Consider the following 57,671-nt stretch of genomic DNA (forward strand, 5'->3'; position numbering starts at 1 on the left):
ACTTTTGATATTGAAAACAAAGTAATAATATTGATTTTTTAAGTAAAATTTTAGATTTTTTTAGATCGTTAAGATATAATAAAAATACCAAGCACGAAAGTGTTGCACTTGATATTTCATTTTAGGATATATGTTATCAATAACATTATTTATTTCGGTATTACTTTATTTAATATATGTTGCAACAACTTCAGATATAAATAAAGTTTTTCGTATTATCGGAGATGATACAACATATAATTTTGCTTATTTAACAATAATTGGTATTGGTATATTTATATTTGCACTATACTTTATTGTTTTAGAATCAAGCAAAAGAAAATTTAAAAGTTATATAACAAATACAATTGTTTTAGCTTTGACACAAACATTACTATGAATATTGTTAGTTATTTCATCAATTTTATTAGATGATAAAACTGATTGAAATATATATAACATAATAGTTATTGCTGTTTTATCAATAATTATTTATATTCATTATTTAGTAAAAAATAAAACACTTTCAAAAACAACTTCAAACCTAATTTTTATAGCAATATTTGTTCAAACAATTTTAATGTTTATTTTTGGATTAAATGAATTATTACTTGCTGATAGAAACTTTACTTTAATTTCAGTACCAACAGTTTTACCATTATTTAAATTAGCGTCAATAATTAATTTTATTATTATTTTCTCATTCTTAATGTATATTGTTGGGTATTCATTATATACACTTGTAAAGATTGAAAAAGATAAGATCAAAGACAAACAAGAAGAGGTATTAAAACATGTGAAAAAATAAGAAAAAAATAACACCTGAACAGAAACAACTTTTTGATTTATATGCAAATTACAAAGAAAAAATTAAAAGTGATAAATATTTATCAAACAGTAAAATTATGGCTACAATTTTACTTAAAAATAGTTTAGGTTTTAATTCAAAAGAATATAAAGAATTTGTTGCTAATTTAGATTTAGCTATTAAAAACAGAAATGATATTATTTTTAGAAAATTTATTATTAATTTTAATGTTAATTTAAAATTTAGTGCTAATGTCTTAGTTCCAAATATTGTTGATAAAGAGTCTTCAAATGATTATTCACTTAACTTAACTAAAAGTGCTCAACCAAATTTACAGAAATTATATGATTCCTTAAATAGTGAAATAGAAACGCTTTTAAATAATGGATTTGTTTTAGAAATATTACCTAATACCGCTTTCTTCATAGATAGCACATCACAAAAATTAAAAGTTTTCTTTGATAAGAAATTTGTAGTAGAGATTTAAAATGCATTTAAAAGATATTGTACAAAAGAAAAATAACCTTGAACATATTAAATTAAAGGTTAATAATGATAAAAATATTCTTTTAATTAATATTATGAAATTAACTAAAACACTAAGTTTTTATGTTGAAAATTCGGTTTTAAATATTCAATTAATTGAAGCTTTAAAAAATAAATATAACATTAAAAATAGTTTTATCGAAAATGTGTCTTTAGTTAAGAATAACAATTTCTTAAAATCAATGAAATCAAAATTTATCAAAGAAAAAGAACTTTACATATATTTAACAGAAGAACAAAAATATGGTACAGATTCATATTCTAGATATGAAAGAAATATATTAGAAAATATCAAGAATAAAGAAACGGATTTTATTACTATTGGTAATCGTGCCTTGCAATTTGCGAAACAAAACAATTTAAGTGTTATTAAGTCATTTGAAAATTCTTCTGTAAACAAATTAGCTAAAACGCTCACTCAAATGACAAAAATTTTATTTATTGATAATAACTATTCTAGAGTACATTTTGTAATTAATTCCAATAAGAATTTTAAAAAGCCATTTACAATATTGCCTTTAGAGAATTTTGATATTGATAAAATTTTAGGTGTTAAAAATAAAAATAGATTCGATGAAACAATTAAAGATTATAAAATATTCCCTAATATTGAAACTTTTATCGAAAACCAAATCAATATATTTTTAGAAAACTCAATAAATTCATTAATTACTGAATCATCATTTTATAGTGCAAAAAATGCTTTAGTTGCTACAAATCAAAAAAGTAAGCAATTAGATGATGAATTACTTAAAATATCTAAACGTATTAATCGTGTAAAACAAGAAAAACAAATTGAGGAAATAGTTTTATTAACAAAGAAAAAGAAAACTGTTTTTGAAGAAGGGGGTAGTGATGAATTTTAAAACTATCCACATATCTTTTATAGATAATAAGCATTTAACACTTAAAGGATACTTTTTATCAATTAACCACAATGACGAAGATGATTGAATTAAATTGGAGAAAAACTCAATAAGTGCATATCCGCAAATATTGATTAAATTTACATCCGAAAAAGAAAATGAATTCTATTTATTTCTAAAAAACGCAAATATAGTTATTGAAGAAGAGCAAACTATTATTAAAACTTTTTCACCAATGAAGTTTTATAAAAGGTCAAAAAACAAACAAAACCATAAAGAAAAAATTAATGACTTAAACGAAAGAATTAACTATTTAAAATTTAAGCAAAATATTGGTTTAACAATTGATGAAACAATAAAATTAGATGAATTAAGAGAAGATTTATATGAATATAAATTGATGCAACAGTTAAAAATTAAAGAAAGGGATAATTATGAGTAAAAAACGTAAATTTTGAAAATTTGCTTCATTAGTTACTTCAACAATTTTACCAATTTCTTTAATTTCGGCAGGTAACGAAACTACTACAACTAGTCCGTCTACTCCTGCTCCAGGATCAAACTCTAACTCAAATACAAATAGCAGCGGTAATAACGAAAAAGAAAAACCAAGATTAAGTAATGAATTTCCTGAGTACGATAAAATAGCAAAAGAAGAAATTAAAAAAATTCTTGAAAGTGCATTAGGAGCAGCGAATAGTTATATTGATAATGAAATTGCAAAATTAGAAGCTAGACCTAGTGAAGATCAAGGAGGCGAAGATTCTTCAAATGATAGTAAATCTGATGAATTAGATTATAAGCAAAGATTAAGCAGGCTTACTTATCTACATATCTTAAAAAATTATTTAGAATCTAACAAAGAAAAAATGTTAGAAAAACCCGAAGATTATGAATTTACTATTATTTTCCCTTATGTTTTATCTCAAAATGAAAAATTTGATAAAGGTAAAGTTACTTATAACGGAAAAGAATATACAGGTGTAACTTTAGGTAAAAGTTCAACAACAAACTATGTTGAAGCTGTAAAGAAAAAATACGAAGTTAAAGAGGATGGTGTTATATCAATTGAATCTAGAGATGAAGTTAATGGACTTCAAAAAGGTAAATTTCAAGAAAGTATTAAACAGTATGGCGATAAATTATTAACATCAATAGGCTCAATAATTTACAACGAAAAAGATGCATTAGAAATTGAAAAAGATATTAATTTAGAATTTAATACAATCGGTGATAAGCAAGGTTATACAATTACCGTACCTAAAAATTATGGTTCTTGAGAAGAATATTTTAAATCTAGAATTAGACCTCGTTTTATTGATTTTGACCTAACAACAAACCAAGAAACTGAAATTGAAGAAGAAACAGAACAAGATCAAGAACAACCTACTGAAAATCCTACAAACCCAAATAGACCTCCGCAAGGACAACCAACTGAGCCATTACCAGCTGAACCAGTGGATCCTGAAGAACAAATTTTAGCTATTCCTGCTTTATTACCAAATGTTAAAGCTTCTTTGGGAGATATAACAAAAGAACAATTAAGAAATATTTTCCAACAATATAAAAATCAATATCAAGGTTCTTTAACATCAACTTCAAATGCACAACCATCAAATAATAACGCTAATGGTGAAAATTCAAATCAAGAGCAACCAGCATCTAAAGATGAAATCGATGCTAAAGAAGAACAAGATTACAATTTAAGACGTGAGAATTCACCTTTTTACTTTGATAATCCGTATAACACAAGATATAGTTATGATGTAATTGATATTGCTGAAAATAACGGTAAAATGTTAGCCACCGTTATGATTAGTGATAGAAACGATAAAACTAGAAATATAAAAAGAGATTATAAAATTGAAATTCAATTAGACACATCTGAAGAAGAATTATCAAAAAATTATTTACATGAGGCAGAAATTGACCAAATAAAAGAACAATTTGGAAGATTATACCAAGCTTTAGGTATAAATTCGAAAATTAATTATACTGATTTAAAAAGTGGTAGACTTTCAAGAGCTCTCTTTTCAATGATTGCTAAAGCCGTTGATTTAAATAATAGCAAAGATTTTGATGATAAAAGAAACGAAATTAATGAATCTTATGGTAATAATCCTGATAGTTGAGAATCTGCTTCAAAAGATTTATGAATTTGAACATTAAACGAATTGAAAAATTCAAAAGTAAATAGTTTACCATACTATGAATTAATGTTGAACGCTTATGAAGAACAAATTATTGGATTTTGAGGTGTAGCAATCGAAGATCAAAGCGAACCTTATCGTGCTCAAATTATTAAAGATTGAGAGTCTCAAAACTTTAATTTGAACGTTTTAAATGATTTATACAACCTGGTTCGTTTTGATTTATACAAGCTTAATTCAATAGTAAAAACAAGTTCTTTTAGCTTGACCACTTGATATGATTCATTTATTGAGTCACTTACATCACTTTCAAAACATGAAAGAATCTTAAATGAGTTAACTAAATCAAAAGATTTAAATAACGAAACAGCAAAACAAGATTTTCAAAAATATTATGAAGAAGCAATTGAAATTTTAAATAGCCAGTCTGATGAAAAATCTAATTTCTTGAGAGATTTTGGTATATTCTTATTGGCAATTGGTGGTTTAAGTACATTAATCAACTTAATCGTTGCTTTAATCAAATTTAACAAAAAAACAACACAAATTAAAAAACTTTATCTACTTATTGGTATAACAATGGCTATTGTTTTAATAGCTGGTATTGTATTATTAGCTGTAGGTTTAGGAGTGAAAGGAATTTAATATGATAAATAATCCAAAAATTACATCAATATTTGATTATATTGTTGAAGTAAGCGGTGAATTTCCTTATAAACAGAGACAATTTTATTCATTAAAAGAAAATTCAGAAGTTAAGCTTATGTTAATTAGTGCAACTAAAAATAAAGCGTTTTTAATTGCAAACACAAAAAATACACAATTAAGAATTAATGCTGAGATTGTTCTAGAAAATAATGAAGCAAGTGTATACACATATCACAGTTACTTCGGAAAAGTTATTGATATTGAAGGAAATATTATTTTACCTACAAAACAAAGAAATAATTTAGTTCCAAATGAAGGTCAATCAAGTGCTAAAATATTTGAATTAGCACACGATTTGATGACTGTTAAAACTTTAAACGAACAATTATTCACTGGTATTATTCCAATCGATCTTTTAATACCAATAGGTAAAGGTCAAAGAGAATTAATTATTGGGGACCGCCAAACTGGTAAAACACATATAGCGTTAAATACAATAATTAACCAAGCAAGAAATGGTGTTAAATGTATTTATGTTGCTATTGGTCAAAAACGTGAAGCTATTTCAAAAATATACAACACACTTAGTGAAAATCAGGCCTTATCAAATACAATTATTATTGATGCACCTTCAACAAGTGCGTATGAACAATATTTAGCACCATATATTGGTATGGCTCATGCCGAAAATTTATCAAAAACACATGATGTTTTAATTGTTTTTGATGATTTAACCAAACATGCAAATATAATTCGTGAAATTGCTTTATTAACTGATAGACCAGTTGGAAAAGAAGCTATGCCAGGAGACACATTCTTCTCACACTCACAATTATTAGAACGTTCAGGTTCATTTATTGGACGTAAAACAATCACTGCATTACCTATTTTACAAACAGTTGACGGAGATATAACTTCATTAATTGCATCAAATATTATTTCTATTACTGATGGTCAAGTTGTAACTAGTGCAGATTTATTCTCACAAGGTGTATTACCTGCTATTAATATTAATTTATCTGTTTCTCGTACAGGTTCAAGCGTGCAAAGTCGTCAAGTTACTAAAATTGCTGCAGAAGTTGGTAAAATTTATAAACAATATAAACGTCATCTAAAATTAGCTATGTTAGATTATGATTTCAATAAAGAAACATCAATGTTGATTTACAAAGGTAAAACTATCGATAAAATGTTCCAACAAAGAGGATTTACATTATATAAACAAGAATTAATTTTATTCACTTCTAAATTAGTTTCATGAACAATTCTTAAAGGTATTAGTAATGAAGATTTGGCAATGAAATTTTTAAATAAATTTATTGTTGAAAATCAAGAAGCAAAAGAAAACTACAATAGAATTATTAATGGATTAAGTTATGATGATAATTTAGTTAAATCATTTTTCGCTAGTGCATTAAAACAATTTTCAGATTATAATAGTTTAGAATGAGATATTGATAATGAATATGATTTTGTTGGTTTAGATGAAGCATATTTAGATAAAATATCTAGAGAATTAAAAGTTAAAGAAGCAAACGGAGGTAAATAATGTTAGGTAAAATCTTAAATTTATGATCAGATATTATTGAAATTAAGTTTGATAAAGAAAATTTACCAAAAGTTAATACGTTATTAACTTTACATAGTGGGAAAACATACTTATTAGTAAAAAGGGTTTTAAATGACACAACAGTTAGGGCTATAATTATTTATGCTTCTGACGAAATTTCTATTGATGATAGTGTTACAAACACAGGAAGAAGTTTTTATGTTCCAGTTGGTAAAGGATCAAGAAACAATATTTACTCATTCCGCGGTGAACCTCTACTAGAAGGAAGAGGAACAAAACCTTTATACGTAGAAATGAACTCTATTATTAATACTGATAGATATTTAACAAATGAAGTAACTCTTGTGGAAACAGGTATTAAAGCTATAGATTTCTTCATTCCAATTATTAAAGGATATAAATTAGGTATTTTCGGTGGTGCCGGAGTTGGTAAAACAGTTTTAATGAAAGAAATCATTTTTAACGTTAACCGTAAAAACCATAAAACTTCTAATGTTTTCATAGGTTCTGGAGAACGTTCAAGAGAAGCTATTGAATTATTTAATGAATTAGAACAATCTAAATTAATGGATAAATCAGTAATGTATATCTCTAAAATGAACGAATCCCCTGGAGCACGTATGTCAATCGTTCCGATTGGTGTAACGGCTGCTGAATATTTAAGAGATAAAGAAAAAGAAGATGTTCTGTTATTTATTGATAACATATATCGTTTTGTTCAAGCTGAAAATGAAACAAGTGCTACATTAGGTAAAAAACCTTCTGTTGGTGGTTACCAATCAACACTTGATAGTGACGTTGCTAATATTGAAGATCGTTTATACAGAAATCAAAACGGATCAATTACTTCATTCCAAACTATGTTTTTACCAATGGATGACTTGTCAGATCCTTCTGCTGTTGCAGTATTTAACCACCTTGATGGAAGTTTAGTTTTATCAAGAGCTCAATCTGCTAAAAATATTTTCCCTGCTTTTGATCCGCTTGCATCAAATTCAAACTCAGTAGATGAAAAAATTATCGGAAAAAGACATTTTGAGGCAATTAGAAGAGCAAAAAGTATTTTAAAAGCTTATAAAGATTTAGAAGATGTTATTCTTATTCTCGGGTTCGATGAACTTGATGAAGAAAGTAAAGTTATTGTTAAAAAAGCTTTACAACTTGAAAACTTCTTTACACAAAACTTTTTTATGACAGAACACTTTACAAAAGCGCCTGGTCAATATGTTAAATTAGAAGACACAGTCGAAAGTGTTATTAGAATTTTAGATGGTAAATATATTAAACAATCACCAGAAATCTTCCAATATGTTGGTGATAACCTAAATATCCCAACTGATGAAGAATTAGGTTTATAATTGATTAAAACTCCTCTTTAATAGAGTGAGTTTTTTAAAAAAGTTGTTTTTTAGTAGAAAAAACGGCTAAATATTAACTTTTTAATAAAAAATATCTTTATAGTGATATAATATTAAAAGAATAATTATTCAATATTACACGGAGGAATTATGTCAAATCCAAAAGTAAAATTAGATCAATCATTTATTGAAGAACTCAAAAAAACAACTAAAGCATATAGTAATTCATTATCTATAGGTATTAGGAACAATATTAAAAACGAAAATAAAAAATAGTTAAAAAACATAAGAAAGCTAAAATTTTCTTATGTTTTTTATTAGAATATGTTTTAAATATTATATTCATCTTTGAATAATCAATTTTGAATAATCGATGTTAAAAATTGAATATTTAATTCTAAAAAAAGAATAAATCATTTTTTTGTAATTATCTCAAAAATAAATTGAAAAATATTTTATGCATAAAAGTTACCTCTATTTATAGATATGTAAAATTTAAATTGTATAGAAGAATACTTATATATACGTATATACGAATATGAATTTTTGAGGTAAATTATGAAAATAAATAAGAAATTTTTAAATAAAATTACTATTTTAGGAGCAACTTCAAGTTTATTTAGTTTAGTTTCGCTTAATAATAGTGACCAAACATTAAACGAAGTTGAAATAAAAGAGTCTGAAAAAGAAGTTTCTAAAATTAAATATACAATTAACCCTAATCCACATAATTTAAAGTATTTTGATAATTTAAGTTTTATTTCATCGAAATATACATTGGTTCGTGGATCGGAAATTTTATCAAATAAATATTTAGATTATCATATTAAATCCGTTTTAAATATTAAATCTAATTTAGAATCTGAGAACACTTTGGATGTTTCTTTAAACCAAAATAATTTGAATACTAAAGTATTAATTGGTATAAAAGGTTCTGATGATGAAGTAACTAAATATATTGAGTCCAAATATGAATCAGAAATTAATAATGATTTTAATAAATTTGATGCTTATTCTTTGATTGTTAAAGATAATAATATTGTAATAATAGCTAAAGATAAAGAAGGTGTTTTTGCTGCCTTTAATACATTAAGTTGAATATTCGAAGAAATTAATGGTCAATTTATTAGAGATTTAGTAATTAACGATTATGCTGACACTAAAATACGTGGTTTTATAGAGGGATATTACGGAGTTCCTTGATCTTGAGAAGATAGAAGTTCAATGATGACATTAGCCGGTAAATACAAAGCTAATTCATATATTTTTGCTCCAAAGGATGATCCGTATCATAGTGTAAAATGAGATCAATTATATCCTTCTGAAGAAATTGAAAAAATGAAAAAAACAGTTGAAGCAGGGCATTATGCAGGTGTAGAATTTACTTGAACTGTTCATCCATGAATTAATAAATCTCACGCCATTGATTTACAAAATAATTATGATTCCGAAGTTGCAAAATTAAAAACAAAATTTAAGCAAATGTATGATGAAGTAGGTATTAGACAATTTGGTTTATTAGCAGATGATATTGATGGACAACCATTTAATCTTGTAAAAAAATTAATCGAAGATTTAGTGGCTTGAGGTTCTGAAGAAGGTAGAGAAGTAAAAGGTTTTGTGTTTGTTCCGACAAAATACGAAGGAATGTCAAATACATGGTCTGGAACAGTTGCTCAATTACAACAATACCAAAGAGAGTTACCAGATAATTCTAAAGTATGAATTGTTTATACTGGAGCTAATGTTTTTGGTAGTGTAGAAACAAGGTCTATAAATTGATGAGTCAATACCTCCGGAACAAGTAGATCCCCTTTATTTTGATTGAATTGACCTGTAAATGATCCAGACTATACAGCACTTAATTTAGGTCCGGGGACAATGTTAAATAATGATGTTGAACCAAACAAATTACTTGGTGTTGTAACAAACCCAATGCAAGAAGGGGAATTATCTAAAATTGCAATTAGTGCAATAAGTTCGTATACATGAAATATCAAATCATTTAATGCTTGAAAAGAATGAAAAGAATCATTTTATAAAATAGCTCCAGAAGCCCCTGAAGCCCTTATGAAGTTAGCAAGCCACATTACTTCTACATCTAAAGATGGAACTAGATGAGGAGTTAATATTGATGATGAATCTAAAGAAATTAGACCATTAATTACATCGATTACTAATTCATTAAATTCAAATATTGATTTGAATCAATCAGATAGAGAACAATTATTAAATGAAATGGAATCCATAATTGATGCTTATGATGAATTTATGCATTATTCTACTAATGAAAAAATGAAACAAGAAATTGAATTATTTGGATTATCTCTATCAAAAATAGCAGAAACTATCAAAAATGGTTTGGTTGCGATGAAATTGTTTGATGAACTAAATTCATATGATTATGATATTAGGTTAAAACAGGCTAAATTATTCGAAGCATATGAATACGCAGACAAAGCTAGAGAAGCATTTAATTTTGCTAAACATCTAATTAGGGACGATTTAAAAGAAGGTTCAAAACCAAGAGATAAAGAAAAAATTGTTAGACCTGGTAATCAATATTTAGAACCACTTGCAAAACTTGTGTTAAATAAAATTAATTTTATTAAATCTAAATCAGGAAATATAAATTTAGATAATTTATATGTTTCAAAAGAAAATAGAAATCAAATTCCAAACCCTGATTTATACAAACAAACAGATGAAAATAAAAATGCTAATGCTCAAATTCTTTCTAATATTGATACTGACAATCGTCAAAATATTGGTGCAGCATATATCGGAGCTTCAAAAATCAAATATTTAAATCTTAAAGATGATACAAAGAATACTTTAACTCTAAAAGGTGGTCAATATATTGCTTTGGATTTAAATATTGTATCCCAAATAACATCATTTAATTTAGTTTTAGACGGAAAAGATAAAGAAAGCAAACAATTAAAAAAATATTATTCAACAACATTTGACAAGATTAATTTTATACCAAAAGATGTTTCGGAACAAAAACCTTTTATTGCTAGATATATTATTTTATGATTCCGTGATTTTTAGATATGTTTTCATTTAACACTCTAGCTAATTTAATTATAGCAAAAAATTTTTATATCCATCAAATATTTTTTTCGCATTTACAACAACATTGTTCGAATAAAGTGGCTTATTTTAGCGTAGCTAAAATCACGCGTGCCCGTGTACGCTACTTTAAAGTGCAAGATAATACCGTTTAAATTTCTAACGAAAACACTTAAAAATATCTTGTTATATATACTACGTATATATAAAACTTTAATAAAAAATATATATAAAATGAATACAGTTGTATAAGAAATATCTACTATTTGTATATACTAAAAAACTATATACATAGTATATAGAAAATTCAACATTTGAATACAAACATTGATTTTTTAAATTATTATTATATTTTTATCTCTCGTATATTTTTTTATTTTATCTATTATTGTGTCCCAACCAAACAACGAAAACCTTTTATAAATCGCACTTTTGATTATATGATTTATACCTATTTCGGCCAATCCACCCAAATAATTTGACCTCTGAAAAGTATTAAAAATAGAGTTAATATTTTTTAAAAAATATCTTAAAAACTTTTCTAACTCAATTCTTTTGTCTTTAAAAACACATTCATTTTTCAATTTATTTATCATATTTTTTATTAGTTTTATAACACTATCAAATTCCAATTTTTTTAATTTTTCTTGAACTCAACCATACAAATTTACCCTAAAAATTTTCTTGTTTTGCTTGTTTCGTCTTTTTGTAAAACCTATTAAATCAAACAAAATTTTGTTAAAATGGAACAAATCATAATACCTTTTTACACCTATTTTTTCAGCAATTTTATTGATAAAAGTTGCTCCATCGCCACTAATTTTTATCTTATTTTTAGGGTATTTTTTACCTAAAAAATCTATTATTTTCTTGCTTATATTTTCAACCGAACCGTTAATTTTATTAAAAATAAAACAAGTTTGTTGCTTGTTTTTATTTGTTAATAACACCATTCTTAACATAACTTTTTCTTTAATTCGTCCCCTATTAATCTTCGTATATGTATCATCAATATCAATCTGAACACCATCACTATAATCAATTTTTTCGCTATCTTTTTTATCTAAATTATTAAATAATCCTTTCTTTTTATGATAATAAAAGATATCTAGCGGAACATAAAAATCTACTTTTTTAGATTTTCTACGTCTAAAATTATTTGATAAATAAGCCTTATAAATATCTTGAAAAAATCATTTAGATCTACCTATTTTTTTAACAATTTCATTATGATAATAAGTAAATGTTCTCCCAGTAATTTTATCTTTATAACGTGTTAAATTGTATTCAACTTCAACTCCATAAATAATTAATTTTCTTTTAACCGTTTTATAAACAATTCAATTTTTATATTTAATATCTACTTTTCTTTGTTGTGTTCTAAAAATCTTTTCTTCATAATTAAACTGTTCGATTAATTTATTAATCACTAATTTTTCATATTCATTTAAATTCATATAAATATTTTATAAAAATACTTGACTATCTGATTTGATATGATAAAATAATTACATATAGAATTTTGAGGGGTTGTGGGTGATTCTAAAAATAAATTCTGTATTCAAGTGAAAGAAAAAAAACGCTTTTAATAAGCGTTTTTTTATATCTCAATTTCAAAACCATTATCAATTTCTTTTTCTTTATCTTCACTATTGATAACATCTAAATAAATTGATTTAGTATAATATTTTTCATAGTTATCAATAAGATATTGATCTACATTTTCAGAATTTTTATATTCTGTTAATTGATTATCATTCATATTTTTCAAAATTCTAATTAACCCATCAAGATGTGATATAGTTGCTTCTGCGTCATTTACCTGTTCTTTAAAATCATCAGAAGTTTTATTTATTGTTATTTCTCCACTATATTTAGTTGATTTTAAAACTTCATTAGCAGATTTATACTTTTCATTAATTGTTATTCTTTGAATAGTTAAATAATCAGATTCTAATCTATTATAAAGTTCATTAATTATTTTTCTAGAATCTTCATTATTTAATTGATATAAAGTATCAAATTGCTTATTTTTATATATTTTAAAGAATTCACTACTCTTCATTACTTGTATTGACGATGTATTTATATATGATTTTTTATCATCTTCTGCATCTTTATTTTTAAAATTAACAATAACTTCTCCTTCGTATTTTACTCTATAATCATATGAAGACCTAGAATTTAAAAAATAAACATCTTCTCCGCTATAAAATACAATTAAAGGTCTTTTATCTCTAAAGTTTCCATAAGCTTTAATTTTATCTCCATTAATATCGTGTGATAATGTATCAACTTTTCTACCAAAGGCGTTAGTTTTTCTATCTCAAGCTTTTCAAAACATATTTCTCCTTACATAAAAATTATAAAATAAAAAAAGCGACATAACTACTGTTATGCCTGAAAAATACTTTTTTCTCCGCTTATTCCGTCCCCGATATATTCCAATTATAAGTACCTAAACGGAAAGTCCCCTTATCGTTTCAAATATATCACTGCATATATATTATATATAAAAATTATTTTTTTAATATTTTTTTAATATTTTTTTAATATTTTTTTTATTTTATTTTTATTTTACGTTTTTTACTAATACCTAATTTTCAACCAAACTTAATTGCTAATAACTTAACTCAAAATATAGATGATATTAAAATAGCTAGCCCAATAACTCCTAAGAAGCTATAACCAATAGCTTTACCAACATTAATATTTTCTTTTGTTTTAGGTTTATCAAAATTATTATTTTTATCTTTTTCAGCTTGCTTGATTTTTTCAATTATATCTTTAATCTTATCATTATTATTTATGGTATCTTTACTATCTTCAAAAACTAGTTTATCAGTTTTATTTTTATTATTTGTTATACCATTTAATTTTATTTTAGAACGGTTATTATCATTCAGTATATTATCTAATTTTATCTTTGAATTATCAGTGTTATTATTTATTAATCTCAAATTAGAAATATCATTATTTTCACTTTTTTTATCTAGTTCTATTTTTGCTATATTGTTGTTTGTGTTAGGTGTAAAAATAGATATTTTATTTTCACTTATCGGTAAGTTTAATCTTTCATTTTTTCCGTTATAAATATCAATATTATAATTATCAATAATTTTCTTATATTCTTCTAATGAATAATAATTACCAACAACTCCAAAAGCAAAATTGAAGCTTCTATTTTTAACAGGAACAACAACATAATCTTTATATAAAGTTATATTCTTATTTTTATAATTTAACAATTCATTTATAACCTTATTTCTTAATTTTTCTAACTTTTGAATAGCTTCTAAATTGTTTGGTTTTAATTGTATTTCTTCACCATTTTTACTAATGTATTCATCTATTTTTTTCTTATATTCTCTTAAATTACTATTTAAATTAGAATCATTAAAATTAAATAATAAATCTAATCAATAAATTATCGAGTCACTACCAAATACATTAAAATCAACACCAATTTTAAGATTAATTTGCTTAGCAATATTGACTATTGAATTTAATGAATTATTTTTAATTGTATTTATATTATCACTATTTAAAATTATTAATTCTTCATTTAATAAATCATTTAAATCATCTAAATTAACAATATCATTTTTACCTAAATTTATAAAACTAAAATCTTTAAACCCTTTAATATTAGCATTATTACCAACAACTCTTAAAAATACCTTTGAATTATTATTTTTCAATCTAGATAAATCAGAGTTTAAATTATTAATTTTTAAATCTTTTCCTATTTCTAATTTGATATTTTTTCCATTATTAAACTTATCTAAAAACCCATTTAGAACATTTAAAATTGATTTTTTAATCGTATTTTCATAAATTTTATCTATTTCATATTCGCTCTTATTTTCATTGCTTTTTCTTATATTCGACTTATCAACTTTGATAATATTATCAAGTGTTGCGTTTTCAAAAATATCATTGATATTTATAGGTGGATAAATTACATTTCAAGCATCATTAGTATATTTCATTTGTGTCTTCGAGTTGCTAAAATCATTTAATCCTCTAATATTGATATTTTTAGGCAAGAACACATCTTCTTCACTTGTTTTTATATTTATATTGCCTGCTTGTTCTATAAAATCATTAATTTTACTTTCAGAGCTAAATTCTGAAATATCATAATCAATACCATATTCTAATGTTTTTATATTATTTTTTAAACTATGTTTATTGAGTTGTTCTTGAACGAACTCTTTTATTTTTTTAACTATTTCATCTTTTTGTTCTCCAACAAGACCATTTAAATTTAAAACATCATTAAAAGTTGTTGTAGCAAATATGTTTATATTATTTTTATTAGTTTCTAATTCATCATACAAATTATTGTTAATGTATTCTAAATAAAGTTTTTTAATAGTGTTATAGTTTAATTTATAAATTTCATTGCTCTTATAATGTTTCTTTTTGATTAAATAAGCTATAAAAGAATTAGCAATAGTATTATTATCCAAATCTCAAAAATCAAAAATAACATCGTTTATATTTATATTGTTTGTTGTTCTTAATTTTTTCTTTTTAATTTCATCTAAAAAATAAGTTAGTTGTTTATTGTTTTCATCAATCAGAATCAACCTTACATCAGAAATATTATTTTTAACTCTTCCAACAACAATATAAAGCCCTTCATTCGACATATAAGCAGATTCAGATTCTCCTTTTTCCTTATTAAGATTAATAATTTTTTTATTACCAACAACATATGAATCGTCTGCATCTTTTCTATATAATTGATAAATATAATAATCTGATATATCAGTATTTGAATTGCTAAAAATATTCCTTAAAGCACCTTTTCCTAAAACCGAAGCTTCGGCTAACAAACCATACTCAAAAGATTTTCTCAATTTAGGATATAAAAAATAGAGTTTATCTAAAATATTAGAATCGAATAAAGAAGCTTTTAAATATACTAATTGCTTTTTAGTTCCTGTTTCAGCATCAATAAACGGATCATATTTATCATTTTTAAGCGGATTCCCGTTTTTATCTGTTAAAACACCGTTTTCATCACTTAAATATGGACTAATCAATTTCTTTTGTTCTTTATTACTTTCAGGATCTCAAGCATAGTATTTAATTTTTTGATTTAAATCAAAAGAATTAACTATTAATTTTAATTTATACTCACCTTCAATTTCAGTATTGTTAGAACCTTTTCTATATTTATACACTTCTATAATGTATTCATTTTTATAATGTGAATTTTCATTATTAGGATCAGAACTATCTTTATCATTAAATTTAATTCTTTGCTTATCATTAATTGAACTTCTATTATCTCTCATATCAAAAATGAAATTTCTATTTAAAACATCAACTCGTTTTTTATTTACAAAAACAACTTCTGTTTCATCTTCATCGGCTTCATATCTTAATTCAACCGGAGCATTTACTTCAAAAGCACCACCATAATTTTTAGTTAAATCTTCATTTTCAATTTTTTTCATTGTATCTAAAACTAATTGGTCTTCAATTCTATTTATATTATTAACTAACTTATTAATTGAAATGTTGTTATTTATTACTTTACTTAAATTGAATCTTAGTTTTTGTCTAATGTTTAAATTTCTAATTGTATTTTTGTATATTTCAGAATCTTTTAATCTAAATGGTAAGTTAGAATATATTAATTTACCCGAATCAGATAAAAATTCATTTAACATATTTAGACTTAATAAAACATTATTTTTATCATAAATTGTTTTATCATACAACTCAAAAGTATGATTTAAAGTTGTTCTTAAATTTCTTTGCAAAGCTTCTTTAATTGAAATATTATTTTTTTTAATATCAAAAAGATTTAATTTTAAATTTATTCTTTTTTTATTATTTTCTATAACATTAAAACTATATTTAAAAATAAATTGATAATCTTTATATCTAATTATGTATTCTTTACTACTTAATAATTCATTTATTTTTTCATAGTTTGTTTTTGAATTCAAAAACACTTTTTTATCAATATCATCATCTAAATTACTATTTTCACCAGAATCAGATATTAAATTAATCACATTGTTTTTAATCATATTTCCAAAAATTCTTCTTATATGAGAATCGTGCTTATTAGAATTTGCTAATAAAAGTATTAAAAACCTTAAATCTTCTGGATCTCATTCAAATATGCTTGTAAAAGTTAATGTTGTATTTGCTTTTTCTAAAACATTTATATCAACATTTTCTAAATTTTCAGATTCTTGTGGAATTTCATCCTTATCAACTATTTGAAGATTAATATCAGAACTTCAATTTCATTTCGAAGGATAAAAATTCACCCTATCTTTAACTTTTTCTTTTCAAACGGTATTATAAGTAATAAATGAATTATCATAAACAATACCGTTTTCATATTTAAACATTTCTTTTTGAGAACTAAAACCTAAGTTTATACTCTTTTTTGGAAATTTAATAATATTGTTCTCATCAAAAAATGTATTATTTACATCATATGCATCTTTTCTATCGTGTCTTGTCTCAACAACATAATTATAATTACCAACATTTTTTGTTGTGCTAGTTGTATAATATCTATTTCTTTCGTTTTCATCGTTTCAAAATAATCAATTATTCTTATTTGCTATTTTTTTCAAATTTGTATCAACACCTAAATTATTTAAAAAGTTTAAAAAATCTTTTTTATTTATCGAAATATAATCTGAATTTATAGAAAAATTAGAATTATAATCTCTCAATTTTTCATTAGATATGATTAAGTCATTTTTATTTGTAAATTTATTTACATAACTTTTATAATTAAGATTATGCTTATTTTCTTGATATCAACTTGAATTATTAGAAATACCATAATTGATTAAGTTATTAAAATTAATTGTTTTAGTTTTAGTCTTATTATTTAAATTAAATCAATATACATTATCAAAATTTGAAATTCCACTTTCAGAATTATCAATAACTCCACCATAGCCATCATCTTCAAGTTCTCCATCAATTTCAGGATCACCACTATTTCAATAAATTTTTGAATTACCGTTAAAATTTATTTTTGATTCATATTCATCTTTAACAATAAAACTTTTAAATACATTTAATGTTTCACCAACTTCTTTAAAACTATTAAATCTTTTTGGATTAGTATTATCAAAATGTTTATAAAAACTATCTTTTCAAACGTCGGGTATATTATCTAACTTAAATTTTTCTATATTTTGTTCTTCTTCACTTGAAGTACTAACTATAAATATCGGACTTAACGGTAAAGCTATCAAACCTAATTTTAAAAAATTAAATTTTTTCATTTTTTTCAAATTCACCTTCAATATAATTTTCAAAAGTTTCATTGTATTTTTTGTTTAGTTTTTCAATCTTTTTTAGAATCACATCATTTTCTTGATTAATTAATGTTCTAAAATCTTTAAAGTAGTTTGATTCTTTTAAAACTTCACTTGATAAATTATCAATTTCATCAGTTCTATCAAATCTTTCAAAAATAACGTTTATTAATATGTCTAACTTTTTATTAATAATATTTTGATTAATTCTTATATTATTAATGTTTTGGTCTATATCTTGTTTGAAAGGAGACATCGAAGCAAAAATAGCTTTTCTTAAACTATAAAATAAATCATCTTTTGTTTTTCTTAAAGCCACTTTCTTATCATTATCATCAATTAATTTATGAATAACTTCTTTCATTTCTAAATAAACCGTAGAACCACTTTTTTCAATTTCTTGTTTTCAATTAAAATATTGTATCAATTTATCTTTTCCTGTAATTCTAGTAGAAATAACAATACCATCATTATCTAATGCTTTTTTTATTTTCTCTTCTTTTCTTTTTGTATATTTTCGCTTTTTCTTTGGTTCAGATTCTTCTAAATCATTTTCATTATCAACTTCATCACTTTGATTTTCAATTTCATTATCTAAATCAACATTATTTTCTATTTCTTCATTTTGAATGTCTTTTAACTCTTCTTTTTCTTCTAATAATTCTTCGTTCATTTTAAAATCCTTTCTTAAAGAATAATTCTTTTTCTAATTCAGAATAATAAACATTAACTTTAAATCTTTGATTATTATTAACCGAAAATAAAATTTTTCCTGCTTGTTTTTGTGCTAAATACTTAATTTCATTTTTAAGTAATTTAGAAGAGTTTTTATATAAAAGTTGAACCGCATCGATATCATCATCCTTCAACCCAAAAAATATTGAATAATTACAATTTTGTATTATTCTTGAAGCACTATCAGCAATCATTGGATTAGCTTTATAATCACCCGGATTTTGTGTTGTATGAATTGTTCCACCGTCAAATTTTCTAATTGTTTTAGTAATATTAGTAATATAATCTAACGTAATTGTATTTTTAGCGTCTATATAAATATGTTCTTCATCAATTACTAAAAGAGTTCTAGTGATTAAATCATCAATAATACTCTTATCTAATATTTTTAAATTATTATCTTTCTTATATTTATTAAGTATTTTTTCATTGTTTAAAAAGTTATTATAAATTATTTCATTACATATATTTAACACAATTAAAATACCTAATTTAGCCGAAATTGTATCATTTGTAGATGTTAAATTAATCATATTAAAAACAATTAAATCATTATCTAAAATTAAATTAGTTTTACCATTAAATATCTCTTGATATTTACCATTATCTTCAAAATAAAATTTAAATTGCTCTATAAACCTATTAATAATTTTTTGCTTTTGGTCTTTATCAAACATTTTATCAACGTTATAACTCTCTAAAAATTTAATAAAATCACTAATTGTATATCAATCATTATCACTTAAATCAGTTAAAGAATTTAATTGATAAATTCCTTTTTTAACATAAAAATCTTTTAATAGATTTTGTAAAATCATTCAATTATAATTATCTAGTTCTCATAAAATACTAAAAAACTTTTCTAAAAACGATAAATGATTATTAATTAACAAATTAATATTATTTAAACCATCATTATCTTTTAATGTGTTTCTAACTTGTAAAATATTAATTGTTGTATTTAAACCAGAACCCATATCAATAACTGTTCCACCGAATTTTTTAGCAAATTCAGTATATTCATTTTGCGGATCAATAATTATTGATTTATTTTTTAAAACATAATTACTAATAATCATTTTTTTAACCAGTGTTGATTTACCCATTCCGCTTGTACCAAGAATAAACATATTATGATTAGTTCTGTTTAAATGTTGCAAACTAAAAATATCAAAACTTATTGGATTATTAGAACTTTCATTAAAACCCAAAAGTAAATTTTTATTATCATTTAAAATTTCATTATTAAAAGCATAGCCATAAGCAAAATTAAGACTACTCATTTGATAAGCTTCTTTATCTAATTTATAAGAAATCGATAAAGAACTATCTACAAAGCCTTCAAATTGTTTAAATAATAAATTATTTAAATATATTCTGCTTTTTCTTAAATGCATTTCATTATTTTTTTCTTTTTCTTTTAATTCGTTTAAAGAACTAGCTTCAGTAATTACTAAAATATTTACATCATTTAATGTATATTCGCTTTCATTGATTTGAAATAATAATTCAGTTATAGCATTAGAATCCATATTGGTTCTAATATTACTTGATATCTTATTATTAGATTCTAAATTAGTTGCTACATTTAAATGAGTTTTATCTAACATTTTATCAACAACTGTTTCAAGTGATTTATATGGATAATTATTAATAATAACTTTTGCATCCAAATTAAAAATACTTGATATTCAAGATTCGTTTAATTTAAAAGGCAATCTTGCTATTGATTTAATAGAAATAAAACTATCATTCAATTTAATATGATTTGAATAAAATTCAACATTATCATATAAAAATAAATCATCTAAATAATTTTCACTTGTCTTATCTAACTTAATTCAAAAATCTTTTATTCTTTCGCTTGAAATACCAAAATTTCTATATTTATTTAAAAATTCTAATAAATCAATTCCTTCTAATTTTTCCAAACTCACTTTTATATCTTCAAAATATGGAACAACATTCGAAGCTTCTTCATTTAACGAAAACGGATTATGTCCGTTAATAATCAAATAATATTGTTCTGATAATAAATCAGTATTAATTTTTCTAAAATCATTAAGATTAGAATTATTATATTCTTCTAATAATTCATTATTAAAAGCTTTATTTTTTATAAAATCAATATTCTTATCATAAGATATATTTTCATCTAGTTTAATAATCGAATACTTGTTCTTAAAAATATCTAATGTTCTAGCAAAATTTTCAATATAAGCATCTCTTGTTTCTTTATCTTCAGCCCACAAATTAAATCCATTAATTTTAAACACACCAAAACAATTAAAGAACACATCTTTTTTATTAACTAATTTATCACCTAAAACTTTTTTATTAATTACAATATCATCTTCATAAATATGACTAAAAGGGTTTAGTTCTAAACTATTTCTAACTTTGTTTTTACCATTTTTATTATATTTTTTCGGTGAAATCCAAAAAACTAACGCTCTTCATAAATAAACATAAATTTTATTATTAATTCTTTTTGAAGGTAAAATCAAAATCAAAAGTGGTAATGATATTGCTAGAAACGAAGCTCAAATAGCCCATTTTACCGCATAATCACTAAACAATAAATAAGATATTCCAAAAGCCACACCAATCACCACAATTAATTCGATAGCATCTTGCATTGTTAAAAATCTTGATATTTTTGTTTTTCTATTTTTTAATCTATTTGGTTGTAACATTATCTTCTCCCACCTTTTATAAATGATTTAAATATATTTTTAGGAACTCTAGTTATTAATGAACGTTTTTTAACATTACCATCATTAATAAAGTTATTAATCATTTGGTTTTTTTGACCTTCACCTAAACTACTAAATCCTTCAAAATTATTATTAAAGTGTTTATTGGCCGCATCGAATTTAGCCTTATTAGTTGCATCAACAATTCTTGCCCTATTCTCGGCTCTAAACGGATTTCTAACTCTACCAGTCTGTCTGTTATAACTCAATTCTGTTCCAACATATTTAATAACAAATTGGCTTAATGTTTTATAAGCGTGAAAAGCACCGGCCATAAAAAAACCTTTCATAATCGAACTTACTAAACCATTATAAGTATTAACAACAAAATTTTTAGCCTTATTAATCTCATCGGCTTTATCATTAATTTTTATATCTCTATTAAAAAAACTATTTCCTGTTGCTATAAATAAAAATAGCAATTTAAGACCTATTAAATATATTGATAAGCTTAATAAAGCACCTAAATAATCATCTTTTCAAATCATTATTTTTTTACCATTATCACCCAAGCTTCACGGTACAATAAACGGAAAAGTAACGAATAAAACTAACAAATGAAAGAGTTTAGTTATAATATCAAAAATAACTTGAATCATTACTTGCGTTACCCAAATAGAACATAAAATAGCAATTGCCATTGATACAATCATACCAATCAAACTACCACCAATATTTGAATAATAAACGCTATAATTCGACGGATTAAAAGAATTAAAAACACTGCTTCAATTACTATTTTCACTAGCTTTTATAACTTCATTTCAAGAATCGTCCGCCTTACCAGAATTTGCTATAATCGCAATAAATGTATTTATATAAACAACACTATTACCAACTTCATCACCAGTTAAAATATTGGTTATATTTAAAACTATATAATTTAAACCAAACAATAATGCTTGAATTAACATTAATAAAAATACACCTTTTAAAGCGGTTGATGCCGCACTTTTAATAATAGCCACTCCACGCTCGCTTGAATTCACTGAAAATCTTATAATTATCAAAGCAAACATTATAACTCACAAAATAATCGATACTATCAAAAATTGGTATCAAACCGACGGAACATTTATTAAACTTTCGTTCTTATTATAAGTTCCAAAACTCCCAAAAATTAAATAATTAGGGAATTCATAGCAAAGCGTATAAATCATTTGAATTAATGTTGAACTAATAACTAATAAAACTAATAATATACTTGATAAAATAATATAAATTGGATAACCAACCACTCATTTAGCCAGTATTCCAATCAATGGTTCTAAAATAACACTCAACTTCAACTCCTTCTAGTTTAATAAACTAGATTTTTTAATAATCTGAATATATTGTAAATTTATTAATTGTGTATTAGAACTTGCTTGAACTGCATTTACAATAATAGCTGCAATTCCTCAAGCGAATAAAAGACCAACAATACCAACTATCGCTCACATTATTTTTTTATTATTTTGAATTCTTTTTTGCGGATCTGTTGTATGTGAATTTTGAAATATCGCAACAATAATCGCTCCAATCAATAACAATCCCGCAACCGCTAACATAACACCAAACACAGTATTTATAACCCTAAAAGTTTGGTTAGCAACATTCTTAAATGCTGTATCATCCACAACAGCATTCATATATCTATAAATATTATCTAAAATCATTTTTTATCTCCTTAAAATTTAATTAAAAAATAACTCTCAAAAATTGAAAGTTATTAATATATTTTTTTAACTTTTTCATTTCATTTATCAAACAATGAATAAGCTTTATTTTTTTCATTTTCTCTAAGAGTAAATTTATAATCAAGAAAATTTATTCTCTCAATATTTTCTCTATCAAGTTTAAATTTATCAGAATTAGAGTATATATAGTTTAAAATAAAGAAAATATAATCATAAACACCTTTAAAATCATTTCTTGAATTAAAATTAAATTTTCCGCTACTTTTATTCATAATTACTAACAATTTTTCTAATTTTTCGGATTCGCTACTAAATATAGTATAAAGTGGTAATACTTTATTTAATAATTCTTTATAAGCAAATCTATAACTAGCTTCAAAATCAGAAGTTCCAGAAGGAGCAAATAAATCAACAGCAATTTTATAATTTTGGTGCGGAGAACTCATTTCAATACCTATAAATGATTCTAACCCCAAAAAACTCGCTAAACTCTCACTATACTTATCTAACAACTCTTTAAATTGTTTAATATTTTCTTTATTAGATTCTTTTTCAAGATATGTTTTTAAGTCTTGAACGTTTAAAGAATAAAGATAATTATCAAGTTTTAAAGCATTATAATACATATACGCTTCATTATTTTCAACCAAATAATTCTTAGCAGGTATTTCATTAAATACATCTAATAAATTTATAAATGAATAAAATTTTACTTCTTCAGATATTCCGAAAAATTCTAAATTTTTAATATAATCCGAAAAGATATTATTATTAGAATCTATTATTTTAGCCCAATCAGAATATTTTTCTAAATATTTAGAATTTCCGGCTAAACTAAACGTAGCAAAACCCTTTTGAAAGAATTTTTGATCTATTATTGAAAAATCTTCAGAATTAATACCATTTAACATAACACTAAATTTATAATAGGGTATATTATAGTTTCCATCTCTTTTGGCATATAATTCTTTATTACTGTTTGAAGTTGAATAGCCAACAAAGTATGGATTATAACCAAAATATCTATAATATTCATTTTTATAAACATCTAATTTATCATCTTGAAAATAATCAACTTTTTTATTTCTTGAAGCATTAATAGCACTTCAACTAGAAATATCTGTTTTTAATTCATTCTTTTTATTTATATCTTCTTCAACAGGTGCTAAATATTTTGTTATCTCATTATAAAATTTATAGTTTTTATCTCTATTACTAAATTTTTCGTTTTTATTATTTAAAAAGTCTCTAATTAAACTATATAACTGCCCTTGCGGTAAAATCTCGCCAGCAAAATTATTTTTTAATCATTGATGTTTTTTATATTGTTCTTTTTGAATATTTTCTATTTCTTCTTTACTTTTACCTTGATATTCTTTATATTCACTTTCAAAATCACCCTTAGCATTATCAGAGCCTTGAATTTTAGCATCTTGATTTTTTAATCACTTATAAAATTCGTACATAAATTTTTCATCATATTTATCAGAATCTTCGTAAAAAGTAAATGCAGGCTTTTGAATATATTTTTTTCAGCCTTCATCATAATAATCAGAAATATCATAATCATTTTCACCCACATAAGCATCTTTAATGTAATATTGATGATTTTTTAATAAAGGGTTATCTCCAACATTTTTTAAAAATAATCTATTTTCATCAAGTAAATTAATATCAACTTGATCGAGCGGATCAACACTACTATTTGAATTACCAGGAATAAAAACTTTATCAATACCAGAACTTTGACCTGTTAGACCAGGAAAACAAGATACACCTAAACTACTAAATCCAGTTAAAAACAAACTATTTAAAACAAACTTTTTAATTTTTTTCATTTAATATCACCACCATATAATTTATATACATAAATTATATCATAATTATTTTCTAAATAACTTTCATTTTTTCAGTTTTCAAAGAACACTAAATATTATCACAACCAATGTTGAAATTGATCCGATAACTATTCTTGCTATCTCTTTATTTTCATTAGTTCATTTTAAATCAGGATTATTTAATCCCAACAAATATAAACCACACAAAAACAAAAATATAGCTATCAATATTAAACTAATCAATAATTTAATATTTATTTTTCAACGAACCGTAATACACCCCCTTTCTATGCGTGAGTGCCCGCCCATTCACGCGTACGCGTATAATACGCACGCACGTATGCCCTCGTACGCACGCGTAACGTAACCAAAATTTAATTCAGATTACTAAAACTAATATTATGTTTATTCAAATATTTCTTATAATTCTTCGTTGTAAGAATTTTTCTTTTAATTCGTTTAAATTCTTTTTTAGTAAGATTATCAATATTAAGTTTTATATATTTGTTTAACACATTATCTGCGATAACTCATATTGCTAAATAACTAAATATTTCAGTTGTTAGAATTAAACTAAGAATTAGAATTATATTTTCGTTTGATATAGAATCATTTCTTCCAAAACTAATACCAATCAAACCAACACAATTTATTATTCATATTAAAACAAATATATAAATTGTTAATATTTTAAATGAATAAGAATGTATAGTTTTCTTCATAAAACTCTTTTTTAATACTGCCTTTTAGCTCTTTTATCATTTTGAGTTTGCTTATACTCTAATTCATCGTTAATTTTAAAATTTCTTTTGATTGTCGTACAACTTAAAACTTCTATTTTTTTATCAGAATGTTTATCTAATAATTCAAACGGCTCTTTTGAATTTTTATAAAATCCTATTATTTTTCTCGAACCGTTATCAAATACTTCCAAAGCTAAAAAATTACTTTTTAGATTTTCCATTTTTAAACATTAAATATGTTTTATAAACATCTAATAACTCAACATTATCAAGAGTTAATTTAATATAAAAGTTTTTTGTTTTTGTAAGCATTAATAATTCGTTATTAATCTTTTTAATAATGTTTGAATTAAAGCCTTCTTTTGCGTATTCATCATTTATAAAACTTATAAATTCAGCATAACTCATAAGCATATTTTTAAATAGTCAATGCTTATATTCGTTTTTTGTTTCTTCGTTTAAAAAACTTAAAATAACACTATGTAAATCATTTAAATTGTTTAAAGTTTCTTCAACTTTTTCGTATCATTTTTTAAAATCTTCTTTTTCCATTTTTAATCTATCTAGTAATTTCATTTTCTAGTTCCTTTTCTTTTCTTTTGATCTCATTCAATCTTTCTTCTCAACTTTGATTAAAAGATCTATGTTTTTTATCTCGTTCAATTCACATTTCTTTATCAAAAACTAATTCACCTTCATTAACATAATTTCATTTTTCATTTTCAAATTTTTGTGCTTTATTGATATAAACGTGCGGAAAAGAATTAAATATTGGATAATTTTGGTCATCATAATACAACACAGGCAATGATTCTTTTGCGACAATGTCTGTTAATAAGTCTTCTAATTGTTTAATAGTTAAATCATTTTTTATCTCAAAGTTATCAGCCAATCATTCACGATTATCTCCATCTTCTTTTAATTGCTGCAAGTATTCAGTATCAACTACATAATTAAAGTATTCTTTTAAGTTATCATCTTCTCTATTTTCTTCAAACTCGTAATATTGCTCGCACCAATTCCATTTATTCATTTCTTCATAAATTAATTTGTATAACTCTTCTTTTACCTCGTTTTCTGTTAATTGATATGTTCTATTTTCAACATATTCTTCTATAAAATTTATTTTTCCCCTAAACTTCATTCTTTTTTTGAAAGAAAATCATCTAATTTTGAGTTTTCTTCAAGTATTTCTAATAATTCAAATGTTCTCATTATTTTCTCCTTTTAAATTTCCATTTCAAAAGACATTTCAAATTTATCAATTACATCTTTTTGTTTTTTTATATTAACTTTTTCTGCTTGAAAATCATAATCAATATAACTTAAAATATCTTTTTCTGTAATATCAGCATATTCATAAAACAATTCTTCATTTTCTAATTGTTTGAATTTATTTCTATAACCATTAACAACAATATAATTACTTTTTAATTCATCGAAATCAAATTGATTATAGTTATAAATTAAAATTGGTAAATTAGGTATTTTATCAAATTCATACCCTTTTGCTTGTTCTTTTAAAGAACTAATATATTCGTTATATTCATAAATTTCTTGATTTTTGAAATACTCAGAACCTTTTATTTTTATAGCCATATCATCTAAATGATTATTTGTTAATTCGCTTAAAAATATATTTATTTTTTCTAAATTACTGATATCTTTGGTATCAATTAAATTTAATAACGAACAATCAAATTTATTATTTATTTCTACATCTTTAACTTGTTCGAGATATTCTATTATGTTTTTATAATATTCTTCTTGATGTTCGTGATTATCAAGATTTTCATTTAATTTATTTAAAACTACATTTTTTACATCTCTTCTTGATAAAACAGAACGAACTAAATCTTCGTCTTTATCATATTTTGCATCAACATAACCTGAAACGTCTCATTTTGTAAATTTTAATTTATCATCTATTGCTACTTCTTTAATTTCATTAAGTGATATTGATTCTTGAAAATTGAATATTTCAGAGTTATTTTCAATAAAATTTAGATTAATATCATTTATGTTATCAACTACTTTATCTGTTATTTCATCCATAATATTTACAACATCTAAACGTAAATTTAATGTGTCTTCAATGTTATTTAATAAATCTTCGGTTTCAAATAAAATTGTATAAATATCAGGATTATATCCAACCATAATTCCATCATAATATCCATATTGTAATTCCAACGAATTATTTTCTAATATATTTGTTCCAACTCACGTATCATACCAATCATATAATTGTTCTTCGTATTTTTTATCACCTTCAGTTTTAAAAAAATTATTTAAAATATCATCACCCACTCTTGAATCTAAAGTATCAAATATATTTCTAACTAATAATTTACCCAAATCAAAATCAATATCTTCATATTCTTTTGCTAAACTGTCGATATCTTCTTCATTATAATCACCTAAATTCATTAAAATAAACTGTTTAGGAGTTTCTACTCCCCAATATTTTTGTTTTTGTCTATTACTAAAATTTAAAGCACCCATCTTACACCTTCTTTAAAATATCTAAATAAATTTTATTTACTGAATTACTATTAGATTCAATTTCAATATCTGCATTCTTCTTGAACTCATTATCATTTAAATATTTATAATGAAATTTTCAAAAACCATTTCTTTCTCTAATAATTCTTCTTTGTTCGTTTTTAACATATTCACTAATATCAACTAAATTATCATCAATTTCTTTAATTTCAACTCTTAATCTTTTTCTTTGTTCGTCAGTTCAAATTTTTAATTCGTTAATGATTTTATTTTTGCTTTCTTCATTCATTTCGGAAATATATTCCACCATATTAAATCTCTTCATTTTTTCTCCTTAAATTTTTTCTTCCAAAACATTATCTAAAACATAATTTTTAAACTTGTTTAAGTTTATTTTGCTATTATCTACTTTATAAATTTCATATAGTTTTACAATATCATCTATATTTTCATAGTTTGATTCTTTTAAATAATTTATAACTCATTCAAAATCTTCATCTTTTAAATGACGTTTTATTTTATGTTGTTTTTGTTTTAACTCCCTTTCTTCATTTCTAGCTTTTAACAATTCTTGTCTTTCTTTTTTCGAATTTCCATATTAATTTTTACTTGTTCTTTTAATTCTTTTGACCTTTTAAACTCTTCTTTCCTTTCTTGTATTTTTTTAATATCACCAGCACCAAATTTTTCTCTAAAAGCTTCTAAATTAAATCTATACATTTTATTATTAATACTAGTTTCTTCAACTTTCCCAACATAATTATCAGATTCAAAATATTGATATGTTAAATTAGATTTAATTAAAATAGGAGCAAATCCTTCTAACAAAATAATTATTTCATCTGGTGGCTTTTGGCTTAAATCAGCAACACTTAAAAGCGTTTTTTCTTGATAACTTAAATTACTTGAAGAGTTTTTATCATTTAATGAATAAGAGTATTTTTCTTTTTCAAAAGTTCCTAATTTATTAACAATATATTTTTTAATTTCTTCATCCGAACTGTTCAAAAAATAAATAAATTGTAAATTACCTAAAATGATTTCATCAACTTTATTATTATTTTTGGTATTGTATTTCTTTAATTGATTCTTATCTTGTAAAACAACACAAAATAAGATATTTCTTGACCTATTAATCGAAATTTTATTTTCAAATTCTGGGATTCTAGGTAAATTTCCAAATTCTTCTAAAATAAACAATAATTTTCTTTCTAATCTTTCATAACCTTTTTCAATTAAATTTTCTTTAGCTTTATTAATTCCACTTTCATACATTTCATTTATTAAATTAGAAACTAAATTATGTGTTGAAGGGTTTTGGTCTGGATAATGAATGAAAATAGCAAACTTATCATTACTATTAAAAATTTTCACTAAATCAAAAGACATTGAATCAGATGTTAAATTCTTAATAAATTCATTTTTAACAAAAAAACTTACGGCTAATTGTGCTGTTGATAACATTGAACCTATTGTATTCATAGGACTTGAATTGATAGAAATAAAACTATCATACACTGCTAAGAAATCATCATCTATATCTTTCTTTGAACTTATAATGTTATAAATCGGACTTTTGAAAAGTGATTCAATATCAGATCCGCAAAAATTAATAGAATTTAAAAATGAATTAATAGTTATAAAGTTAAAATTTTCTCTATCAATCAAATCAAAATGATATTTTAATAACATTAAAGTTTTTCCTATGATAACTAAAATATTTTTACCACTTTCTGATCAAAACGAATCACCCACACCATCTCATTTTAGGTTTTCTAATAATTCAATATATTTTTTATAAGCTAAATATAAATATCTTTTATTATTTTTACTTTTGCCTTCTTCAAGCAAATCATAAATATGACTTAATGGATTTCATTTAAAACTATTTTCAGCATTTTCAAAATCAATTCAATAAAGTTTATAACCTTGTTCTTCTAACCTTTTACCTAAAAAAGTTCGAATCTCTTTTTTAGGATCATTAATTACAAAATTAGGCCTATGCCGTTCATCTAAATTAATATTAAATAAAATATTTGGTAATAATACTCTTTGCGTTTTTCCTGAACCTGTCCCACCAATCACTAAACTATTTCTGTCTAATAAATTGTGTTTTATGTTTAGTCATTTTCTTTTGTTTTTGGTAAATTTTAAAACCCAAGACGAAGAATCAGATAAATCAGTATTAATATACTTTTTATAATCTTTATTTATTTCGTTTGTATTTTCGTTTAGCAATCATTTTGAAACATTCCTTTTTATTTTTAATTTTTTATTTAAAAACTTTCCTATTTCTTTATAAAAGAGAAAAATAGAAAATGCTAATATTGAAAGCAATCAAAAACCAACAACTAAAAATATAGTTTTAGAACTTTGATTAGAATATTCGTTGAAATAACTAAAATCAATTATTTTTTTAACAGCTTCTAATTTATTTTTAGCTATATTAATAAAATAAAAACATCAAAAATACAAGAAAAGAGTGATAAGAGTAAAAATAACTATCAAAATAATTTTAAGCACCCAATTTAATTTAAATTTCATAATCAATACCTTTTACTTTCTCATATTCTTTAACGTTTTGTGCTTCAAAAAGAGCATAAGCCAGCCGTTTAAGTTTTTTTGTATCTTTTGAAGCAATATTTTTTATCTTTTTATTTTTATAACTATAAAAAGCATCTAAGCTAGTTTTATATTTTTCATTCAAACTATTATTGCTATATTTTTTCTCTTCTTTAAAAAATACAGCTTGCTTTAAAATTTCGTTTAATATTTTTCGTTCAAATTCTTTTTCTTCCTTTTTTAATTTATGTATAAACACAGTTTTTAAAGCCTTATCTTTAATATCTAATTTCATATATTGTTCGTAAGTTTTATAAAACTCAGTATAAACTTCTTTAAATTCTTGATTTTGTTCTAACAATTTATCTCTAAGTTCTAAAACAACTTTTTTCGATTCGGGTGATAATCTTGAATATCAAATATTTTTAGATACGTTATATTCATTTTTTAAAATTTGAATTTTATCTTTTTCAACACTTTCAATATCTAAAAATTCTTTTTTGAATTTAAGTTTTAAATTTCTAATTTCATTAAGTTCTTCAAAAATGTTTTTATCATTTTTAGTTCTTCCATATTCATTCAGAATACTAGTTTTTAATTCACTAAATTTTCGTTCAAAAATATTTTTTGATATTCCAAAATTTTTTCTCTCTAAATTTCTTTTATTTTCTATCTCCATAAAAGCAAGGTGAATGTGTGGGTTATCTGTATTACCGTGAATTGCATAATAAACTTCTAAATTCTTTCTATCAAAATTTAAACCATCAGATTCTAATCATTTAAATAATTGATTTTCTACAAGATTTCTTCATTTTTCATTTCCAATAAAAATGTTATTCAACATAGCATCATTTGTTGAAATTACCATTTCATAAAAAACGTTATTTTTTGTCTGCATTTCTTCGTCTAATTTATTAATATCTATATTTTCTTTATATACTCCACCAATAAAACCAGACAAACCACTTTTTTCTGTATTTGTATTTTCTTTTAAAAAAGATTTATATGTTTTTAAAACGTCTTCTTTATTGTTTAAATTATTTATATTTTCAAACAAATTAAACTCACTCATTTCAACAGCCTTATTAGGTTTTGTGTAATATCTAATAAAAGCACTATTAACAACTCAACTATCATAGTTATGTCGATTTCCTAATTTGGTAACATAACCAGAATCTTTACTAATAAAATTAAATTGTATAAAATGATCCACAACTACCCTTTCTGTATTATTAATCTAAATTAATAATGAGTAATATTTTTTACCCGACTTTTTAAAAAAAAAACAAAAACCAACAAAAAACTCAATACTAAAATAGCAATTTATAAATTGCGACACTAAATAAAAACAAAAACTAAAACACTCTCCACAACCTCTCAAAACCTTTTAAAATTTAGATTTAAATTCTCTAAAAAATAAAAAACTTAAATCTAAATTCTAATTTTAAGATTCTGAGAGGTTGCGGGTGTTTTTAAAAATAAATTCTGTTTGTTAAAAAACCAATACCAGTTTTTCAACTTTTCTTCAAGTGAAAGAACTTATAATAATCCCTATCATCAAAAAATTCTAACAATAACCTAATAGTATTTTTTAAATACTTTCTGCATTTATTAAAGCTTTGAAAAACAGAATTGTTTAAAACCTTAACAGAAAAGAATTCTTTAAACCTTTCAAAAGTAATATAAAAATTTTCTTTTACATATTTTCTATATTTTGAATAAATAATATTATCTGAATATAGATAGGTTTTTTTGGGTTGTTTTCTAGCCCAAGAAAATCTTTTTTTGATTCTATATTTTTCAAGTCCAAATATAACAACAAAAATTAAATCTAAACTTTTGATTGAAAAATTTAAACTTTTACTAATATTTAAGTTTGGTTTTTTTAAATAAAAGTTTCCGCTTTCACAACCAATAATATTTTCTCGCTTTAAATTTTTCAAACTTTTTTCTAAACTAAAAAAATTGATACCGAAATTATTAACAAAAAAATCAACCATTTTACTTTTTTCAATTTTTCTTGTTTTTGTCGAATTAATCATTTTTTTCATTAATACAAAAACCAACAAATCTAAATTTTTAATTTTTGAATCAACAGAAATAAACAACTTCACATCTCTTGATAAAAAACCAACTATTTTATTTCAATTATATTTTTTGTATTCAAAACTTTGAAAGTGTTCATCAACAAACTTTTTAATTCTATCTAATTCAAAATCATTAAAAGTTTTTTCATTATCTTCAATTATTCTATCTGCTCAAACACTCATTATAAACTCCTTTCATTTTAAAATAAAAAATACATCCAAGCTTGAATGTATTTTTCGCATATCTAGTTTCAACGGGTTCTATTTTATTCAATGAATCTGAACAAGATTTAGAATTTAGTATTACTGATTTTAGTTTAATAAGAAGTTCTCATGTTGAACAAATAACTAATGGAGCTAATAAGCAAAATATTGAAAAAGCAAATAATTATAGAGTTCATTCATCAGATTATAATGAAGAAATGGGAATGTATAAATATTTATTCCAAGATTCTGATTTTGTTTTTGTTTCTCATTCTAACGATGGAGAATTGGTCATTGAAAGTGAATCGGATGAAAATACTTTATTTAATGAATTTTATATTAAACAAGATCCTCTTCACATTTCACACGCTCTAGTTTATGCTACAGTTTATAACAAAATAACAGGAGTTACTCAAAATAAAAAAATGGGTAATCTTGATGAAGTAGAAAACTTTTTCAGAGCGCCACTTGATAAAGACGAAATTGTTCTTAAGTTAAATATTCAATATAGAAACTCTAAATTACATCTTGATAAAATTAATATTTTGAGCAATTTTAGCGGTTTAGATTATTCAGAACTCGAAATAGCATTAAATGATTTAAAAGAAAGTCATAAAAAGCATAAAAATATCACATTTAAATCAAATAAAAATATTGAAACTTTAATTTTAAAAGCAGAAGAATTATTAAAAAACAAATTAGGATATTCACAAATTGCTATTAACAGACTAAGAAATCAACTCGTTAAATCTAAGTATGTTTATGATGTTGTTGCAAGCGAAGAGAATGTAAGCAAACTCGATTCTTTAGTTATGGAATTGGAAAAATATAGTTCTAAAGATTTAACTAAAAGAACATTCGTTCCTCTTAACAATAATCTGCTAACATTTAAAGCGTTTAAAAACACAAGAAATAATAGTTTAACTAATGATGAAATTTTAAAATGAATTGATAAATTATCTAAAATAAAAAACAATTTAGTGTTTGATAAATCTGAATCTGACCGTTATTTAGAATTATATACATCAAGAAAAGATTTATTAAATTTATCTACAAGTAAAGATTATGAAGAATCTGTGTTTACTGAATTAAATGATTTAATTAATAATTTAGATAAATATTATAATAACGATGAAAACATTTATTCTAATAGTAATTTATCATCTTTAGGAAAAAAATTATCTGAACTAAAATTAGTGCCCTTAGCCAAAGCTCAAATTAATGATGATTCTTTGAAAGAGATAAATATTCTAGATAATTCTATTGAATTAATTACTAAAAATAATATTTTAAAATTAGATTTAATTTCAGATCAAAAATTACTAGATATAACACGTAAGAACTTAGAATTCTATTCAAAAGAAGCTTTAAATAAAAGAAATCAACAATTTAAAGAAATAAATGCAAATTACTTTGAAAAAGTATCAAAAATAGTCAAATCTCAATTAACAAAGTTTAAAGATAAGTTAGACTTATTAAAACCTTCGAATAAATATATTGATTCGATGTTATTCCAAAAATTTGTAAAAGATCTAGAAACATCTATAGACGAATTAAATTTAAATAAAAACAATTTAGAACTTGATAAATATTTAGAAGAATATTTAAAAATAAAAGATAATGTTAATAATAAATTAAATTCTTTATCTAATAATATTTCAACAACAATGTATTTACAAAACCTTTATGATATAGAGGATGATTTAAATGATATTTTTGTTCAATGAAAAAGAAATATTAAATACCAAGCTGAAGAATTATTAAATTTAGAAGAGTACGATTCAAAAACTTATTCAAATAAAGTTGAAGAATTGTATCAAAAAGGTAGAGATTTAGACGCTTTAGAGTTAAAAAGAGACATTTTAAATAAAATGTACCATGACTTTTTAGTTAAAAAAGATGTTTTAAGAAATTTATTAGAAAAATCTAAAGAAATAAAAGATAATCCTAAGCCTTTTGAAATTTATATTTCAACAACAAAATTGGTTAACAATATTGAAACTTCATTGAAAGAAAATCCACAAAATGAAATTGAATTTGGAAAATTATTGGATCAAACTGATGATTTAATCGATGCAGCTCATAAGTATTCTTTAATTGAATCAAACATAGAAACTAAACCACAAAATGATGTTGTAGTAGTCGAAAAAGAGACATCAATGAATAATACAAAAAAAGAAAATAATATTTCAAGTTCATTAGTTTTATTAATTGTATTAAATGCAATTGCTACATTTGGAATAGCCATTTATCTTGTGTTTAAAAAAATTAAAAAGAATAAAAATAATTAAGGAGAATTATGAAAAAATATAAATCATTAATTATATTAGGGTCATTAGTAAGTTTCGCTTCAATTGCAACTGTTGTTTCTTGTTTTGCACCAACTACTAAAAAAGCAATTGAAAAAGAAAAAAATGACAATCAATCTACAGAAAATAGCAAAACAAACGACAAAATCAATATTGCACTTATTGATAAATTATTAGAAAATAAATATATTACAGATTTCAAACAATTAAATAACAAAACAAAATTATTCTCTGAATTTAATGGTCAAAATTTAAATGTTAATAATGTTGAAATTATAAATTATGATTATACAAATAATAAAATGAATGCTAAGTTTACATTTGAAAATTTATTAACCAAAGAAATTTTTAGTGTAGATAGAGAAATCAGCGGTTACAAAGATATTAATTTTGAAAATGAAATTAAAGATTTAAAAGAAAATGATGATACTGAAATTGATGTTGATAATCAAAGAGTTATTAATATAAATGATAATTGAAGATTCGCTAAAACAAACGATGTTGATTCAGTTGAAGTTAAAAAGACTAATTTTGATGATTCTCAAATGTTAAATGTTAATTTGCCACATGATTGATCAATTTACAACGATTTTAGCTCTACTATTTCAAATGAATGAGGTTCTTTAGAAGGAGGAAGTGCTTGATATAGAAAAGAATTAGAAGTAAAACCAGAATGAAAAAACAAAGAAGTAGAGATTCATTTTGGTGGTGTTTACATGGAATCTGAAGTTTATGTAAATGGTCAATATATATCAACATACCCTTCAGGTTATCAAGAATTCAATTATAATATTGGAAAGTATTTAGATTACTCCAAAGGTGCCAAAAATGTTATTACAGTTAAGGTAACAAATAAATCGGAATCGTCAAGATGATATTCATGATCAGGTATCTACAGAGATGTTTCTTTAAAAATTACTGATAAATTGCATTTACAAACATACGGTACCCAAATCATTAACAACGATTTTGATGTTAATGACTTATCAAACGTTACAAGTAAAGCAATTTATACAATCAAAAATGATGATTCAAAAGCAAGAACATTTAAAATTAAAAAAACAGTTTATAAATTTGGTGATGAAAAAACAGTTTTATTCACTAACGAAACTGAAGATGTTAATATAGATCCAAGTAGTTTAATTAAGTTGGAAACAGAGTTTAATGTTAATAATGTTCAATTGTGAGATACCAAAAATCCAAATCTGTATTTATTAAAGACTGAAATCATTGAAAATGTTAACGGAAATGATGTTGTTGTAGATCAAGAAACACAAAGGTATGGGTATAGAAAAATAGATTGAACATCTAACGATGGATTTAGTTTAAATGGAAAATGATTGAAATTCCATGGTGTTTCTATGCATCACGATCAAGGTGCATTGGGTGCCGTTGCTAGTTATGATGCTATTTACCGTCAAATGAAAATTATGAAAGAAATGGGTGTTAATGCGATACGTTCAACACACAACCCAGCAGATCAAAAATTAGTTCAAATAGCAGAAGAATTAGGGTTATTATTTATTGATGAAGCATTTGATACTTGATATGGTGGTAAGAAAACAAATGACTATCATAGATTTTTTGAACAACAAGCGTTACATCCAGATGCAGTTGAAGGTCAAACATGAGCGGAATTTGATGTTAAACAAATGGTGCGTTCAAAAATAAACTCACCAGCAATAATAATGTGGTCAATAGGTAACGAAATTGCTGAAGGTACTCAAGCAAAAGGGGTTACAGTTGCAACTAATTTAGTTAAATGAATTAAAGAAGTAGATCAAACAAGATATGTAACATGAGGTTCAGATAGATATCGTTATGGTGACGGGCAAGACGCTAATATTGCTGCAGCTTCCGAAAAACTTGATGTAGTTGGAATGAACTATTCTGAAGCGAATGCCCCAACTTTACATAATCTCCATCCAAATTGAAAAATATATGGTTCTGAAACATCATCAGCTGTACGTTCACGTGGTGTTTGATATGCACCTAACAGTTATGATAACGGAGTAAACGCAAATAATTACTACGGAAAACAACAGTCAGATTACGGAAATAACCGTGTAGGTTGAGGAAAAACAGCTACTCAATCATGAAAATTTGATAGAGATAACAAATGATATGCTGGTCAATTTATTTGAACTGGATTTGATTATATTGGAGAACCTACTCCATGATGAGGTCAAAAAGGAGATGATAAACCAAAATCATCATATTTTGGTATTGTAGATACAGCCGGATTCCCAAAAAATGATTACTATTTATATCAATCACAATGATTGGATGTTAAAGAACATCCTATGGTTAAAATAGCTCCACATTTAAATTTTGATAAACCAGAAATGAGAAGTTTAGTTGTTAATCAAGACGGAACTTTAGATTTAAGAGTTTATTCGAATGCTAAAAAAGTTATTTTAAAAGCAGATGGCCAAGAAATAGCTACTAAAGAATTTGTTACATTACAAACAAACTACACTGACGAAAAAGGTAATCGGATTACTTATCAACAAGGTGCAAATGAAAATGAGTTATATTTAAAATTCCCTATTAAATATGATGAATTCAAAAATAAAACAATTACAGCCGAAGCGTATGATTCAGAAAATAATTTAGTAGCCACAGATACTCTCAAAAAAGCTTCTGCTCCAGTTAGAGTACAATTAAAACCTGAGAAAAATATTATTTTATCAAATGGAGATTCTTTATCTTATATCCATGTTTCTGTAATTGATGAAAATGGAATTGAAAATCCAAATGCTAATAATTTAATTAATTTTACAATCGAAGGTGAAGGTGAAATAGTTGGAGTTGACAACGGGGATGCCCTTACACGTGAAAGATATAAAGCATATGGAGATGGAACTTGAAAAAGACATTTATTCAATGGTAAAGCGCTTGTTATTGTTAGATCTACAAATAGATCTGGCGAGATTACTTTAAGTGCAAATTCAGAAAATCTAGAATCAACTCAAACAACAATTTTAACAGTTGAATCTTTACCTGATACTAACACCATCGTTCCACTTTCTTTAGATAAGAAAAAAATAACAATTAACTTATTCGAGCAACCAAATTTAAATGATATTAATTTAATATTATCTAATGGTACAAAAGTTAATGATAATATCGAGTGAGATGTAACAAAATTAGATAACTTAAATGCTGGTGAATATACAGTAACTGCTAATTATCAAGAAAAAACTTTTGATCTTAAGGTCGAAGTTGTCGATTTATCTACATTATATAAACCAACAAAAACATATTTATCATATGTAAAAGGTGAAAAATTAGTTTTATCAAATTTAATTTTGGTATTAAATAGCGAAAATGAATTAGAATATAAAGAAGTGGTTTGAAACACTGAAAATATAAATGTAAATGAATTTGAACCAGGTCAAGAAGTTGAAATTAATGGATACTTAATAGATAATCCTCAAGTTTTAACAAAAGCTTACTTAAGCATATTACCTACTTTAACCGATGAAGTGGATACAGTAAAATCAAATAATAACACTGTAGAAATGGTTTATATTGGTACAAAATTATTAGAAAATTTCGATAATGATACTAAGGAGTATACACTTGAATCAGAATATAAAAATGGATATCCTCTAATAGAAGTTGTTCCAACTGATAAAAATGCAAAAGTGGAACAATTGATACTTGATATTGATGAATTTAATAGAGAATATATCATTTTAGTAACCGCACAAGATGGTAGTGTAAATATTTTTAAATATAAATATCATTTAAATTTAAATGATTATTCTGATGCTTATCTAAATGTTTTACCAATTATTGAAGGTCGTGGTAGATATGCAAAAATAGAATTAAGATTATCAAATGGTTCAATTATTACTCAAGATCAATTAAGTAATGTTCAAATTAAAGCACTTGAACCTGAAGATAATAAATACTTTAGTTCAAAATCAAACGAAATTTATGCATCAATTGCAAAAAATAAGATACCAGTTTACGCTGAATTTACATATAAAGGTCAAAAACTTAGAACTCAGACAACTAATTTAATGATTTTAAAATCTAAAGAAGCTTCGAATGTTGATTCGTATAGTTCATATAATTTAACTGTTCAACGTGGTCAAGAAATCAATTTACCAAATTACATTGAAAAAATGTATCAAGGTGATAAATTCCCAAGAAGACAAATTGTTAAATGAGAAAATATTCCAAATACAAATCAAATGGGTGTATATTTAATTAATGGAATAGTTGTTGAAACACAAGAACCAGTTTATGCCACAGTGTCTATTTATGATTATGTAAAAGTTGAAGAAATTACACTAAACACTATCAAAGGTTTTGAGCCATATCAATTACCAGATATTTTGCTTGTAACAGATAATTTAGGTAATAAAGTAACCAAAACAGTTACATGAGATAAATTTACTCAATCTAATCTAGAATCATCGGAAGATTACACAATTTTCGGAACAATTGATGGAGTTGAAGATTTAAAAGCTAAGTTAAATATAAATATTGTTCCAGAAAAAGAAGGGGATTATTTAAATATTTCTAAACAAGTAACTGGATTTGATTATCCAGCAGCAATTGCAAGTTTTACTAATGACATTGATCCAAGTTCACAAGATAGAATCGAAAAAATAAATGATGGAATAGTAGAACCTAGAAATAATAGTACAAATAAATGATCTGACTGACAAAGAAATTCAACTAGAACATCGGATTGAGTAGGTACTATATTTGCACGTGGTGGAATTATTGGACCTGAAATGTTTGATCAACTTCAAGTTTGATTTGGTGAAGACGGTGGAGCCAAAGCACCTACAAATTATAAAATTCAAGTATTTGATCAACCAATAACAAATTTACCAAATGCTAATGGGTTATCACATATTAGTGGATCAAATAGTAATTTAGCAGACGATTCATTATGAAAAGATGTTGAGTTAAAAGAAAATCCAACTATTACTCCAAATAATGGTGCGGGTACAATATTTAATTTCGTAAAACCAGTTAAAGGTTATGCTTTAAGAATTAAAATGGATATTGTAAGTGGAAAACAAGGTTTATTAGTTTATGAATTCCAAGTAAATCGTAAAATACCAAAAGATAACAAACAAGGAGTTACTTTAACTAGAAATCTTTCATCAACAATTCCAAATCAAAAAACTCCTATAGCAATCGCTGGCTTTACAAATGATGGAACCGGATCAAATGATAGAGTTCAATATTTAAACGATAATGTTATTGAAACTCAACCTACAAGTATAAATAAGTGATCTAATTGACAAAGAACTAAAAGAGCGGAAGATTGAGTTGGTGTTCTTCTTTCTGAAAATCAAACTAAAAGCATAGATTCTCTTAGAGTATTCTTCGGTGTTGATGGTGGTTCAGGATTACCAAAAGAATATCACATAGAATACTTTGATCAACCAATAACAAATTTACCAAACGGTAATCAAGTTGGTCATATTGACGAACATAGAGATTCAAACTTATCTAATAGTTCGCTTTGAAAAGAAGTTTCATTGAAAAATAAACATGAAGTAACTTCCTTACCTTCAAACGATAACGAAGGAGCTTTATTTGAATTTGCGGCACCGATAAATGCTACTGCAATTAGAATAAGAATGAAAACACCTGACAATAAAAACGGTATTGTTGTTAGAGAATTAAGAGCATTTAGAACAAGCACTTTAGAAAGTGAAGCACAGTTAGTTGATGTTAAAATTAGAGGAAAATACGTTGATTGTATTAATCTTGAACAAAAAGATTATTATATTGATGATAATGTTGATTTAAATGACATTATCATCCAAGTTAATGAAGGAGCTAAGGTTATTAAACGTGTAGATGAATATTCTATTGAATTCACAATAATTTCCGAAGACCTTTCAAAAACAAATACATATAAATTTACTAAACGTTCATTTGAAGTAAGAAATGAATTAATAAGAAGATATGAAAAATTAGTTCAAACACTAGAATCAAGAATTACACCTGATTTAAGTGTTGCTAAATATACAATGGCTAAAGCTTTGGTTGTTAAATTTAGATATCTTTCTAAAATATTAGAAACACCAATAAATGACTTAAGACAAATCATTTTAGATTTAGATCAAAACACAAAAAAATAATTGAAAGGACATCAAATTATGAGTAAAAAATATAGAAAAATTTTTGCAAACCTAATGTCAGGTTCAATACTTTTAGGCTCAGTTGCAACTATGGCAATGAGTTGTAGTAGTTCATCAAATAAAGAAAAAGAAAAAACTAAACCAGTTACTCCTGAACAACCTACTAATCCTACTGAATCAGAAACAACAAATGAAACATCTTCAGATTCTGTAGTTAATGATGCTAAAAACCAATTAAAATTAATTTTAGATAAAGTTACTGAATATTTAAAAACTTTATCAGACACTAAGTATGCAGAATTAAAACAAGAATTAGAACAAGAATATCAAAGAGCAAATACTCTTTACTCTTCAAAAGATTCAAAAAATGATGTATATGCATCCGCTAAATTAAATTTAGATAAAGCTTACGAAAAAGCTGTTGAAAATAAAAAAGTAATTGACAATAAACCAACTGATGTTCCGCCTGTACAAGAAATAGAAAATAAAGAGCAAGAAGAATCTAGTCAATCTGATAAAGAAGTAGACAAAACAAATGCTAAACCTGATGGGGAAACTGACGCTAAGGAACCTAAAGATACAACAACTCCTGGTAGTGATCATCAAGATGCACCAATTAAAGATGATAAATCGGGAGAAGTGGCTCCAAGTAATGAACCTAAAGATACAACAACTCCTGGTGGCAAAAAAGAAAAAGAAACTCCTGGTAGTGATCATCAAGATGCACCAATTAATGATGATAAATCGGGAGAAGTAGCTCCAAGTAATGAACCTAAAGATACAACAACTCCTGGTGACAAAAAAGATGATCAAACCGGAACTAGCGACGAAACAACACCTAAAAAAGATGATAGCAACATAAAACCTAAAGAAGACGAAGTTCCAAGTGAAAATATTATTAAGGAATTAAGTTTTGAACATGTAGAAGTTAAAAAACTTTTATCAAATTCTAATGTTAATGAATATTTAAAAACTACATATCCAGGTTATACATTCAAAAAGTATGATGGTACTAATTTAGAAGAGAATAAAGTGATTTCTCATAACGAAACAATAAAATTAGTTGGAACTAAAGTAGAAGATAATAATAAAAAATATGCTTTAGTATCAATTCAATCTTCTAGTTTTGCTCCTGTTGATTTGAATAAGGGTGAAAACTCAAATGTTTTATCTGGTAATACAAATATTGAACTAAATGTTGAAAAGTCATATTACGACTATACTGATAATATTCATCCAAATCAAAAAAGATCAACTGAATTGCCTAAAATGTTCGATGGTAATAAAGTAGAATCATCAAGATGAGATAACTGAATTGATTATGGTTTAGACCAAAGTCATAATGTTTTCTATTTTAATAGAAAAAAGGGTTCAAATGAATCAAAAATTTTTGGTTTAAGAGTTTGAACTAGAGTTAGTGGTTATAACCCTATTAGAAGTTGACATGATTTTGATAAATATAATAATAACCAAAGGGTTGAATTACAAAATGGAAAAAGTATGTCCCCAGAATGAATTAAAATTTATTCATCAAGCACAGGCGAAGAAGGTAGTTATAAATTAGTAACCGGACAAAATAAAGTTAATGATTCTGAACTTTTCAAAATTAAAGTTCTTGATGGGTTTAGATTAATTGATGAAACCGTAAATGTAGGAAACCTTAAAGAAACTAATAATATATACGGTATAATAATAAACTTTCAACCTACAACTGATAAATACTTTAAATTTGAATTTGAAGCACCAACAATACCTAATTTAAAAGATCCTGAAGGTCAAGAAAATCGTATTTTTACAACAAATAAAGGATTTATAGGATTCTCAGAAATTGAGTTTATTGAATTGAAAAATGACGTTGAATCAATTAATGATAAAGTACAAGCTAGTGAAAATGCTTCAATATCATTTACTGCGTTAGAACACTTTGGTGATTCATTCAAATTAAATATAGATAATAAAGATGTTGAATTAAACAGTAATGAACAAACACTTTCAATACAAGTTCCGCAAGATAAAACTTTTGAAGAAGTTTTCAAAACACTATTTGATAACTCAACTATCAAAAATAGTGACAATTCAAATTTACAAGAAGGAATATACACATTTGGTTATGTAAGTGAAGTTACAACAAACACCAAAACACAAAAAGAAACTAGTGCAAAAGCTAAAATAGTTGTAACAGACGGTACAACAGAACATAAAAAAGAATTTACAATTAATTTAACAAAAGCAGAAGTTGCTACTCCTGTTGAAGAAACAAATCAATAATTACAAAAATGACGTCCTTTTTAATTAAGGGTGTCATTTTTATTTGTTGTTAATAAATATAATAATATAATATTTATATTGTCTATTAATTTTATATAAATTAAAAAGAATATTCAAGATTTATCTTAAGAATATGATTTTATAGTTGGTATGGATTCTTAAAGATATCGATTTATTTTTAAAGAAGTATCCTTTTAAATAAAAATGCATTATAGAAATTTAAAATCATATTGATGTTAAAATGAAAATATAAACGTTTTCGATCGTATGATGAAATTACAAAATATCTATTAGATACAACTAAGCTGATTTATACATCTTAGGTACTTATTTTGTCTGTAATGTTGTTATAACTTACCAATAAGTTGAAGATGATAAAGTCATAAGAAAATATTTAGTTTTAAAGCTAATTATTGATTTTTTGTAAATGAATCCTGAGATATTTTCTTGATTTAATTAAGAAAATAAGAACTATTTTCAAAAAACTAATAAATTCAAACAAAAAAGAATTGGGATATTTACTATATTGTTAAAAAAAACAGGGTTATCCTGTTTTTTATCTAGATTTAGAATTTTCTAAATCATTAAATATCTTATTTCATTCATCCTTATAGTTTCATTCATCTTCTTCATGATTTTTAAGGAATTTGGTTTTTTTATCAGCATAGGTATTTCAAAGATTGGTTAAATATTTATTTAATTTATTAACTAACTTTGGATCTTCAATAACTTCTTTTAAAATCGGTTCTAGATTTTGAACGAAAAAATCTTCATTAGGTTGGTAAAAATTGTAATCGAAATACGGATAGTTTTTATAAAACTGCGAATTGAAGAATTTATCGACCTGACTTTCGCTTCATTCGACGCGTTTAGCGAACGCTTGCGATAACTGGTCTTTTGGTATAATTTCGTCTAAACCTGGAAAATCAGCTGGATTGTCTTGCTGTTCGCCGAAACCTAGGTTAAAATCAACGTCGGTCATGTATTCGGTCGATTCTTTGGTAAATTTATCGTAAATTTTTTGTAATTTAACGATTTGAAACCTAGGTTTTTTGTTTCGGTCTAATCCAACAGGATAAATTCTAATTTTTTGTTCTAATTCAAAACGTTCGAAGAATTGTTTATTTAAATCGTCAACTTCTTCGTCTGTAAAAAAGTTAGAATATTTGATCGGTTTGGCGTCATTTTCTAAATTAATACGATAACCAATTTTTTCAGGTTGTTCTAAATATTTTAAATACCTACCTTCTTGGATGTCTTGCGTTCTGTAATTATATTCGTCTGGATTTATAAAAAACGTATTCATTTGTTCGATTACGCCGTTTTTAAATTCCAATTCCGTCATTCTTCTATTAGGATCGGTATTTTTAATTAATTCATTAAAATAATTTAGATAAAATTTATAGCCATCTTCTTTGGTAAAATCAAAAATGTTTTTACTATCATTGCGGAAAACGTCGACTTTATTTGGTTCAATGTCGATTCAGAAATTAGACATTGTTAAGGTATTTCTTAGGTCTATCATTTCCGAACTTTTGTATTCAAATTTAGCATAAACGTCGCTAGGTTTTTCAACATGTTGGCGATCGTAATGATCGTAAATTTTAACATGGTCGTTAATTCTAATTCGATCTAATTCTTGATTAATCGGACGATACGCGACGCTTATACCTGAACCATTAACATTTTCGTCAGTTTTTTTAGATCAAGTATAATGGATTTCAACTTTATCTGAATATTTAGAATTTCCATAAATTTTATCAATTGATTCAATTTTGATTTCGTAATCATCAGGTAATCCAGTTAGAATAAAATTATCGGCGACTAAATTTTCCATACGACTTCCATTTGAAGATCATAATTGGTCTAATTTTTGACCTTTTAAGTCGAAATTAACCTTTAAGTTATCGAAATTTAATTCTTGAACGTCTTGATCTTTGATAATTGTTAAAGATCCGTTTCCGGTATCAGTTTCTGTATGATCCAATTCAGTTTTGGAATCAGAATCGGTTTGATTATTATTTGAACCTGTTGTAGGTTGGTTTGTATTTGATTTAGTTTCAAAATTAGATTTATTAACTTGCTTATCGTTTTTATTATTTTCAATTTGGTTAGTACAACTAATTACCATTACGGTTGATGTAGATATTAGGCAAAACATACTAAAAAATATTTTTATTTTTTTATTACTCATCTTTATTCCTTTTCAAGTCAATAAATAATTATGTATTTTAATTATTTATTGATATTTTCTATTTCTTGGTTTAATTTTTTTAAAGCATCAGAAATAATTTTGGTTGCTTCTGAATATTTATATTCTATAATTTTGTTGGTTGAATTTTCTGTGTTTAGTTTCGCATCATTCGCTACTTTTTTAATGAATTCTAAAATTTTAGAACGTTCATTATCATCTTGTTTTGATAACATTTTTTCTTGGTATTTGATTAATGTTATTTTAACTAAATTTTCATATTCATTAACAATCGTTTCATACGCGGTATAATCTCTATTTCTTTGTTCTATTTTTTTCTTATATTCTTTGTATTCGTTCAAAGAATTTCTTAATAATTGATATAAATCATTAATATAAGAATTTGAATTACGTTCAAAGACTTCAAAGGACGCTAATTTATTAATAATAGGTTCTAAATAGTTATTCAGAATATCCGTATATGATTTTAAACCTGATGCCTGTAATTGTTGTTCGTTTCTTTCATTATTAAGTTTTAAAATTGCATCTTGAACCATTAAATAAAGTTTATTTAATATATTTTCAAAACCTGTTAGATCAAATGTTTTAAGATTTAAAACAGAAACTAATTTTGGCATTGCTGATGTCGAATTAGGATTAATCTTTTTAAGATCAATGTAATATTTATTATCATTGAAATCAGTTGCTAATTTTCCAAAAGTTATTGTTCCAAATTTTTCAACAGCGGTCTTAGCGTTATTTATTTCTGTTTTTAATTCTTCTTTGATAGATTTTTTATGTTCGTCCTTAACGCCTAATTCTGTTTTAAATTCGTTTAATTCTTCATCTGTTAAATCGTTTGTTATAGAATTTAATTTAGATTCATATTTAGAAATTATTGATAATAAATTTGTCTTTTCTTCGTTAATTCATTTATCATAAACTGTCGCCGAAACGTTTTCTATATTATCTTTTTCGTTGAAGCGATCTGATTTTTCTTGTCTTAGTCCATTATTACTAGAATTCAAATCATTAATTGCATCTTTTAATTGTTTTTTAACAGAAGATAGTTCATTTAAGGTTTTTTCTAATTTTTCTGTATTAGATTTTTTAGAAGAAATTAATATTTGGATATTAGATTCTAATTCTTTTATTCGATTTTTATATTTTTTCTCAATATTTTCTTGTGAATTATTTTTTTGTTGAGAAATCGAAACATTATTTATATTAGAATTATGTTCGTTAGCATTACAACTTAAAGCAGTAAGCGACAAAGAAATAAGTAACACTACTTTTAATAAATATTTTAATTTTTTATTCATTTTCATTATGTTTTTTCCAATCAATTAATTTAGTATAGTTTTAAATTATTATTTTTCATCCAATTTCTTAGATTAGTTTTTTTCTTTTTCTCAACTATGACCAGCAATTATTTTTTTAAAACGATCTTTTGTCATATTTTCTGGGAGTTTTTGTTTTTCAAAAATTAGTGAGGTGTTTCAAAAAGCATAGGAACCAATTTTTGTAACTTCTGACATATCTATACTTGTAAGTGATCTATTACCTAAAAAAGCATTGTCTCCAATTGTCGTAACCTTTGACATATTTATATTTGCAAGTGATTTATCACCTCAAAAAGCTCCGTCTCCAATTGTTATAACTTTTGGCATATCTACACTTGTAAGGGATGTATCACCTGAAAAAGCACTATTTCCAATTGTTGTAATCTTTGGGCCATTCACACTTTCGAGGGATGTATTGCCTGAAAAAGCACTATCTTCAATTGTTATAACTCCTGGCATATCTATACTTGTAATCGATGTATTACCTAAAAAAGCATTTACTCCAATTGTTCTCACGTTTTCTGGTAAGGTAAATTTACCTTTTGCTTTAGTGGCATCAATTAAAATATTATTAATTATTGCAATTTTTTGTTTATTAGAATCTATCAGTTTTTCAAAATATTTTGTTTCACTAAAAGCACTGTATCCAATTGTTATAACCTTTGGCACACTTACATTTGTAAGCAATGTATCACCTGAAAAAGCATTGTCTCCAATTGTTGTAACTTCTGGTATATCTATACTTGTAAGTGCTGTATCACCTGAAAAAGCACTATTTCCAATTTTTATAACATTTGGCATATTTAAACTTGTAAGAGATATATTACCTAAAAAAGCATTGTCTCCAATTGTTGTAACCTTTGGTATACTTACATTTGTAAGTGCTGTATCACCTGAAAAAGCACTATCTCCAATTGTTGTAACTTCTGGTATATCTATACTTGTAAGAGCTATATTACCTAAAAAAGCATTGTCTCCAATTGTTGTAACCTTTGGTATACTTACATTTGTAAGCGATATATCACCTGAAAAAGCACTATCTCCAATTGTTGTAACTTCTGGTATATCTATACTTGTAAGCGATGTATTACCTGAAAAAGCACTATCTCCAATTGTTGTAGCCTTTGGGGCATTTACACTTGTAAGTGATATATTACCTGAAAAAGCACTTTTTCCAATTGTTGTAACCTTTGGCATATCTATACTTGTAAGCGATGTATTACCTAAAAAAGCACTATTTCCAATTGTTTTAACATTCGGTACACTTATGCTTTTAAGCGATGTATTACCTGAAAAAGCACTATTTCCAATTATTTTAACTTGCGGCATAATTAATTCTTCGATATTAATTTTATAATTTGCATCAAAATATAAATTATTTGGTAACATTCATTTTAATGTTTTTGTTTTTAAGTCTCTTATTATTTTGTAAGAAAAATTAATTCGTCTTATTCTACCGTCATTAATAAAATCTTTTATATTATTTCCATCAATAATAAGTAAATCCATTTTTGAATTATCATTATTTTCGTGTGATTGACTTGAAATTTCTTTTGTTAAATCGTTATCATTTTTATTTGTATTTTCTTTTATGCTATTACAAGAAATAACGAGCAAACTAGAATTTAGTGTTAGAAATATACTCGATAGTAGTAATATTTTACTTTTTTTCATTTTAATTAATTCCTTTTAACTTTAATTTTTAAATATCAAATTTATTATAGTTTTTTTTTTTTTTTTTGAAGCAAATGCATATAATAGTCAATTTAGTACTAAATTCTAGCTTTTATATTTACACAAAATTTTATTATTCTTTTATAACTAAAATTAAACTTATCTATATTACCTTTTATAAGTTAGGTAAAAAATAATTTATATCCTTTATTGGTGTAATTTATAAAGATAATATTGATATTAATAAATTAAGAAAAAAATTCAAACAAAATAATGTTTTTATGAAATAACTCTTTTAACAAACAAAAAACGATATATTTAATAAAATAAAACAATCCAAAAAGAAATATTAATATTGGTAAAGCTATTGGTTATTGTTTCTTAGGAGTTATTGGGTTAGCTATCTTAATATTTTCTGTATTTGGAGTTAAATTACTAGCAATTAAGTTTGGTTGAAAATTAGGCATTAGTAAAAAGCGTAAAATAAAAATAAAATAGTTTAAAAATATTTTGATTTGAAAAAATTTATTTTATGATATTTACGCGTTCGTGCGTATTATACGCGTACGCGTGAATGGGCAGGCACGCATAAGTATAGGAAAATATCTTCTATATTTTGAGTTAAATTACTACATATTAAATTTGTTTAAAAATTAGAAATTACCGAAATTTTGCAACAGATTTAATATGTGGTGTCTATACAAAGAAAAGAACAAGTAAAGAAATACAGTAGATTGGTATTTCACTGAATTAAGATTTTTAAGAAATAATTTAGGAGGATAAAACTATGATTAGAAATAATAGACCATATACAAATGAAAACGGATGGGTAGATGATAATCTTATTACAGATATTAAGGAAAAGGAACAAGAAATTGTCTTTAATTGGATTTATGAAAATATTATCCCTAGAAAAACAGAACTAAAAACTAGAACGAGTTATGGGATTAAGCATCTTTTACAAAAAAATACAGGTATTTATCTTACAAATAATCAATTTAAGGATGCGATGATGCATTGTGGCTATATGCCAGTGAATCCAAATGAACTTAACTGGACTTATCGAATAAGCAAGAAATCTAAGGCTTTTAAGACAATTGCATAGTGGTGAATAGTAAAAACATAATTTTATATTTATTATATATATATATATATATAAACATCATATTTTTAGGTTCTACAATTAATCTATAAAATGATGTTTTTTATATACAAAAATTTTTAACCCTTAAATTCGATATAATATTAAATATTAGGGACAAGTCCCTAAATACGTATAGGAAAATATCTTATATATTTTGAGTTAAATTACTAGCTATTAAATTTGGTTGAAAATTAGGTATTAGTAAAATAAAAAAAATTTTATAAAATTAAAATTTTATATATAATATATATATATATATATATCAATGTATATTTGAATCGCCAAGCGGAATCGCCGCAGTTGATGTTTGGAAGTGGAATATATGGTGAGTAGGCAAGCGGAGAAAAAATATTTTCAGGCATAACAGTGGTTATGTCGCTTTTTTTATATAATTTTTATATGGAGAAATATGTTTTGAAAAGCGTGAGATAGAACTAGATATTCTATTAATAAAAAAATAGATACATTATCATATGATGTTAAAGGAAAGAAAATTTTGGCTTATTGAAATTTTAGAGATATAAGACCTTTAATTCTGTTTTATAGTGGTGAAGATGTTTATTTTTTAAATTCTAGGTCTGCATATGATTATAGAGTAAAATACGAAGGAGAAGTTATTGTTAATTTTAAAGATAAAGATGCTAAAAATGATAAAAAATCATATATTAATACTTCTTCAATACATATAATGAAGAGTAGTGAATTTTTTAGAATATATAAAAACAAGCAATTTGATACACTATATCAGTTAAATAATGAAGATGCTAGGAAAACAATTAATGAACTTAGTAATAGATTAGAATCTGATTATTTAACTATTCAAAGAATAACAATTAATGAAAAATATAAATCTGTTAATGAAGTTTTAAAGTCAACAAAATATATCAGGGAAATAACAATAAATAAATCTTCTGATGATTTTAAAGAGGAAGTTAATGATGCTCAGGCAACTATATTACATTTTGAAGAATTGGTTAAAATTTTAAAAAATATGAATGATAATCAATTAACAGAATATAAAAATGCTGAAAATGTAGATCAATATCTTTTTGATAACTATGAAGAATACCATACTAAATCAATTTATTTAGAAGTTATTAATAGCGAAAATAAAGAAAAAGAAATTGAAATTGATAATAGTAATGAAATTGAGATGTAAAAAAACGCTTACATTTTAGTGATCGATGTGATAATATCAATACATCTAAAGAAGACAAAAAACTTATAACCTATAACTTAGGTTAAACCACTAAATTTTATTCCTTATAGACTATAATTAGAAAATATCTTAGGTTTAAATGTCACAATAAATAAAACAATAACTCCAAAAGTTAAATTAAGGAATTGAATAAAATAAAAATGCTTCATAAATATTAGTAGAAGAAGATCTAATTTTAGTAAAATACCCTGATAAAATCCCGGGATTCTCAATTTAGTAGATTAAAATGGAGTTAAAATTAGATAAAAAAAATTAATTACTTTAATGAAAACTAACTTAGACTCTGATTTAAAATATTTTGATATTTCAATTATTAGATACAATCATCCTAAAACTATAAAAATAAGATTATTATTTATAGTTTTTAATTGTTTTTTATAAAAATGAGTTATTTAGAATTATGCTATAATTATCCAAAAATAAGTGTTTTAAAACTTGTTTAAAAAAATAAAGGAATATTTATGAAAAAAATTAAATTTTTAATACCATTAACTAGTATTACTGTTCCGGTAGTTGCTATGTCTTGTTCAAATCAAATTCAAACTTCAACAAAAGCAGATGTTAAAGAAAATAGTAACGAACAACATTCAAACGAAACAACAAAAATAACTACTGAAGTTAAAGTTAATACTCCTATTGCTAAAACAGAAACTCAGGTAGAACCAAAAAATGAGTCAACAGAGTCAAAAACTGCAACAAAAGATAATCAACAATCTGAAGAAAAGGAAACAGAACCGACATATGAAACCGAAATTGTTGAGTATGAAAAACTTGAGAATAAAGCGAATTTATTAGAACCAATAACAGATCCCTTTTTATATGCTATAACTGATTATTTTAGAATTGAATATTTAGGTATTTCGAAACATTTAGAAATAAATGTTGATAGTATTAAGCAAATTAAAGAAAAAAATGCTTTAAAAGTTCAATATCAAGTTATGAATAAAGAAAATCATGCAGAATACAAAGATTTTGAACTTAGTTTTTCACTAGAATTACCTGCTTTAAACGATAAGCAAACTAAAGCTGTAGATTTTGTTAAAAAAGTGGCGATATTTATTACAACTAAGCAAGAACATTATGATAATTTAGATCAAATTACACCACAAGAGATTATTAAACAAAACTTACCTGAAGGAATAATTGTTGAAGACACTTTCACGGTAACTAAATATCCTGATTTAGATGCTATCGAAATAGGATATACATTAGATGTTGATTCTAAGAAATATCAATTAAGTTATTTTTTAAAAAGACCACACAGAATAGCTTAAAAATTATTTACAAATAAATGATAAGTAGTGATAACTTATTTAATAATTAATAGAGCATATACAAAAATATCAAGCCTAATTACTATGCTTGATATTTTTTATAAAATGTATTTTACTTAATTACTTGATGGCAATCAACCTTGTTTTATTGCGTTGCGTAATGTTTCTTTATTTTTATAACCTTGATTGTGTCTATCGTTATCTTTATTTCAATAAATATATGCAAGTAATTGATCGTTTCAATAATTGCCTAATGATGTTCTATCTGACCTATTACCTGTAATGAATTCACGATTATATGCAAATCCACCACCACTTCATCAGCTCTTTTTATATGCACCACTTTTTATTTTTTGGTCATCACTAAATTTATTTCAAAGACTTGCTTTTGCGTTTTTAGCGCCTTCTCATGCTTTTTCTAAACCACCAACAAATGTACCTTCGACATCTAAACCTGTGAAGTTTCAGAATTTACCACCTGTTGCACCTTTTTCGAATATTGCTCATAACATAATTGATGTTAATCTAAAAATAGCTTTGTATTCAGGATTATTTTTACTTTGGTTTAAATTATATTTATTTTGTGAAATTTTAGTAAACATAGATTTAAATATTGGTTCAAAAATAGCTTTAATTAATTCTTCGGTTCTTCCAACCACATTAAATATATTTTCGTCAAACGCGAAACCATATGTTTTGGATTGATCACTATTTTGATTATTACTTGTATTTGTGTTGCTTGATGACCCGTTGCTTGACTGATCTTTAAACAAGAAATCAAGCATGCTATAAATACCAGTAGTTCTTTCTAAGTCGCTACTTTCAAATAATCTATTTATAAATTCAACATAAATCGATTCATCGAATGAACTTGTTAATAATCTAATTTTACTTGCTTGGTTTAAAATCTTTTTAAATGATATTGAGTTCATATCATCTGTAAGTATGAATGATAACGCACCATCCATAATTTTTTGTTTTACTTGTTGTGGGGTTGCTTTTGTAAAATCTAGATTTCTTAAGTTATCATATATTTTATCTATTATTGTATCAAACAAACTATCATTTGATATTCATGCTAAAGTTTTTTGTATTATATGTTGTAATATTTCTTCATCATGAGTTTCACTTAAATTGAATCCTGAATCTTTAAATTTTATTATTGCTAATTTAGTTATACCTTTTATAAAATCGGTATTCCCGTTTTGTGCGACACTTGCTTTAAATCATTTTTTAAAGCTATTTTTCATTTGTTCAGCATTATTAGAGTGTAATAAAACATTAACTGCCTCTAATCATGTTGTTTTATTTTGATAATTCTTTGCATTATCAATAATATCATCGAGAATTAAGGTTAATAACTCTCTTAAATCTGGATTTTTAATAAATGTTATTATAGTATTATTTATTAATCTATTCAATTCTTCATTGTTTTGCCCAGTAATTAAAGCGGATAGATTAATATCATTTATTGTTTTTCTAATTTTTTCTTCATTATCTAAGAAGTTTGTTAGTAATTGTTTAACTAAACTTTTTAGACCTTCTTTGTTTTCTTGTATTAACGAATCGTTTAATATTTTAGAGATTAGATCAAATGAAGTTGGGTTAACTTTAGCTATCATTTTGTCTTTAATTTTTTGACTTAATTGACCTAAATTTTCGGATTCTTCGAATGCTTCTGTTGTAGCATCAATTAATTTAGAATTAATTTCTATTCGTTTAAAGAAATCTCCTAGACCACTTGTGAAGTTTTCTATGAATGTTTTAATAGGTTGGTCAGGAGTTACTTCTAAATAACTCATAGCTTTATTTATTATTTTTTTAATAGGTTCTCTTAAGTTATCTGAACTTAAGGCGTTTTCAAATATCTTTTGGATTTTTTCTTTAAATTTAGCTTTTCTTTGTTCATCTTTTAAGTATTCTTTTGTTATATTTACAAAAGAACTATTATTAATATTATTTGTACTATTGAAGAAAAACTCAACTATATCATTCACAACTTCTTTTAGATCATTAGTTTTAACTATATTATTTATTAATCTTATAAAGTCTTCTTTAGAAATAAAGTTTTCTGAAATGAATGAAGCTTTATTAGCTCCTTCTAATGCACCCCAAATAATAGAACCTATATCAATTTTATCTACAGCTAAGTTAAATATGTTATTAATAATTTGTATTCTGTTTTGTTTATTATTCCCTATTTGACCTTTTAAAGTATTTAAAACAGAAAGAATTTTAGCTTCAATATTTTCATAATTTGTGAATTTTTTAATGTTTTCAATTGCATCAGATATAAATTCACTTATATTAAATTGAATAGTTCCGTTAGTTCCTAGTTGTTTGATTCCTGATTCAATAAATGAATTAAATATATTGAAATTATTGTTTGATTCTTTTATTATTGTTAGTAATCATCCAATTGAATCTATTTGATCGTTATCAGTTGTTATCTTTTCGAATAATTTAGTTTTAATATCATTTGGTAACTTTTTATCAAGAATATTTTTTACTATAGTTTTGAAATCATTTTGTTCTAATAATTTTTTAATTAATTTATCAAATAAATCTTTAATAGGTGTTTTTAAGTTTTCGTTTGAGAAAATAGATTTTATTAAATCTTGATAATTATCAGCGTTTTTAAATATAGATAAGTTTGTTAAGCTTTCTCTAACAATAGAAGTCAAACTAGTTTTTATGTTTTCGTCTTTTAAAACTTCTTTAATAATAGTTTTTAATGTTTCTTCGTTATTTTTATCTACAAGAACTTGATCTTTATTAGCAAGAGAAATAAGGGAACTTATTCAAGAATCATTTTCTTTAAATTTATCATATATTTTTTCGAATATCTCTACCACTATTTCTTTATTATTTTCGATAGAACTAAAGTTATTAAATAACGCTTTAACAAACTTGTAATTAGTTAAATCGAACTTAGAAATAATATTTGTTTTAATTGATTCAACAAATTGTTCTGAAGTTGCACTTGAAGATAATTGATCAATAACTGTTTCTATAACGCTGTTATATACACCAACTTCTTTTAGATATGGAACAATATTGCTTGCAATATTGTGAACAAAACTATTTGATTCACTACCTTGTATAGTTATTTGATTATTTTTTAATACATTATTTAATAAAGAATTAATAAAGTTTGTTGTTGTGCTATTTTTTGAAATTCTCTCTAATGCATTAGGTAAGTTGTTTTTAAAATGATTTTTAATTGTTTCTTTTTTAAATAAATCTTGAATTAGTTTGAAAGGGTTATTTAAATTATCTAGTCAAGAAGTATCGTTCAATAATTCAGGAACTACTACGTTTAATGTATCGTTTACAAAATCATCTTTTAATACTGTTCCTACTACTTCTTTTAATAAATTAAGATCTAAATATTTAGTAACGTTAGGATCGCTTATTTTATCAATTTCAGAGTTTACTATTAATTCAACAACACCTTTTTTATTTAGACCAATAAATAATTGCTTAACAATTTTAATTATTGCTTCTTTGTGTGGTTGAATGTTTGAAGCATTTAAAATTCCATCAACAAATAATTTAGGTTGTTGTGTGATTTTTGATTTTATTAGATCAAGAATATCGTTAGGTAATTTAGTTAGTTTTTCTATTATATTTTCATTATTTTGACTAAATACTTCTTTGATTTTCTTGAATATTTCACTTGATAAATTATTAAGTATATCTGAAGATTTGAAGAAATCTTTTAAATTGTTTGAAACATAATCGATAAATGAAATAATACTTTGATCGTTTGTTTCAACTCCGTTTTTGTTTAATAGACTAATTAATAATTGTTTTAGTGCATTTTTAAAACTTGCTTCGTTTGAAAGATCGCTAAACATTGAGTCGAGCTCTAATTTTATTTCATTAAAGTTCACTAATTCAAAAAGTTTAGAAATTAATCCTTGATAAGAATTTAGTGATTCAAATTGATTGATATTATCTACTAATTTTGTAATTGAATTGTTGATTATATTATGTAAATGTTGATTTCTAAGTATCAATTTTAAAATATTACCTAAATCATTAACGTTTACATAATTTTCTATTTTTTCTCTTGTTGAAGAAGCTATATTATTGAATAAATCATCTATAAATGTTCCTTCTGAGAATTTAATTATTAGATTTTTAATTATTGTTTTAATATTTTCTTTGTGATTTTTGAATAAAGATGATTTAATTAATTCTTTAATTAACTTAACAACTTTAGCTTCACCGTCATTTCCGTTGAAAATATTTTTAAGACTAGATACAAATGTATTTAAAAGTGAAGTTATATTAAAATTAATTCCGTTTGTTTGAAGTTGATTGTAAATCAATTCAAATGATAATTCATTTAAGTGAATATTATTGTCAACTATATCCAATATATCTACAATACTTTTTGCTAATTCTTTTTTATTATTAACTCCATTTAAATATGGAGCTACAAAATCCTTTTCAAATATTTTTTTCAAAACTTCTGTTAATACTTTTTTAATAGAATCTTTTTGAATTATTGAAGATAATATGGTGGCAGTTTTTTCTTTTATATCATTTTTTAAACCGCTTATAGAAAATACTTTTTTAATTAAATCATTTATATTTGTTGCATTTTTAACTGAATTGATATTATCTAATATTTTTTCTACTATTTTTTTAATTACTTCTTTTGTATTTTGGTGATTTACTATTTCTTTTATTGTAG

37 protein-coding genes (1 of these 37 running past the window's edge) are annotated in these 57,671 nt (G+C 24.2%); 15 read left to right on the forward strand and 22 right to left on the reverse strand.

Annotation, left to right across the window (positions count from 1 at the left end):
- Positions 1-130 precede the first annotated feature (130 nt).
- The 9 genes from N9R85_RS00645 (at position 131) to N9R85_RS00685 (ending at position 10,979) form a co-directional block, all read left to right on the forward strand.
- Positions 131-787 (forward strand): MSC_0624 family F1-like ATPase-associated membrane protein, encoded by a 657-nt coding sequence (locus N9R85_RS00645; RefSeq protein WP_262858151.1) that lies wholly within the window; start codon positions 131-133, stop codon positions 785-787.
- Complete coding sequence (locus tag N9R85_RS00650) at positions 774-1,274, forward strand: MSC_0623 family F1-like ATPase-associated protein (protein WP_205851739.1); 501 nt, start codon at positions 774-776, stop codon at positions 1,272-1,274. Before N9R85_RS00645 ends, N9R85_RS00650 begins: the two co-directional genes overlap by 14 nt.
- A gap of 1 nt (position 1,275) precedes the next feature.
- Positions 1,276-2,199, forward strand: coding sequence for an MSC_0622 family F1-like ATPase gamma subunit (locus N9R85_RS00655; protein WP_205852594.1), 924 nt, complete (start codon positions 1,276-1,278; stop codon positions 2,197-2,199).
- Positions 2,189-2,641: an MSC_0621 family F1-like ATPase epsilon subunit gene (locus N9R85_RS00660; RefSeq protein ID WP_262858152.1), complete on the forward strand. Its 453-nt coding sequence runs from the start codon at positions 2,189-2,191 to the stop codon at positions 2,639-2,641. Before N9R85_RS00655 ends, N9R85_RS00660 begins: the two co-directional genes overlap by 11 nt.
- Positions 2,634-4,994, forward strand: coding sequence for an MSC_0620 family F1-like ATPase-associated subunit (locus tag N9R85_RS00665; protein ID WP_262858153.1), 2,361 nt, complete (start codon positions 2,634-2,636; stop codon positions 4,992-4,994). The genes N9R85_RS00660 and N9R85_RS00665 overlap by 8 nt, the downstream gene beginning before the upstream one ends.
- 1 nt (position 4,995) lies before the next feature.
- Entirely contained in the window at positions 4,996-6,546 is a 1,551-nt protein-coding gene (locus tag N9R85_RS00670; protein ID WP_262858154.1) for an MSC_0619 family F1-like ATPase alpha subunit, read from the forward strand.
- Positions 6,546-7,925: an MSC_0618 family F1-like ATPase beta subunit gene (locus tag N9R85_RS00675; protein WP_262858155.1), complete on the forward strand. Its 1,380-nt coding sequence runs from the start codon at positions 6,546-6,548 to the stop codon at positions 7,923-7,925. Before N9R85_RS00670 ends, N9R85_RS00675 begins: the two co-directional genes overlap by 1 nt.
- Positions 7,926-8,075: 150 nt before the next feature.
- Positions 8,076-8,201, forward strand: a complete 126-nt coding sequence (locus N9R85_RS00680) for a hypothetical protein (protein WP_262858156.1) — start codon at positions 8,076-8,078, stop codon at positions 8,199-8,201.
- Between the two features lie 282 nt (positions 8,202-8,483).
- Positions 8,484-10,979, forward strand: coding sequence for a beta-N-acetylglucosaminidase domain-containing protein (locus N9R85_RS00685; RefSeq protein ID WP_262858157.1), 2,496 nt, complete (start codon positions 8,484-8,486; stop codon positions 10,977-10,979).
- A 356-nt stretch (positions 10,980-11,335) separates the two neighbouring features.
- On the opposite strand, the gene N9R85_RS00690 is transcribed toward N9R85_RS00685, so the two are convergent.
- From N9R85_RS00690 to N9R85_RS00775, 18 genes are all read right to left on the reverse strand, one after another.
- Positions 11,336-12,457: an Mbov_0401 family ICE element transposase-like protein gene (locus N9R85_RS00690; RefSeq protein ID WP_262858158.1), complete on the reverse strand. Its 1,122-nt coding sequence runs from the start codon at positions 12,455-12,457 to the stop codon at positions 11,336-11,338.
- Between the two features lie 143 nt (positions 12,458-12,600).
- Entirely contained in the window at positions 12,601-13,344 is a 744-nt protein-coding gene (locus N9R85_RS00695) for an Mbov_0400 family ICE element protein (RefSeq protein WP_262858159.1), read from the reverse strand.
- Positions 13,345-13,561: 217 nt separating this feature from the next.
- Entirely contained in the window at positions 13,562-18,280 is a 4,719-nt protein-coding gene (locus N9R85_RS00700; RefSeq protein WP_262858160.1) for an Mbov_0399 family ICE element protein, read from the reverse strand.
- Positions 18,267-18,986 carry an Mbov_0398 family ICE element protein gene (locus N9R85_RS00705; RefSeq protein ID WP_262858161.1) on the reverse strand — a complete coding sequence of 240 codons (720 nt, stop codon included), beginning with the start codon at positions 18,984-18,986 and terminating at the stop codon, positions 18,267-18,269. Before N9R85_RS00705 ends, N9R85_RS00700 begins: the two co-directional genes overlap by 14 nt.
- Before the next feature lies 1 nt (position 18,987).
- The gene (locus N9R85_RS00710) at positions 18,988-21,744 is read right to left on the reverse strand and encodes an Mbov_0397 family ICE element conjugal transfer ATPase (RefSeq protein WP_262858162.1); all 2,757 of its coding nucleotides are present in this window, start codon (positions 21,742-21,744) and stop codon (positions 18,988-18,990) included.
- Positions 21,744-23,087: an Mbov_0396 family ICE element transmembrane protein gene (locus N9R85_RS00715; protein WP_262858163.1), complete on the reverse strand. Its 1,344-nt coding sequence runs from the start codon at positions 23,085-23,087 to the stop codon at positions 21,744-21,746. The genes N9R85_RS00710 and N9R85_RS00715 overlap by 1 nt, the downstream gene beginning before the upstream one ends.
- Positions 23,088-23,099: 12 nt before the next feature.
- Complete coding sequence (locus N9R85_RS00720; RefSeq protein ID WP_262858164.1) at positions 23,100-23,462, reverse strand: Mbov_0395 family pilin-like conjugal transfer protein; 363 nt, start codon at positions 23,460-23,462, stop codon at positions 23,100-23,102.
- A 53-nt stretch (positions 23,463-23,515) separates the two neighbouring features.
- A complete protein-coding gene (locus N9R85_RS00725) occupies positions 23,516-25,321 on the reverse strand; it encodes a CDS14 family ICE transfer lipoprotein (protein ID WP_262858165.1) in 1,806 nt (601 codons plus the stop codon).
- A gap of 374 nt (positions 25,322-25,695) precedes the next feature.
- Positions 25,696-26,043: a hypothetical protein gene (locus N9R85_RS00730; RefSeq protein WP_262858166.1), complete on the reverse strand. Its 348-nt coding sequence runs from the start codon at positions 26,041-26,043 to the stop codon at positions 25,696-25,698.
- 11 nt (positions 26,044-26,054) lie between these two features.
- Complete coding sequence (locus tag N9R85_RS00735) at positions 26,055-26,285, reverse strand: hypothetical protein (protein WP_262858167.1); 231 nt, start codon at positions 26,283-26,285, stop codon at positions 26,055-26,057.
- Entirely contained in the window at positions 26,266-26,640 is a 375-nt protein-coding gene (locus tag N9R85_RS00740) for a hypothetical protein (RefSeq protein ID WP_262858168.1), read from the reverse strand. The genes N9R85_RS00735 and N9R85_RS00740 overlap by 20 nt, the downstream gene beginning before the upstream one ends.
- A complete protein-coding gene (locus tag N9R85_RS00745) occupies positions 26,624-27,208 on the reverse strand; it encodes a hypothetical protein (RefSeq protein ID WP_262858169.1) in 585 nt (194 codons plus the stop codon). The genes N9R85_RS00740 and N9R85_RS00745 overlap by 17 nt, the downstream gene beginning before the upstream one ends.
- Positions 27,209-27,291: 83 nt before the next feature.
- A complete protein-coding gene (locus N9R85_RS00750; protein ID WP_262858170.1) occupies positions 27,292-28,569 on the reverse strand; it encodes a hypothetical protein in 1,278 nt (425 codons plus the stop codon).
- A 1-nt stretch (position 28,570) separates the two neighbouring features.
- Entirely contained in the window at positions 28,571-28,894 is a 324-nt protein-coding gene (locus N9R85_RS00755) for a hypothetical protein (RefSeq protein ID WP_262858171.1), read from the reverse strand.
- Between the two features lie 9 nt (positions 28,895-28,903).
- The gene (locus tag N9R85_RS00760) at positions 28,904-29,137 is read right to left on the reverse strand and encodes a hypothetical protein (protein WP_262858172.1); all 234 of its coding nucleotides are present in this window, start codon (positions 29,135-29,137) and stop codon (positions 28,904-28,906) included.
- The gene (locus N9R85_RS00765) at positions 29,131-31,113 is read right to left on the reverse strand and encodes a type IV secretory system conjugative DNA transfer family protein (protein ID WP_262858173.1); all 1,983 of its coding nucleotides are present in this window, start codon (positions 31,111-31,113) and stop codon (positions 29,131-29,133) included. Before N9R85_RS00765 ends, N9R85_RS00760 begins: the two co-directional genes overlap by 7 nt.
- Entirely contained in the window at positions 31,103-32,344 is a 1,242-nt protein-coding gene (gene mobL / locus N9R85_RS00770) for a relaxase MobL (RefSeq protein WP_262858174.1), read from the reverse strand. The genes N9R85_RS00765 and mobL overlap by 11 nt, the downstream gene beginning before the upstream one ends.
- Before the next feature lie 259 nt (positions 32,345-32,603).
- Positions 32,604-33,401 carry a hypothetical protein gene (locus tag N9R85_RS00775; protein ID WP_262858175.1) on the reverse strand — a complete coding sequence of 266 codons (798 nt, stop codon included), beginning with the start codon at positions 33,399-33,401 and terminating at the stop codon, positions 32,604-32,606.
- Positions 33,402-33,442: 41 nt separating this feature from the next.
- Here N9R85_RS00775 and N9R85_RS00780 point away from each other — a divergent pair, with 41 nt between their 5' ends.
- From N9R85_RS00780 to N9R85_RS00790, 3 genes are read left to right on the forward strand one after another with little or no spacing between them, the layout of a single operon-like run.
- Positions 33,443-35,713: a hypothetical protein gene (locus N9R85_RS00780; protein WP_262858176.1), complete on the forward strand. Its 2,271-nt coding sequence runs from the start codon at positions 33,443-33,445 to the stop codon at positions 35,711-35,713.
- Positions 35,714-35,721: 8 nt separating this feature from the next.
- A complete protein-coding gene (locus tag N9R85_RS00785) occupies positions 35,722-41,853 on the forward strand; it encodes a glycoside hydrolase family 2 TIM barrel-domain containing protein (RefSeq protein WP_262858177.1) in 6,132 nt (2,043 codons plus the stop codon).
- Positions 41,854-41,871: 18 nt separating this feature from the next.
- Positions 41,872-44,121 carry a hypothetical protein gene (locus N9R85_RS00790; RefSeq protein WP_262858178.1) on the forward strand — a complete coding sequence of 750 codons (2,250 nt, stop codon included), beginning with the start codon at positions 41,872-41,874 and terminating at the stop codon, positions 44,119-44,121.
- A 556-nt stretch (positions 44,122-44,677) separates the two neighbouring features.
- Here N9R85_RS00790 and N9R85_RS00795 read toward each other — a convergent pair.
- The 3 genes from N9R85_RS00795 to N9R85_RS00805 all read right to left on the reverse strand — a co-directional run bounded on the left by N9R85_RS00795 (position 44,678) and on the right by N9R85_RS00805 (position 49,329).
- On the reverse strand, positions 44,678-46,315 hold the full coding sequence (locus tag N9R85_RS00795; RefSeq protein ID WP_262858179.1) for a hypothetical protein: 1,638 nt from the start codon (positions 46,313-46,315) through the stop codon (positions 44,678-44,680).
- A 41-nt stretch (positions 46,316-46,356) separates the two neighbouring features.
- The gene (locus N9R85_RS00800) at positions 46,357-47,640 is read right to left on the reverse strand and encodes a hypothetical protein (protein WP_262858180.1); all 1,284 of its coding nucleotides are present in this window, start codon (positions 47,638-47,640) and stop codon (positions 46,357-46,359) included.
- Positions 47,641-47,706: 66 nt separating this feature from the next.
- A complete protein-coding gene (locus N9R85_RS00805; protein ID WP_262858181.1) occupies positions 47,707-49,329 on the reverse strand; it encodes a leucine-rich repeat domain-containing protein in 1,623 nt (540 codons plus the stop codon).
- 787 nt (positions 49,330-50,116) lie between these two features.
- Here N9R85_RS00805 and N9R85_RS00810 point away from each other — a divergent pair.
- The 3 genes from N9R85_RS00810 (at position 50,117) to N9R85_RS00820 (ending at position 52,966) form a co-directional block, all read left to right on the forward strand.
- The gene (locus N9R85_RS00810; protein WP_262858182.1) at positions 50,117-50,434 is read left to right on the forward strand and encodes a hypothetical protein; all 318 of its coding nucleotides are present in this window, start codon (positions 50,117-50,119) and stop codon (positions 50,432-50,434) included.
- 448 nt (positions 50,435-50,882) lie between these two features.
- Positions 50,883-51,632: an Mbov_0400 family ICE element protein gene (locus N9R85_RS00815; RefSeq protein ID WP_262858183.1), complete on the forward strand. Its 750-nt coding sequence runs from the start codon at positions 50,883-50,885 to the stop codon at positions 51,630-51,632.
- A 521-nt stretch (positions 51,633-52,153) separates the two neighbouring features.
- Positions 52,154-52,966 carry a hypothetical protein gene (locus N9R85_RS00820; protein ID WP_262858184.1) on the forward strand — a complete coding sequence of 271 codons (813 nt, stop codon included), beginning with the start codon at positions 52,154-52,156 and terminating at the stop codon, positions 52,964-52,966.
- A 116-nt stretch (positions 52,967-53,082) separates the two neighbouring features.
- On the opposite strand, the gene N9R85_RS00825 is transcribed toward N9R85_RS00820, so the two are convergent.
- Positions 53,083-57,671 carry the 3' end of an SGNH/GDSL hydrolase family protein gene (locus N9R85_RS00825; RefSeq protein ID WP_262858185.1) on the reverse strand. Its footprint extends 5,440 nt past the window's final position, so the window shows 4,589 of its 10,029 coding nt (coding positions 5,441-10,029); the start codon falls outside the window, past its right edge; its stop codon occupies positions 53,083-53,085.

Origin of the sequence: Mycoplasma sp. CSL7503-lung (assembly GCF_025515455.1) — a bacterium.
GTDB lineage: Bacteria > Bacillota_I > Bacilli_A > Mycoplasmatales > Metamycoplasmataceae > Mycoplasmopsis.